The following is a 57,671-nucleotide window of genomic DNA, read 5'->3' as shown; positions in this document are numbered from 1 at the left end:
ATGACGCCATTTATGACCGCGGAGGAGCTGGGGATAATTTCCGCGCCGATGCAGGAGCCAACGTTTAACCTTCACTACAAGGAAGCGGATGATGATGATATTCGCTGGGTGATCGATGTTTTTGTGGCAGCCGCCGAACGGGCCAAGCGTATCGGCTTTGATGGCGTTGAAATCCATGCCGGCCACGGCTACCTGATCGCCAATTTCCTCAACCCGTCAGTCAACCGTCGCCAGGATCGTTACGGCGGTTGCATCGAAAATCGTTCGCGCCTGTTGGTAGAGATCATCACTGAAATCAAGGCCAGGGTGGGCGCTGAATACCCCGTCTGGTTCCGCCTCGACTCCGTGCATTTTACCGACGACGGCATCACTAATGAAGATGCCCAGGTGACAGCCCGGCTGGCAGTTGCCGCTGGCGCCGACGCCGTGCATTGCAGCGCAGATGGCGATCATGCCAAGGGTACTTGTTATTCAGATGGCCACGCGACCCACACTCCCGGCCGGTTCGTACCCTTTGCTGCTGCCATCAAGGCTCAGGTTGCGGTACCAGTGATCTGCCCCGGGCGGATCGAGCCCGAGGTGGGCGACCGCCTGATCGGCGATGGTCAGGTGGATTTCATTACCATGGGGCGCAAGTTGCTGGCCGATCCGGATCTGCCCAACAAGATTCTGGAAAACCGGCCGCAAGATATCCGCCCCTGCATTTACTGCTATACCTGCATCAGCAACATTTTCGTCAACAATCACATTCGTTGCGCTGTCAACGCCATGACCGGGTTCGAAAGCGAGCGCGACCTCATCGGCAGCGACCGCGCGCGCAAGATCCTGGTGATTGGTGGCGGTCCGGCGGGTATGGAGGCGGCCCGGGTGGCGGCCCTGCGCGGCCACCGGGTCACCCTGGTGGAGAAGGCCTCCCGGTTGGGTGGTACGGTCTATTTTTCCGGCGTTTCCTACCCGCCCAACGGCCGCTTGGTGGCCTACCTGCAGCACCAGGTGCGCCAGTTGCCCATCACTGTTGCCCTGGGTGTCGAGGTGACGCCCGACTACGTCGCGCGTCAGGCACCGGATGCTGTAGTGGTGGCAGTGGGGGCTGCGCGGGAAATGCCCGAGGTAGAGGGCATTGATCTGCCCCATGTGTTCTCCGGCGATGACATGCGCAGCATGATCACCGGCGATGATGCCGAGCAGGTAAAGGGCAGACTCAGCAGTTTCAATCGCATGATGCTGGGTCTTGGCAGTGCCTCGAGGATAACTCGCAATATTCCACTGATGCGCAGCCTGAGCAAATTGTGGATGCCCATTGGCAAGCGAGTGGTGATGATCGGCGGGGGGCTGGTAGCTGTCGAGTTGGCGGAATTCCTCGCTGAGCGCGGTCGCCAGGTTACGCTGCTGGATGAGGGCACGGTATTCGGCAAGGAAACTCCTCTGGTACGGCGCTGGCGCAACCTGGCTGATATCCGCAAGTTGGGGGTGCGCTGTCTCCCCAATGCCAGGGTCATCCGCATTCGCCAAGGCCTACTCACCTACGTCAACGCTCTTGACCAGGAACGCACCATCGCTGCCGACTGTGTCATCGTTACCTCGGGTACCGTCGCCAACACCAGTTTGGCTGAGAGGTTGCGGCAGCAGGGTTACGAAGTACACATGGCGGGTGATTGTAGCCAGGTTGGCTACATTGAAGGCGCCATGCATGGCGGTTTCAAGGTGGGAGCTGCACTTTGAGTGTGTAGAGCGGAAGGTCGGGTTAAGGCGCGTAGCTTCTTAATCCGACTACCACCAGTTACTCGGATATTCCAGGTTAGTTCCCCACTTCTCCATATTCACAATTGCGAAATCGTCGCTCCAGCATCCACCACGATCGATTGCCCGGTGATATAACTTGCGTCTTTTGAAAGTAGAAAGCGCGCCGTGGTGGCGATCTCCCAGGGTTCACCAATGCGCTTCAGCATTGTCTGCGCGGTCAGGTGTTGCTCCAGCCCCTCAGTTCTGTCAAAAGCGCGCTGAGACATCTGGGTGCGAATATAGCCCGGGCAGATGGCATTGATACGGATGCCGTCTACACCGAGGCTGTCGGCCAGGCAGCGGGTCAGGGCCATGATGCCCGCTTTGGAGACGGTGTAAGCAGGGATAAGGCCATTGCCCAAGATGCCGTTAATGGAGGCAATACCTACTACCGCAGCACCCGGCGCAGCACGCAGGTCCGGCAGCAGTGCCTTGATCAGGAAGGTATACGAACGCAAGTTGATGTTCTGCACCCGATCCCAATCCACTTCCGTTAGGTCCTGCAGGCGTGCCTCTTGGGAAATGCCTGCAGCGTGTACCAAACCGCCGATGCTACCGAGGGCGCTGCGGGTGGTGTCGATATGCCGGGCATACTGGGCGGTATCTGCGATATCCAAAGTTGCGACGCAAGTAGTCACTCGGTAATTGGCGGCGATTTCCGCCGCTGTCTGAGTAGCACGCTCGGCGTTGAGATCCCAGATGGCGACCGGGCGCCCGGCTTCGGCCAGGATTTCGGCACAAGCGCGGCCAATGCCCTGGGCGCCGCCGGTAATGATGATGCCGGATTGAGTCATAATATTGCCTGGTTGTGTAGTGTGACGATTTTCTTGTGACATGTTGTTATTAGGACGTTGTCATTGTGGATCGGCCTTCATGTGGCCCCGCGAGAGCTGCCTCCGCCGGCCCGGCATAAATACCAGAAAAAACAGTGCTGCCGCGCTGAATAGAGCGATATGGATTTGCAGGGTAAAGTTGTAGTTGCCGGTAGTGTCAAACAGAAAGCCGGCGAAAACCGGAGCGCCAAAGGTCAGGGGTACGAGTAGCATGGACGCCAAGCCAACGGCAGTGCCGAATGACGAGGCGCCAAATGTCTGGGCCAGCAGAGCAAAGAACGCCGGAGTCAGGCCACCGCCGGCAATGCCGATGCCGACGATGGCCAGCAACAGGGTTTCGAACGGCGGTTGTGACAGCAACAAGCACCAGAGCAAGGCTTGCAGCAGAGCGGCGCTTCCGGCAGCTAGATGAGGGCTGGTACGGTCGGAGAGCCAGCCCAGGAGCAGGGCGCCAATCATTGCACAGACACCGTTGACCCCCAGCAAAATAGATGCCTGCCGGGGTGTGATGCCGTAGTCGGTGGCAAAGGCAACGATGTGGGTGATGATGACGATGGAGCCGGCGGTGACCATACCGGCGAACAGCACGATACCCCAGTAAAGTGGCTGTTTCAGCAATGATGAGGTGCTGTGTTGTTGTTCACTGGGTGAGTTGCTCTCGATGCCGGGGGCTGCAGGTACATGTGCCCCCAGTGGCTGCTGCCCCACGTCGCGCGGCCGGCTGACGATCAGCATCAGCAGCGGCAATACCAGGAAGAATCCCACCCCGATCAGTTGCAGGGATTGGCGCCAGCCGATGGCGGTCATAGCTTGAGTAAACACTACAGGCATGATGGCCACGAATAGGGGAATGTTGACGATGCCGATGGCCAGGCCGCGCTTGCTCTGGAACCAGTTGTTGGCAAGGGTGGCGGCAGCGAGTGGCCCCATCATGGCAACGCCAACGCCGATTAGCAGGGTGTAGGCGATCAGAAATATCAGCATTGATGGGGCGTGTGCGGAAGCCAGAAAACCGGTGCCGATCAGGCCTGCGCCGAGCATAGCGATACGGCGGATTGAGTGGCTATCCAGCCACTGGCCGATTAAGGGAGCGGCGAGCCCCATAATCAGAGTAATCAAGGCGATGCCCAGTGATGCCATGCTGCGCGAAACATCGAAGGACTCTGTCAATGGCACCACTAGCAGCCCGTAGGTGCCGAAGGTACAGCCAATGGCGAGGTTCTGGCAGAGGAAGCCCATGCCCACCATGCGCCAGCCGAGGAATCCCTTTGATGTTGCTGGCGGAGAAGTCGAATACTGCATTGTTTTATCTCTCTAGTTTGGGGGCTGGCTCTGTGCGAATGCCGGTTGGAGTAGGTCAGGCATCAATGGATACTCAGGGTAGCAAGTGCACTGCCGGGATCACATCATTTGTTCAGGTGAGGCACGGCAAGCCGCGGCGCGCTAGTGTAGCGATTACACAGTGACAGCCAACAATAAAAGAAGGTGGAACATGCTGCTTGCCAACAAGGTTATCGTTATCTCCGGGATTGGACCTGGCCTGGGCATTCACTTGGCCTCACTGGCCGTGGCGGAGGGCGCCAGCGTGGTATTGGCAGCCCGATCGCAGGCCAAACTCGATCAGGTGGCAGAGAAACTGATTGCTGGCGGCGTCGGTGCGAGTCGGGTGTTAACGGTGGCGACCGACATTTGCCGCGATGAGGATTGTCGGCGTTTGGTTGACGCCTGTCTGGCCCGCTTCGGTCGTATCGACGCATTGATCAACAGCGCCTATAACCCGGGTACGTTTGGTGCGTTAATGGATGTGTCGGACAGTGACCTGCGCGCACCGCTGGAAGTGAACTACTTTGGCACGATGACTCTGACTCGGGCGGTCGTACCGTCAATGCTGCAGCGAGGGCGTGGCTGCATTGTCATGGTCAACACTATGGCCGTGCACCAGACCATGCATAGTAATGGTGGTTATGCCGCCTCCAAGGCTGCCCTGTCGGCGGCCTCCGCCAATTTGGCGATGGAGTTGGGCCCCACTGGAATTCGGGTTAACTCTGTTTACTTGGGCTGGATGTGGGGGCCCAGCGTCGAAGGTTATATGCAGCACGCCGCCGAAGAGCGCGGTGTCAGTGTGGAAGCCATCAAGCAGGAAGTTGCCTCGAAGATCGCGCTGCGGCGTATTCCCACCGATAAGGAATGTGCCAAGGTGGTATTGATGCTGGCTTCGGATTACGCCAGTGCCATGACAGGTGCCTCGGTGGATGTCAATGGCGGTGAATATATTCCCCATTAACGAGGGCAATGGCAAACGGTGGTGATCTGGAGAGTAACCCGATTTCCACCATGCCGACACATACTTATGAGATCAGTATGCTGCGTGACCTAACCCTAAAACAATTCAGTCTTTTGCTGGCATATCTGTACGATGGCCATTTGCAGGAGGACCCCTACAGCAAGTTTCTTGAATTGCTCAGAGGTCTCATGGATTTGAACTTCGCCTCGATAACTTTGAGAGAACCCTTGGGTGAGGATGGTGGAGTGCTGTTTGTTTCCTGTGATAGCCTGAAAAATACCTATGTGGACGATCACGAAATCCCCTATACCGATCGCTATTATGCCTCCAGCCTGATGACCGACCTGCCTTGGGGAGAGGTCGTGACGATGGATGAGATCATGCCCAGCACCTCGTTTGAGAAGAGTGATCTGTACAAGATCTGTATGGAGCCCATCAATATTTATCATATGGCGGGCATGGATTTATGCTATCTCGGCTGCAAACGCTTCGCTGTGCGGCTATGTCGGCCAAAAGATGCACCCAACTTCAGCGCAGAAGAAAAGCATTTTTTGCATCTTCTTGGTGGGCACATTCAGAGAGCGGTTGCCAACGGCATGCAATTGATAAAGTTGGATAATGAATGCCGCTTTTTTTGCAGCACCATCACGAGCCTGTCCATTGGTACCATTTCTCTGAACGAGCGAGCGGAGGTGTTGGGTTGTAACAGTGCCGCAGAAAGCCTTCTGGCTGAAAAAGACGGGATTACGGTGGTCAATAATCAGATACACCTGACCAATACCGGTGCCCGGGAAAAATTGCACGCCTACATTACCGAGTCCCTATGGGCGCAGCGAAATCGGAGTGCCGCGCCGGTCTATGTGATGGCAGTACCCAGGCCATCAAGCAAATCCAATCTGGAAATACTGATCAAGCCATTGGCCATTGACAATAGTGTGGCACCGGGCGATACGCCGCGCCTGGTCGTCTTCGTCAGCGACCCCGAGAAGCAATACGAAATCAACGTCAATGTGCTGACATCGCTGTACCAGCTGACCCGAGCCGAGGCGGTGCTCGCCAAGTACCTGTCCGCGGGCATAACGGTGGATGAATGTGCCACTTCTCTGGGTATTACCCGCAACACCGTGCGGGCCCAATTGCGTTCGATCTTCGCAAAAACCGGCGTCACCAAACAATCTGTTCTAGTGAGTCTTGTTCTGAGAAGTTTGGCGAGGCTCTCCTAATTTATTGGGAGTGAAATGCAATGAGAAGTCTATTGATTACCAGCGCTTTCTCTTGTTTCGGCCTGGGCATTGCGACCTCTACCGTTGCACCCATTTCTGACCAATTACGCGGTTTCCAAGAAGGCATTGGCAAGCTTGCTGAAACGGCCTCGACGGGGATGTCCAAAATTCATGTAAGCGAATGAATACAGCGGGCTACCAATCAACTAGATTGTGGAGCGTCAAGCCGCAATTCTATAACCAGACCAGAGCATATAACACTATGAAGGCAGCGATATTCAAGGCCCCCTATAACATACGTTGCGAAGCTGACGTTGCTTACCCGGCAATTGAATCGCACGAGGTGCTGATCAAGGTCGCCGCTTGCGGCATCTGTGGTTCGGACATGCACATGTACCGAACCAACGCGCATCGCAGTGAAATCACTCGGGTCACGGCCGCTGGCCAGGAAATTCCGGGTCACGAATTCAGTGGTGAAATTGTTGAGGTCGGCAGTGAGGTTACGGGATTTAACGTGGGGGAACGGGTGGTCGGTGTTGGCATGGGCGGTTTTGCCCAATATGTGCCAGTACCGGCCAACCCTTTTCAGCTGGTAAAAATTCCCGAGGGGGTCACTTTCGAAGAGGCGGCCACAACCGAGCCCTTGGCTGACGGCCTGCAGATGCTGCGCAAGGCGGCACCCCGCCCGGGCGAGAATATCGTCGTTTACGGGGTTGGAATTATTGGTCTTGGAGTTATCCAGGCGTTGCGCGCCATTGTCGTTGACCCGGGGCACATTGTCGCCATCGATGTGTCCGAGCGGCGTTTGGCGCTGGCGGCCGAGTTGGGGGCTACCCCCGTCAATGCGCGTGCTGGCGACGTTATCGAGCAAGTGCGTGCCATCTGCGGGTCGGCGCCTGTTCCTTGGCCGCCAAGTAAGCCACCGGCGGTAGACGTTGTGATCGACTGTGCGGGTTACATCAAAAGTATGCAGGGCAATACGCCGTTGCAGAACGCGCTCTACATGCTCAAGGGGCAGGGAGTTGGACGAGTTGTCTGCTTTGGCGCCTACGAAGACCGCTTTCCCATCGATTTCATGCCGGTCATTCACAAGCAGATTACCATCATGGGCTCAGAGGGCTATGCCGCTGAGGAGTTGGTGCAGGCCCTGGCTATGATGGCGAGCGGCAAGGTCAATCGGCAAATGCTTATTTCACACAACTTTGCGCTGGATGAGGTTGCTGCGGCGTTCGAGGTACAAGGCCAGGCCGATGCCGTCAAGGTGATGGTTCGACCATGAATGTTCTGGAAAACGGACAGCTCTGGCAGCGCTATTGCGACCGCCTCAGCCAGGCGGCTGCTACACTCAAACGGCCGGCGGCGCCGACTAACGCCTTTGACCAGGCAGAGGGTACCCGTTACCTGAGTCGCTTGATCCGGCTGGGGCTGGAGATTTACCTGGAGAGCGGTGATCCGGAGTTCCCCACTTTTTATCAACCCAGCCATGAGACGGCAAAAATTGGCGGGGATAACCCGGACAATCTGTATCTATCAGCGACCATTTCGGGCAAGCACTGTTACCGTTTGACCGGCAACATTGGTACAGTGGCCTACCTGAGTATTGGCTCCAAGGCGAATCGCTACGCCATTGATGGCACCATGCCCTCTACCGGCGAGTTGACGCGCGCGCAATTCCGCCCTGATGCCGGTGGTGATTTTACGATCATTGCCAGCGTGATCCCGCCGGTGGAAGATGTCGCGTGGTTGCCGCTTGCGGAAGATTCTTCCATGTTGCACTTGCGCCAGACTTTTCTGCAACGTTGTAACGAAACACCCGCTACCATTGCCATCGAACGAATTAGCCCCGGGCCGTCCATGCCCGCGTCCGTTGACCCCGGGGTGTTGGAAAATCGCTTGATGGCAGCGGCCGACTTCGTGGTCGGCAGCTCTGCGCTGTTTGCCGATTGGGCCGAGAAGTTTATGAGTCGCCCCAATCAATTGCGCGACTGGGGCCAGGATATGTTCATCAAGGCTGGCGGCGATCCGCAGATATTCTACGTGCATGGTTACTGGGCGTTACAGCCCAAACAGGCGCTGGTCATAAAAACTGCAGTGCCCGAGTGCGAACACTGGAATATCCAGGTTAACAATTGGTGGATGGAATCCCTCGATTACCGCTATCACCCTGTCTGTATAAACAAGCACAGTGCCCGCCTCAACGACGATGGCAGCGTTACTGTGGTGATTGCCCAGCGTGATCCCGGATTTGGCAACTGGTTGCCCACCGTCGGTCACGCACAGGGCTTTGTTTTGCTGCGGTGGGTAAAAGCGGATTGTCATCCGGTGCCCGGCTGTCGGGTGATTGAATTGCCAACAGAAACTGAATGATGCCCCGGCTGGGGATTGTCGAGATAGGATAAATGCATGAGCGGTATGACAAACGCCTGGGATTACGAAGTGGATGTGTTGGTGATCGGCACCGGCGCCGGCGCCATGGTGGCAGCCGTGACTGCGGCAGAAAAGGGCGCGCAAACGCTGATTGTTGAAAAAGGGGTGCAATACGGTGGCTCTTCCGCAACCTGTGGTGGCGGCATCTGGATTCCCGCCAGTCATTCCGCCAAAGCCCAGGGCCAAAACGACAGCCCGGAAGAGGCTTTCGAGTACATCAAGGCTCTGACGGCAGGCACTGTGGCGGAGAAAAAAATTCGCGCCTATACCGAGAGTGCTCGCAAAATGGCCGCATATATTGAGTCGGTAACCGAATTGCGTTTCAACGCCATTCCCTATACTGATTACCATGCGGAACTGCCTGGCGGCAAGCATGGCTATCGCACCCATGAAACCAACACCTCGCACGCCTCGAGGTTGAGCCGGGAGGATTTCGACAACCTGCTGCCGAGCCACCCTTCCACAGCGCTGTTTGGCTGTATACCCTGGACTACAATGGAGGCGGCGCCCATGGTCACCCGCGGGCCCGGCTGGATAACCACCATGGCCAGGGTGTTGTGGCGCTACTTCAGCGATGTGCCCCAGCGTTTACGTTCCAGGCGCAGTCGCTTTCTGGTGTTTGGCAACGCGATTATTGCCTATCTGAAACTGGCGCTGAATCGCTACGGCGGCGAGATGTGGTTGCATTCTCCGCTGGTAGAATTAATTCGCTCAGCTGAAGGGCGCGTTGAGGGCGCCGTTATCAAACACGAGGGCCGACCGGTTCGTGTCAGGGCACGCAAAGGTATCGTGCTCGGCGCGGGTGGTTTTGAGCGCAATCAAGCGATGCGTAATCAATATTTACCCGGTGAAGGTCGCCCGGAGTGGTCCGGCGGGCAAGTGAGCAATACTGGGGACGCGATAAAGGCCGGTATCGCCATCGGGGCGGCGACGGATTTGATGGAGCACGCCTGGTGGGCGCCCACCGTGAAAGTGCCCAGTGAGCCGCGCGGGCGCCCGCTGTTCTACGAGCGGGCGCTCCCGGGTTGCATTATCGTCAACCAACTGGGCGAACGCTATATGAACGAGGCGCGCAGTTACGACGTCGCTGGCAAGGCAATGATCGATGCGGACAGGCCTGACAAGCGTACTATTCCTTCCTGGATCGTCTTCGATGCCACCTTCCGCAAGAAATATCCCATGGGGCCGTTGATGCCAGTCATCCCCGACTGGTTGCACAGCCGAGAAGTGCTCGGTATGGTCAAGAAGTCGGGCTCCATTGCCGGCCTCGCTCGGGAAACGGGCATGGAAGCGGAAGTATTAGCCGATACCATTGCCCGCTTCAATGACTTCGCACGCGAGGGTGTAGACAAAGATTTTGGTCGTGGCGCTGCCGCCTACGATCGTTATTACGGTGACCAGAACGTCAAGCCCAACCCCAATCTGGCGCCCTTGTTGAAGGCGCCGTTCTATGCAGTACCGGTCTATCCCGGCGACATCGGCACCAAGGGTGGACTGGCCACCGACGAACATGCCCGGGTGCTGGATGAAAACCAGCGGCCCATTCCCGGTTTGTATGCCATTGGCAACAATTCTGCGTCGGTAATGGGGCCCGCCTATCCCGGCGCAGGCTCAACCCTGGGGCCGGGCATGACCTTTGGGTACCTGGCGGTGCTGGATGCCCTCAAATAAGAATAGCTATTTTACTACTTCACATCCATAAATTGACTTCTGTCATTTTATGGGCGCAGTGAGCTTTTGTGGAGCAGTAAGCCAGGGCCTCAATCCAGCGATGAGGCTGCAGACAAATGCGATTTGCTGTGCATACTAAATCAGTGTATTGACATCAATTTTGACGGCCCATGCTAGTACCAAATTAGCGTTCACCAAAATCTTCGGCATGTAGATGGATGACTAGGCTATTTTTTTGAGAGCCATTTTTTGTCGCGTTTAGTCCTGTGTAGATCACAGAATTAGACAGAAGCCCGCGAGTTAAGGTACACAGGCTTCTCAGTTGAAGATTCAGCAGATCTGCCAATTAGCGCTTGAAAAGATCAGTATCGCCAGGCGAAATGCCTTCATTCAATGAATTGATGATGCGGCGTTTCAATGGCTTGACCCACTGTTCTTCCAGTGTCGGATCCAGAAGTCCGGCTGCCTTAAGTTCATCGCAGAGTTTCATCTGGTGACCGATATCGAACAGATCGTATTGTGACGAAAACTTGCCGTCACCGCCGTAGGTGATGAAGCTGACACCTTCCGTTTCGTAGTAGCTACCGTCCGCCCGTTTTCCCGGGCCACGATTGACCCAGCGAGTGACTATGTTATTGCCGGATACATAGATGTCTGTGATGGGGAAGCTCCATCCGGACCAGCCTGAGCCAACGTCCATATCGCGGCCATAGTGGGTAGCCCTGATCTCGTCGCGGTTGCGTGCAAACACGGGCATGGCTCCACCGTAGGGACAGTAGTAGGTCGCATCCTCGTGATACAGTTCGTCGGCAATCCAGGACCAAGTATTGCGTCTTTCGGCTTCGACAAAGGCTTCGCGCAGGCGAATGCTTGCAGCTTCAACTTCTTCGCGTGGGTATTCCATAGTTTCCTCCAATTTAGGTTCTAGCTCGGTGACTTTTGCATGGTTGAGCTATGTGTTGTTACAGGCAGTCGATAGGCGCGAGCCTGGGTTTTTGAATTTCACAAAAATCAGCACTGCAAGCGCAGCCAGGATCGCCCCCAGCGCAAGTATTGAAGCATCCAGGCCTAGCAGGGTGCGGAATTGATTCATGATCAAAGGGTTGAGGAACTGACCGGAATTCAGAGCGCTGACAATCAGCCCCATGGCCAATCCGTGTACATACGCCGGGGTGCGCTCAAGGATGATGGAGGCAATGGACGGCTCTGACATACCAGCGCCAATCCCTACCAGTGAACAGCCTGCCAGCATCGCCGCAATGTTCGTTGAACATGCCAGCAGCGATAAGCCTGCGCCCATACATAGCGTATTGATCACCAGCACTCTGGGTGCACTAATGGAATGACGCAACTTGCCGTAGAAGCCCGCCGAGAAGATCGCTACCACGGAGGTTGCGCCGATAATCATACCCCGGGTTGTGGCGTTATTGATGTCCCGAGACTCTAGTAAAAATGGACCCTGGATGGAGGGGGTAAACATGCCCACAGTCAGTACTATAAGCAATGCATAGTAAGGCCAGGCTGGCCGTAGTGATTGGTGGTTGATTGTATGTGTTTGTGGGTCGTGGTCTGCCCGGGTCAGGCCTGGCTTGATGGATCGCCAGGCGGCGAGCAATACCGGTAGCCCCAGCAAATACAGACCGAAGGGCGCGCGCCATCCAAGGAAGTCCACCAGCGCGCCGCCAAAGACCAACGCTACCGCGGCAAAAATGGAAGCCATCGCCGTCGCGTAGCCGAGCAAACGCTCACGGGGCTCGCCGCTGAAATGATTGCCGATTAGCGTCAAGCTGGTGGCGAGTATGCCACCACCCGAAATTCCTAGCAGCAGCCGTAGGGCAATTAACGTATACGCGTCTTGCACCCAAAGTACAGCCGCTCCTGAAATGGAGTAGATGGCCAGGCAAACAATCATGCAGCTGCGGCTGCCGTATTTTGCTGCGACGAGCCCGGTCAAAGGCGAGAACAAAATCAGCATCAGAGCCGGGGCTGTCATGACCAGTTGGGCGAACAGCTGGCCGTTGCTGCCAAGGCTAAATTCCCTCGCCATGGCGGGCAGGGCCGGAGCCGCGGCCATGGGTATCAGGGCGACAAGCGCCGGTCCGAGTACGCAGGCCAGGGCCAACAGGCTTTGGCCGCCAGCGAATGGTGATTGGCTTACTTTGTTGTTATTCATACAGGTATACCTGAAGCAGTGCTTATTGAGCCGAGTTTCCATTCTGCACCGAACTCCTGAGTCGCACTTCATTCGATTAGACGATGTAGCCACGCCACCATTTGCGCAAGATATCGCTGCAAGCCAATAAGCGGTAGACCCCAATGGTGGCCAAATGACAAGAACGGACCCACAAATACTTGCCCAGAGACTCGACGCATTTATGCGCCTGCATGTCTACCCGCTGGAACAGGAGTACCAGGCATTTTTTCAGCAGGCCGCCAATCCCTGGGTGACGCCGCCGTTGATGCGATCCTTGCAGGCACAGGCACGCAGTGAAGGCTTGTGGAACCTGTTTCTGCCAGAGGCAGGTGGTGCGGGCCTGAGCAATGCCCAATACGCACCACTGGCCGAGATCATGGGGCGGGTGCTGTGGGCGTCGGAAATTTTCAATTGCGCTGCCCCGGATACCGGCAATATGGAGGTACTGGCCCGTTACGGTAGCGAGGCGCAGCGCCAGCGTTGGCTGCAGCCGCTGCTTGAAGGCCAAATCCGCTCCGCTTTTGCCATGACTGAGCCGCAAGTGGCCTCCTCTGATGCCACTAATATCGAGTGTTCCATTGAGCGCAAGGGCAACGACTATGTGATCAACGGGCGCAAATGGTTTACCACCGGTGCCATGCGTGACAACTGTGAATTGCTGGTGGTTATGGGCAAGAGTGATCCGCGCAACGCCAACCGTCATTTGCAACAATCCATGATTTTGGTGCCCAGGTGTACCCCGGGTGTGAAGGTGTTGCGCTCGGTGACGACACTGGGATACCGGGAAGCACCCTATGGTGAGCCCGAAATCCAATTTGACAACGTCCGGGTGCAGGCCGACTGCCTGTTACTCGGCGAGGGCCGAGGGTTCGAAATTGCTCAAGGACGGCTCGGGCCAGGTCGGATTCATCACTGCATGCGACTGATCGGCTGTGCCCAGCGGGCCCTGGAGCTCATGTGTCAGAGGGCCGAGCGGCGCCGCACGTTCGGGTGCCGACTGTCGCAGCACCAATCTGTGCGCGAGGATATCGCCCAATCTTTTTGCGATATCGAGCAGGCGCGCAGATTGACTTTGGCAGCGGCGGAAAAAATGGATCGTGAAGGTAACAAGGCGGCCAGGGATCTGATCGCGGCCATTAAGATCAGTGTGCCCTCCATGGCGGTCCGGGTAATCGATCGCGCGATGCAGATTCACGGCGCAGCAGGTCTGACTGGCGATTATTTCCTGGCCGAGGCCTTCAATTACGCACGCCAGGTACGTCTGGCAGACGGCCCGGATCAAGTGCATATGATGGCCTTGGGGAAGCAGCTCGTTAATCGATACGGGGCGGCAACGGAGGAAGCCATGGAGGCAGGAGTATGAGCAGCCTGCATCGCAGTCTTCCGCCCGGAGCGCGCTGCCGACGGCTGGGGAAAGGAGGATACATTAATTCAGGCCGGGGTGTGCCCCGACAATTGTAAAGTGAGGAACGATTATGAATGATAAGAGAGCCCTATATCCTGAGGGAGCAGCCCTGGTAGTAGGTGGTAGCGGTGGTGTCGGCCGGTCGATATGCGAGGAGCTCGCGGCCAACGGGGTCAAAGTGGTGCTGACCTATAACAGCAATAGTGTCCGTGCTGAAGCGCTCGCAACCGACATTTCCGCTAAGGGCGGCGTTGCCGAGATAGCGCAGCTATCCCTTGATAACCTGGAAAGAATTCAGGCTCTGGCAGAGCACATCGTGCACAATCATGGCCGCCTGCATTCGGTATTTATCGCCACTGGTTTTGACATCCCCCAGATCAAGATATGCGACGTGACCCCGAAACAATGGCGAACGGTACTGCGCTCCGATGCAGAGGGTGTGTTCAATCTGGTATACGCAACCCTGCCACACCTGCGCGCGGGTGGCGGCGGCAGCTATGTTCACATCAGTTCGGCGGCACTGCAGCGTTTTGCCGAACTGGACATCCTGTCGGTTGCACCCAAGGCCGCTATTGAGGAGCTGATGAAGGGCGTTGCCAAGGAAGAGGGGGAATTCGGCATTAGGGCCAACAGTATTGCCATCGGTGTGATCGAAACTGGCATCTTCCTGCGTCTGAAGGAGGAAGGCGTGTTCGATGAAAAGTGGCAGGAAATGGTACGGGCCATGCTGCCCCTGAATCGATTCGGCCAGCCGCAGGAGGTGGCGGATATGGCGGTCTTCCTCGGGTCAAACCGCGCCGCTTACACCACTGGGCAGTTGATTCCGGTGGATGGCGGCTTTGGGGTTTAAGGGCTTCGCAACTCTACGTTGAGATTTGGATAAGAGAACGTGACTATGACTCAGAATGCACAATCAAACCGACTTCGCTACGTGATCGTGGGGGCTGGAATGGCTGGAATGCTGGCCGGCATCAAGCTGTTGCAACGCGGCGTGACCAACTTTGCGATCTATGAAAAGGCGGACCGCATCGGGGGGACCTGGCGCGAGAATACCTATCCGGGGCTCACTTGTGATGTCCCGTCACACTCCTACACTTACTCCTTTGAACCCTATCCAGACTGGACCTGTTTGATGCCTTCCGGTGCGGAGATCCAGGAATACTTTGAAAAGGTGCGAGTCAAGTACGGCCTCGACGACTACCTGCATTTTAAAAAGGAAATCACCACCTGCGAATATGTGGAGGGAAAATGGTGTATACAAACAGCATGCGGTCATAAAGATTATGCAGATATAGTCATTGCGGCGACCGGTGTGTTACATCATCCCCGCATTCCCGAAATCGAGGGCATGGACAGTTTCAACGGTGCGATTTTCCATAGCGCTCGTTGGGACCACAGTGTCCCCCCGGACGGCCGCCGCATCGCTGTCATCGGTACCGGCTCTACCGGGGTGCAAATCGTTTCGGCCCTGTCCAAAATTGCCGCCCAATTGACCCACTTCCAGCGCACTCCACAGTGGATCATGCCGGTAGAAAACCGTCCATTCACCAATGAGGAAAAGGCGGCCTTTCACAGTGACCCGGAAATACTGAAGCGCATGCAGAACGATCCAGAGCTGGAGGCCAATATCGAGCGCTTCTCTGCGGCGATTACCGATCCGGAATCCGACGCCATGAAGCAGATCGACGAGCTGGTGTTGAACAACCTGGAACAGTCGGTGAAGGACCCTGAGCTCCGGGAGAAGCTGAGACCAGATTACAAACCGGCCTGTAAACGCCTGATTTACTCGCCGGATTTCTACGAGGCCGTACAGCGCCCCAATGTGGAGGTGGTGGTCGAGGGTGTCGATCGAATCGAACCCGAGGGTATCCGCTCCTGTGATGGTCAGTTGCACGAATTCGATGTGATCGTGCTGGCGACCGGATTTCGCGCTGATATGTTTGTGCGCCCGGCGCAGGTGAAAGGGCGCGGCGGCGTCAGCCTGGATGATGTCTGGGGCGATAGCCCGCAAGCCTATATGGCAATCATGATCCCCGATTTTCCCAATTTTTTTATGCTCAATGGCCCTGGTGGCCCGGTGGGCAATTTTTCGCTGATCGAAATCGCTGAACACCAGTGGAATTATGTGGAACAGCTTATTCGCCTGGTCGAGGGCGGCGATTGCCGGGAAGTGTGTGTCACCTCCGAGGCCTTCGAACAATTCGAGCGGGATCGCATTGCGGCCGCCAAGCACACCATCTTTGCCACCGGCTGCGACAGCTGGTACCTGGATGCGCGAGGCATTCCGGCCACTTGGCCCTGGACCCGCCAGCGCTTCAAGCAAGAAATGGCAGCGCCCAAGCCGGAAGCTCTGGAGCTGAATTAAGCCCCTGTCGCTGCCGAAAGCGCAGGAAAGCGAAAAAGCCGGCGTAACCCTGCCGGCTTTTTCGTCCTGTTTCAGAATTGAACTACATCAGAAACGCGCGGTAGGCCTGAGTGTAATAGCCGAACTGTTCTTCGAGAGTACTCTGGGTCATACCGTAATCCGCCAGATCATACTGATGGCTCGGGCGCTGGTCACGCTGGTTATTCTGCAGGTGCTGGCTAAGTGCTGCGCGATCACCTTCATTCAGGGCTAGACCTGCACTCTCGAGAATCCGGCTGCAGGCCGCCAGCGGGTCGGACAGCAGTTGGCGATAGCCGATATCTGTAAAACGCGACTCGTTGCCGGCCCGCGCGGCTATAAATCCCTGCAGGGTTTTGTCCAGGCGCCAGGTCCAGTGCTTTGCCTGGGCGACTTGCAGCCCCTCGGCGGCGGAATCGGCTTTTGACAGGGCGCCAACCATGCTGTACCAGGACGGCATAACCGCAGTAATAGGACGGTGTGTCATGATCACCTGCGCTGCCGGAAAGGCCTGTAGCAGTGTATCTACGGCAGTCAGGTGGTGAGGGCTTTTTAAAACCCAGTGCTGTTGACGCCGCCGCGGGTGCTGGAATTGCAATATTTTCAGGTAGAGGATCAGTTCCTGATAGGCCCAGGTCTGGTCAGCCTGCAGCAGCCACTGACCATAGGAGGGCACATACATCATGGATTCGGGCATGTTGCTCATGAAGGAGTGTTCAATCAACGTTAATTCTTCGTCGTAGGCCCGGGCATCCATAGGGTGAATCGACGCGAAATTGTCGGCGCTGGCCAAGATCTGTGCTACCAGTTGCTCGGCGAGGGTAATTCGCGCCTCACGACTGTTGGGGTCTTCTCCTGGTAGCGGCATCGGGTAGATGGTTTCCCACCAGCAAGTCGCGGTCAGGGAAGGTGCTGCTGCCAGCAGGCGCTGCAACATGGTGCTGCCGGTACGCGGCAGGCCGACGATGACCGCAGCCACCTTGACATCTTCATCGAGGACAGAGGGGTTGTCGTGCACAAAGCGCGTCCGTCGCAAGCGGTTGACCAGGGCATTGATCAAGCGTTCCGACTGGGCCCGCAGACCAGCTTGTGTGAGCTGGGCTTCTTCTCGCATGGCTTGTAAAAGCACGGTCAGAGGCCGCATGAATTTGTCATTACCGAATTCGTCGAGGCCGGCTCGCTGCCTGGCAATAGCGAGCAGCCGTTCGGTTGTAAGGTCGTCGAGGGTTTGCACGCAGGTAATTGCAGTCATCGTTTTATCGCTATCCATTGTAGTTTTCAAACCTTTATTGCGTTGAGCTGTAGGGCGTTGAATTGTGCTGGTGTTTTAACGTGAAACTGACTTGTTCGCGTCATTCGAAAGTGTGAAGTCGATCGTTAGCAGGCCTCAAATGGAGATTCACCCGATTGAATGATGTAGTGCCCCAGTTGAAGGATTAGCCTAGATGGCGAACAATCCCAATCAAGAGCGATAATAAGAGACCACGCTATGACAAACGCATTTACCAAGACAACAGCCAACTCCGGCAAGACCACGTTGCTTGCAGCAGTGGCGCTAGCTTCCCAGGCGCTGCTGGCAACACCAGCAGTGGCTCAATCGCAGCAAGGTAAGGCCTGGACGCTGGAGGAAATTACGGTTACCGCCCGCAGGGTAACGGAGAGCCTGCAGGATGTGCCCACCGCGGTAACTGCCATCACCAAGGATGGCCTTGAAGCTCTTCAGATCGATGGCTTTTTGGGTGTTGGCCAGACCGTGCCCAACCTCTATATCCAAAAGCAGGGTGGGGCGCCCACTGCGCCGCAGATGCAGATCCGCGGTGTTTCCAACGGCTCACTGAATATGCAGGTGGATTCCGGTATCGGCTTGTACGTGGACGGCGTCTACCTCGGGCGCCCGGGTGCCGCGTCTTTCGACCTGGCGGACCTTGAGCGTGTGGAAGTGATGAGAGGTCCTCAGGGTACTCTGTTCGGGCGCAACTCAACCGGTGGTGCCATCAACCTGATCAGCGCCACGCCCACCGGCGAGCTCGGCGGCAAGCTGAAAATGGGTTTTGGCAATTTTGATGCCCATACCGTGCGCGGTGTGCTGAACCTGTCGGAGTTCCACGGCCTGTCCACAAAACTCACTCTGCTCGACAAGCAAGCCGAGGGCGACGTGGACAACATCAGCAGCCGCCACAGTTTCCAGTTCCCCGAACCGTTCGGCACCATCCACACAGCTGAGCGCGGTGGCGACGACGACACTGAGGCCTTTTCCCTCGCCCTGCGTTACCAGGGGATCGAAGGGCTGACCGTGGATTACCGCTACGAGCAGGCGAACTGGAAGGGCACCAAAAACTTTCGTCAGCCCGGCAGCATCGGGCCCTGCGTTGATTTCGCCACCACCACCGGCCAGTGCGCTTTCGCCACACCGGGGCTGTTGACCGAAGTACATTCGCTGCCGCTGGACTTTGACTATCGCGATGAACTGGCCAACCCGATGGAAACACCGGCTGGCCAAGACACCTGGGGCCACAGCCTGACGCTGGAGTACGACCTGAGCGAAGCCCTGGCGGTGAAGTACATTTACGGTGATCGCGGTCACGAGCTGGAGTCTGGCGGCAACCAGGTTTGGGGCGCTCACGAGCACTACGATGCCTTGGGCTCCTTCGGTACTGCCGGCGATTTGTGGACTCCGTTGTTTGCGCTGCGCGCCGAAGAGCAGGACCAGAAGTCCCACGAGTTGCAGTTAATTGGTTCGCACGAGAAGTTCGAATGGATTGTGGGCGGTTTCTACTTTCAGGAGGAGGGCTCGGTGAATAACCCTATATTTCTTTTCCGGACCTTGTCCACCACCAGCATCAATCCGATCTCAGTGACCGGATTCGATTACTTCGTCGGTCAGAACGTCGAGATTGAGAATACTTCCAAGGCCCTCTATGCCCACCTGACCTACCACATCGGTGATGTGGACATCAGCGCTGGGGTACGCCGCACGGAAGATGAACGCGAGGAATTTATCATCGCCGCGGGTCTGATTGGTGCTGTTCAACCCGGTAATGCCTCGTTCGAAACCGACGGTGACAATACCGACTACGACATCTCGCTCACCTACAACCTCAGTGATGCCATGAACGTGTACTACAAGTATGCCACCGGCTTCGTTTCCGGCGGCACGCTAATGGGCAATGCCTTCGAGAAAGAGGAAATCAAAAGCCACGAGATTGGTCTGAAATCTGACATGCTCGGCAGCCGCCTGCGCATCAACGCGGCAATTTTCGACATGGAGCGCACCGATATACAGATTGAGGGTTTTACTGGCATTGGTTATTTTATGGGACAGGGTGAAGGGGTGGATTCCCAAGGGGCGGAACTGGAGGTGACCTATTTGCCCTTCGAGGGCATGACGGTCAACTTCAACTACGGCTACACCGACGTCGATATGAGCGGCGACCTGCGCACCTTCCAGCCAGCCAATACCGCGTATCTCGGCGTGCAGTACGATTTTGCCCCCATCGGTGGCGTATCACCCAGCGTTCGTGTCGACGCCAGCTGGCGCGATGATGTCTGGCGCCTGGCGTGTGCCGCCGGTACCGACCAGATCCCCGCCACCGACACCTGTGTCGGCACACCGATACCGGAGCTGGACCGGCAGGCGCAGTTAAAGGCGAGCACCAACCTGGGAGCAGTCGTCAGCTTTGATGACATTCGCTTCAGCGCGGATCTCACCGGACGCGTTGCCATCTGGGGGCGCAATCTGCTGGACGAGGATGGCAAGGAGTTCGGCTTCACCCTCGGCGGCCCGACCCTCACCAACACCTTTATGCGCCCGCGCACTTACGGCGTGGATTTCGAAGTCATGTTCTGATCGTCAGCTTAACGCACACCACCGCGTTTTGGGGGTTCCGGTAAGACGGACCCCTTTTTTTGTTGAAAGCCCCATTCCTTCCTGTAGGTTGGATAGGGGTCAAGGGTCTTAATCCGTGAGCTTCATCAGCTATTTCCGCTGCCCAAAAACCGCCCGAAGGCCTCATCGATACAACTGTTCATTCGCCGGCTGATTTGCGCTTCCGGCGCAAACTGCTCGGCGCCGTGAAAAACCCCCGGAAACACTACCAGTTCCACCGCTACCTCCGCAGCCATCAGGCGGTGCGCATAATCAATACATTCATCGCGAAACAGGTCAGCGGTGCCTACGGTGACGAAGGTAGGCGGCAGGCCACTGAGATCGGTGGCCCGTGCTGCGGCGGCGTAGGGGGAGGCAACTGCGCCCGGTGTACCGTTGAGGTACATCGCCCAGGCATTGAGCGAGGTCTGTCGATTCCACACGTAGTGGTCTACGTGTTGGCCCGAGGGCGTGGCGTGCAGATTGTCGAGCATGGGATACAGCAGAAACTGGAATGCCGGTGCGCAGGCGCCGCTGTCGCGCAATTTCAGGGCCAGGCCTGCTGCCAGTCCGCCACCGGCACTCTGCCCGGCCAGGGCAATTATTGTCGGGTCGATGGCCAGTTTTACAGCATTGGCCAACATCCAGTGGTAGGCAGCCAGGCAGTCTTCCAGGCCGGCCGGGAAAGGGTGTTCCGGGGCCAGGCGGTAATCGACCGAGACTACGGTACAGCGGTATTTTTCCGCCAGCTGCGCAGGCAAAATCTCATCGGCACTGCCGAACAGGTAGCCGCCGCCGTGAATCCACAGCAGGCCTGGGCCGGCTTCGCGTTGCGTCAGGGGACGGTAGACAACGACGCGGCTGTCACCCGCCTCGCCGGCAATATTTTGCCAGCGAGTGTCAACCCGAATGGTCGGCTTGGTGGCCGCTGGGATTTGCTGCGCCATGCCGGCGCGCAGTGGTGCGACCATATCTCGGGTGATCAGGCCGAGCTCTGGCGGTATGGCGTCTGCAGCAGCCTGCAGTTGCGGGTCGATGGGGGTGGCGCGATACATAATGTTTCCTCGGTTGAGCTTTAGTAGTCAGGGACCCACCGGAGCGGGCACGAAAGTGGATAGCAGACCGGCGTCGATAATATGGGCCTGGCCGTTGACGAATCCTGCCCTGGAGCTCACCAGCCAAACGGCTAATTCCGCCACATGCTGGGCGCTGCCGGAGCCGCGCAGGGGAACTCGAGGCAGGCTTTCAGGCGTGGCTATGCCGCTGTTGCCGCCGCCGATCATGGGGGTGTCGACGGCTCCCGGGCAGATGACATTGACCCTGCTGTCGCGAGCGGCGAAGGCCGCCGCGCAGGATTTTACCAGACCGATAACGCCGTGCTTGGCGGCGGCATAGGCGGGGCTCTCCGCGAGGCCAATGACGCCCGCGGTGGAGGCGGTGACCACTACCGAACCGCCGGCGGCCATGGCCGGCAACAGCGCTTTGAGGCCGAAAAAGACACCCTTGAGGTTGATATTGATATGGCGGTCGAAGAGGGCTGCGTCCAGGCTCTCGAAACCTTCCATCGGACCCAGGTAGCCGGCATTGAGGAAAGCTATATCCACAGCACCAAAGCGCTCTTGCATTTGGTCTATACAACGTTGGTAGCTGTTAGCGTCGGTGACGTCGAGGCTGCAGGTGAAAGCTTGTTCGCCGATCTCATCGGCTACTGCCTCAAGCCCTGCGCGGTTTATGTCCGCCAGGCATACCTGGGCACCCTCCTGGGCAAAGCGGATTGCCGCTGCGCGACCGATGCCCGAAGCAGCGCCAGTAACCAGGGCGGACTTGTTGTGCAACAGGAATGTCATGGTGTTATTACCCTAATTTATTAGAAAGAGTATTGCAGGGTAGGCCAACATTGTTGACCCGGACTCATTCGAACAGACTAATCGCAGCGACGCAGTCTTTGCTAGCATCGGCGCAACGGAACGGGAATAGAGGATAGATATCCATGGCGCGATACCAACAACTGCAAACCATTTTTACCGAGCTGATCACCGCCTATGGGCGCAAGGATTTCGATACCTTTGAGACCCATCTGCTGCCCGATACCCACTTCGAATGGCCCTTTCTGCCACTACCGGATTTTCCCAGGTCGATGGTTGGCAGTTCTGCGTTTGTCGCCGCTTCGAAGGAAGGTATGGCGGACTGCACACCATACGGACACGTGGTGGATCAGTTCTACGAGATGAAGAATCCGGACTGGTTGCTGGTTGAGTACCATACCGATTCTGTGCATCTACCTACGGGCCGGTGCTACGCGAATACGTATCTGGGCATTCTGCGCTTCGAGGGCGATAAGGTGGCCTACTGGAAAGAATATGTAAACCCGCTGCCGATACTGGAAGTTTACGGTGCCGATTTCGTCAATCAGGCAGCTAAGGGGGCTGGACAATGACTGCCGACGATTACTTCGCCATTCAACGCCTGGTGTTCTCCTACCCACGTTTTCTGGATCAGGGCAATCTGGCGGCGATGGCACAACTGTTTGAACACGCCGACGTGCATTTTCAGGACGGCCGTGTGTGCCGCTCCAATCCAAGGGAGCTGCAGCAGATCTTTGCCGATTTTGTGCGAATTTATCCTGATGATACGCCTCGCACGCGGCACCTGACTGCCAATCTGATCATCGAACCGGCCGGCACGGAATCAGCGATCGCCAGCTGCTATGTGGTGGTCTTTCAGCAGACCGCCGAGCTGCCGTTACAGCCGATTATTGCCGGAGATTATCGTGACCGGTTTGCCAGGGTTGATGGCGAATGGCGCTTTATCGAGCGTTTTATCGGCAATGATCTGTTCGGTGATCTCGGCGCCCACGGCAAGTACGACTTTGCACCCTTATGAAAAGCTGTATAGCTGCTGTTAGAGAAAATTTCATTCATTTCGATGAATCGCGTTGGCGGCGGTTACGGGATGATACGGACAGCAACCCATGCGGTGGCAGTTTTACTCAAAAATGAATAAGGAACAGAACTGATGCCTATCGACACTACCCTTATCGGCGACATGTATCGCCGCATGAGTATCGCCAGGGCGATAGAACAGATCGTCGAAAAACACACCCGCAAGGCCCGAATCTCTGGTTGGTGGCACCCCGGAGAAGGGCAAGAGGCGGTTGGCGTCGGCGCCAGCGCCGCACTCAATGGCGAGGACTATCTCTGGTACCAGGGGCGCGGCTGTGCCTGGGCCATAGGCAAGGGTATGCAGCCCGGGCCGATTCTGGGTGATGTGCTGGGCAAGGTCAGTGGCGCTACCGGCGGCAAGGGTGGCGGTGTTCCCCACTGGGCTGATTACTCCCTCGGAATCATGGGCGAAGGCGCTACTCTGGGCAGCGTCTACCCGCTGGCTGCGGGCTCGGCGTTTGCGTCCAAATTGCGCAAGGATGGCCGCGTATCGCTGGCCAATTTTGGTGATGGCACAGCCTCCCGTGGCACCTTCCACGAAACCATGGTGCACGCGGCGACTTGGAAGTTGCCGCTGATCTACCTCTGTGAAAACAATGAATTGCTGGTGGGCACCAAACTCACCGATGTCTGCCCGACCGCCGATATAGCCGATTTTGCCAAGGGATATGGTATCCCCGGGATAATTGTCGACGGCCAAGACGCTGTGGCCGTGTACGAAGCGACCCTGGAGGCCGCAGCGCGTGCGCGGGCCGGCGAAGGCCCCACCCTGATCGAGGCCAAGACTACCCGGGTTCAGGGCCACTACGCGGGGGACCCCCAGAACTATCGTGCTAAGGATGCGCTGGCCAATTACCGCGATCCGCTGGCCGTGCTGGCCGAGCGCATGGCAGTCGACGAGGTCGAGACGATTGCTGCCGAGGCGCTGGCTCTGGTGCAGGCCGCCTACGAAGAGACTCTGGCGGCACCGCCTCCGGACCACTCAATCATATTTAAGGATCTCTACTATGGCCAATAACGACAAGATGGAAACCATGCTCTACAACGCCGCCATGGGGTTGGGCCTAGCCGAGGAGATGCGGACTAATCCGGATATCTTCGTACTTGGCCAAGGGGTCGCATCGGGCGGCTGGTTTGGTGCCGAGAAGGGCTTGGCGGATGAGTTTGGTAGTGATCGCGTGGTCGATTGCGGTATTTGTGAGGCCTTTGAAGTGGGCATGGCCGCCGGGGCCTCTGTTGTCGGTATGACGCCGGTGATTAATCTGGGTTTCGCCGACTTCTCTCTTATTGCCGGTGATGAGATTTATCACAAGCTGGGTAAATGGCGCTATATGCACGGTCTCAATGTGCCAATGTCGGCGGTCATTATCCTGCCGGTAGGTGTTATGGGGGGTGCCGGCCCTGAGCACTCCAACTCCATTGAGGTGCTGGGCATGCACTTTCCCGGCCTGAAGGTGGTAGTGCCTTCCAACGCCGCCGATGCTAAAGGATTGATGAAGGCAGCTCTGCGCGAACCCAACCCGGTCCTCTACCATTCCATTCAAACGCTGAGCTTCACCCGTGGCGAAGTGCCGTTGGACAGTGACTACATTGTCGAGATTGGCAAGGGCATCGTGCGTCGACCTGGCAGGGACGCCACACTGCTGACCTACGGCTCCATGGTCAATCGTTCATTGGAGGCCGCGACGACCTTGGCCAATGAGGGCATCGAGGTGGAGATCATTGACCTGCGCTCCCTGGTGCCGCTGGACTGGGAGTTGATCCTGGAATCGGTTAACCGCACCCATCGTGCACTGGTGGTGCACGAGGCCAACAAGACCGCCGGACCAGGGGCTGAAATTGCGGCCCAAATCCAGGAACGGGCCTTCTATGAACTGGAAACCCCCATTTTACGTGTGGCGGGCAAGGATGTGCCACTGCCGCAGCAGAACGACCTGGAACAGGCCTGTATCCCCTCCGTTGATGAAATTGTCGCAGCCGGGCGACACATCATGAGCCTCTGATTACAGGATCCGTACTTATGTCGATTATTCGAGATTTAACGATCCCCATGATGGGGTCTGTAGAAAACGCTCGCTTGCTGCAGTGGTATGTTGCTGAAGGCGACGCTTTCGTCGCCGGTGATGTGCTGTATGAGCTGGAGACCGACAAGACGGTCACTGAGATTACCGCAGAAGAAGATGGCATTTTGGTGCGCCGATTAGGTGAGGAAGGAGCCGACTTTAAAATGGGCGATTGCGTGGGTTGGCAGGCGCCTGCCGGCAGTTTGCCGGAAGCCATTCAGCAAGGTGTCGCGCTACGGGAGGGCAATGGCCCGCAGCCCGCAGCCGCTGCAGTAGCGCTTGCAACCAGTGTCACAGCGTTAGAAAGCAGTACCACAGCTGCTACTACCGAGGTGGAGCCCGGCGAGATGTTGATGGGGGGAGTTATGGCCAAAACCTCGCCGCGTTCGCGCAAACTGGCCCGGGAGTACGGTATAGACATTACCACTGTGACTGCCACCGGCCCGCGTGGGCGGGTAACCGGCGAAGATGTTCTACGAGTCGCGGCAAAACGGAAGCGGCTGCCAGTTGCAGCCGGTCCGGAGGCAAATGTGGTGCCGCAGAAGGCACCTGTGCCGACGGTTGAGCCCGGCGCGGAGGTTGCTGCCGCAGGGACATCTTTGCCCTCGCCGGCACAGCGCCCAGTAGCTTTAACTAATAAGCCTGCGGGCACCCGCGTACGTCACTCGTTGCGTCGCAAAACCATCGCCAGCAATATGGTCTGTGCCAAGCGCGAGATGCCCCACCTGACTGCCGACATGGATATCGATTTAAGCGCCCTGATGGCATTGCGCAAGCGTTTCAAGGCCAGTGGCCAGCAACCGCCCTCGATTCTGGCCTATTTCGCTTGCAATGCGTCGCGTCTACTACAAGAGCACAAGTCTCTCAACGCCACCTTTGGCGAGGACGAAATGGTGCTATGGAATTCGGTTAATCTCAATATCGCCGTGGATACCGACGAGGGTCTGGTGGTGCCGGTGATTCGTGACGCCCAGTTACTGACCGCGGCGGAGATGTCCACTCGTATCGCAGGCCTGGCCGAAGCTGCGCGCCAGCGGGCATTGCAGCCCGAGGAAATGGCCGGTGGCACCTTTACCATTTCCAACCCAGGCGCCCTCGGCCCGGTGGTGCGTGCCGAAGCCGTACTTAACGGCGATCAAGTGGCATTGATGGGCATGCCCGGCATTGTCCAAAAACCGGTGGCGGTGGCACTGCCGGACGGCAGTTATGCGGTGCAAGTGCGCCCCATTTTGAGGCTCGGCATTACTTTCGACCACCGAGCGCTCGACGGTGGGCCGGTGATCCGGTTTCTTAACGCGCTCAAATTTGCCATCGAATCGTTGGCATAGGGGGCTACCTTAAGCGATGAATCGCCTTGGTTGAAGGCCGGTAGTCTCGCTTCAACTGAATATTGGATGCAGTCGGTAGCGAAATTTACGGCCCATACTTGCTGCATCAATAAATGCACACTTTTAACGTATAAGTGAAAGGAGTTCCTCAATGACTATCGAAAACAACCTGGTCGAACGCCTGCAAATCCTGGAGGACATCGAGGCCATCAAGCAATTGAAGGCGCGTTGGTGGTTTGCCTGCGATGTCCGGGATACTGGAGACATGCGCAGCTGTTACCACGAGCCGGATTTTCTGATTGATTTCGGCTTTATCGGTCAGTATCGCAACATGGAAGAGTTTATCCGCGTGTTTGAAGAATTGGCCTGCCATCCCAGCCATATTGACATGCATCACGGTATGTCCCCTGAAATCCAGTTGACTGGTGAGGCTTCTGCCAAAGGGCGCTGGCGCATGCAGTTCCAACTGTTGGAAACTGAAAAGAAAATGGTGCAGATGATGCACGGCTACTACGATGACGAGTACGTCAAAGTCGACGGCGAGTGGAAGATTTCTGTCTCCCGTTACACAATTCTTTCTAACTTGCTTATGCAGGCGGGAGATGGATCGCTGCAGGTGCTGCAGTTGGGGGCTGCTCCGGGGCTGGTGACCGAGAGCGAAGGCTGAGGGCCGCTACAACAATTCTTCAAGGAGTATTTGCTATGTCGTTGCATCATAAACCTGTTGTGGTGGTGACCGGGGCCAGCCGTGGCGTCGGCAAGGGGGTTGCGCTTGCCTTGGCCGAGATGGGGGCAACCGTCTATGTTACCGGCCGCACAACCGGTGCTGCGGAACCACAGGCTGGTAGCATTGAAGCCACAGCTGCTGAAGTTACCCGACGCGGCGGTACCGGCATCGCTATTGCTTGCGATCACCGCGACGACGCCCAGATAAAAGCACTGTTTGAACAGGTGGCACGCGATCAGGGCCGGTTAGATGTGCTGGTCAACAATGTCTTCGCCGTACCCGATGACCTGCTACACCCGGCCCCGTTCTGGCAAAAACCTCTCAGCTATTGGGACGACATGATCGATTTGGGCCTGCGGGCTCATTACCTGGCCAGCTATTACGCGGCGCCGCTGATGGTTGAGCGAAGAGAAGGCCTGATCGTCAATATCTCCTCGTTTGGCGCCCGTTGCTATATTCACACGCCCATTTACGGCATCGGCAAAGCGGGGGCCGACAAGATGGCCCACGACATGGCCAAGGAGCTCAAACCACACAACGTGGCGGCCCTATCCCTTTGGCTGGGAGTTGTGAAAACAGAGCGTACACTGGAAGTAATGAAGGTCGCTCCTGAAGCCTATGCCGATCTTGTCGACGGCATGGAAAGCCCCGAGTACCCTGGTCGACTAGTGCGTGCTCTGCTGGAGCGGAATGAGGTGATGGCACGCACCGCCAAGACTTGGGTCACCGCCGAACTGGGGGCGGAACTTGGTGTGCGCGATATCGATGGTCGCATTCCGTCCTCCTATGCGCCCATGCTGGGGGAACCGGCGCAGCCGTCGGAGACAATGGTGGGTTAAGTGGATTACCGGCCTGGCGGTCAAACTCATCAATCTACTCATTTAAGGCCCTTACAATATCCGTGATAAGTAGTGTCATTTTAAATGAGGCAATAACCCTTCAGTAGTGTGATTTTTAGTGACTGAATGCGCATTACTCTTTTTAATTGACACCTAATGGGTGCCCCCCAAAAAAAGTTAAAGGAGTAAAAATAATGAAAAGGCTTGTGGCTACTGCGCCGAGAACGGCGGCGCTGCTGGAGTACCCGGATCTCGAGGTGAAGCCCAACGAGGTTAAGATTAAGGTGGCGTACGCCTCACCCAAGCATGGCACCGAGGTGATCGATTTTCGCGGTGCGTCACCTTTTATGGGGGAGTATTTCTCTGAAGAATGGCGGATGTTTATGCCACGGGCCAGAGGGGACACAGCGGGAGTCGTGTTCGGCGAATTTGCCCTTGGCAATATGATAGTGGGTAGCATTGTAGAAATCGGCGGAGACGTAACTCGCTACCAGCCCGGAGATGTCGTATGCAGCTATGCTCCAATCTGTGACACTTTGATTGTAAATGGGGTCGATAATTTCAGGTTGCGCAAACTGCCCGATTCGGTGAAGTGGCAAAATGCGTTGTGTTACGACCCGGCCCAGTTTGCCCTTGGCGGGGTCCGTGATGCCAATGTCCGTGCCGGTGATTTTGTGGTGGTCATGGGCCTCGGCGCCATCGGCCAGATTGCCGTGCAGCTTGCCAGCCGGGCCGGCGCCAGCGTTGTGGTTGGCGTCGACCCGCTCAGCTATCGCCGAGAGATTGCCCTACGCCACGGCGCGCATTACAGCTTAGACCCCAGCGCTTGCGATCTTGGCTATGAGATCAAAAAGCTGACTGGTAAGCTGGGCGCAGACGCGATTATTGAAACCAGCGGCAATGCCGGCGCCCTGCAGTCGGCGCTGCGGGGCGTCGCCTACGGCGGGACCATTGCTTATGTCGCCTTTGGCAAAGCGTTTCCGGCGGGGCTGGACCTCGGACGAGAGGCACACTTCAACCAGGCGAAGCTGATCTTTTCCCGCGCCGCCAGTGAACCTAATTCAGACCATCCACGCTGGAACCGCCGCCGCATCGAGGACACTTGCTGGCAACTGTTGGTAAGTGGCTATCTCGATTGTGAAGCGATCATTTCGCCTATCGTACCTTTTGAAGACAGTGCGCAGGCCTATATGCATTACGTTGACCAGCATGCGGAACTCAGTATTAAAATGGGCGTCACTTTCAAATAAAAGCCACAATCGCTGGAGCACCCGGGTATGAAAATCGGCACACAGAACCAGGCGTTTTTTCCGGACCCTATTGATGCCAAATTTGGCTATCTCAGCGAAGCCGGGTTCGATGGTTTTGAAATTGACGGCGGCCTGCTGGTGGCCAATGTCGAGGCAGTAAAGCGTGCGATTTCGGCGACGGGGATTCCGGTTACCAGCGCCTGCGGCGGTTACACCGGTTGGATCGGCGATTTAGATGAGCGGCGTCGGCTGCAGTCTTTGGTGGAGATAAAACAGATTCTGCGCGCACTTGGCGAGGTGGGTGGCGCAGGGATGGTAGTGCCGGCGGCCTGGGGTATGGCCACTTATCGTTTGCCCCCAATGCAGCCGCCACGAACGCCCGAGCAAGATCGGGAAATCCTGGGAGAATCTCTGGTCGAACTGGACTGTGCTGCCGCAGGCGCGGGCGTACAGATTTTTCTGGAGCCACTAAATCGCTACCAGGACCATATGATCAACACCCTGGCGCAGGCGCGTCGCTATATAGAGGAAAACCAGCTCCGGCATGTAGCCATAGCCGCCGACCTTTATCATATGAATATTGAAGAGGACGATATTTGCACTGCCCTGCACCAGCATCGAGACCTTATCAAGCACATTCACCTGGCAGACAACCAGCGCTTTCAACCAGGTACCGGCGCGCTGGACTTCAAGAAGTATTTCACCCGGTTAAGATCCGATGGCTTTAGCGGCTTTGTCACTCTGGAGTGCCGTATCCGGGGTGATGATCCAAAGGCCGCCTTGCAGCGGGCATTGCAGTTTCTCCGGGATGCGGCAGCTTGAACGGCCGGGGTCATATTGCCCACCGGTTACATCTATCCAAAATCGGAACGCGGCCTAAGAGACTTCAATGCTGTGAACATCTGAGCGATCACCTAAACTTTCTCGCGCGAGTAAGTTACCAGCCCCATCAAAAAAATAATCCATCGCCTTCCTACTCCCTGGTGTCACAATTCTTGGGCGGCCGCCCTCTGCCTTCACCTTCAATAATGCATATTTTGGTGCGGAATCGTATTCATATTTACTAACAAAAGCGGGGATAAACAAGTGCTTTCCATCTGCTGTGCTACCCACAACCTTGCCCATACCAGTCTGGCCACGCGTCACCCTGCTTTTTCCACTCAAACCTCCCCCGGGAGTGAGAAGCTGTTTTATATCTCCAGTTTTTATACTCACACTGAACGCAGTACTCAACTCAAAATCATCACGATAATCACGTCAATTAAGATGACGGGACCCAATTAAGATAAGATTTTTTTCATTAACGAAATAGTGAGAGCGGTGCTGTATTTGCCCGAGGCCCACAGCAGCAATTTGCTTTTTTCTCTTTAATGAATAAACAATGAGAAAATCTTTTTTATCATCTTCTGTTCTACGATAAGCAATCATTTCACCACTTGGTGAAATCGCCATATCACTCACTTGCTTTAGGCGAGCATAGGCTTCAAGCTGAAAGCGGTTTTTCGCAGAACTAAAAGACAACGGGCTCAGGTGTTGCCCCGTGCCCCAAAAGACAGTGCGGAGAAGGGGGCAAATTCTTCAAGAGCCCCCCGGTTTGTTCATTGATACCCGCCATTGCGATGTGTTGCCGTTAGTGGCTACAAACTTGCAGACTTGCATGGCGATATTGACATTAAGGCAGCTATTTTTGACAATGCCCCATGATCCTGAATACTACCGGTGGGGTTCTCGCTTATGTTTAAAGTCGGGGTGGTGCTGCTGCCGCAGTTCTATCTGTCCAGTGCCAGTGGTGTGATGGACACCTTCCAGATCGCCAACGCCCATATCCGCAATCAGCAGGGGCCAGAGGCGTCGCAGTTCCACTGTGAGACACTGTCTCAAACGGGCGGGACCACAATTGCCCAGGGCGGTATGAAGCTGCAGGCGGATACCTCTATTGCCAATGCCGGTGACTACGACCTGATTTACGTGCCGGCGTTTTTCTATCGGGGGATAAGTGCCTATGAATCCCTGGCCGAGGAGTCGCAGCCATTGCTGCATTGGCTGGTAGAGCGCTGGCAGCGGCGTGCCCGCCTGGCGTGTAATTGCACCTCGGCCTTTTTGCTGGCAGAAACCGGCTTGTTGAACGGCCGCCAGGCCACCACCTCCTGGTGGTTGGAGCGTCAGTTTCGGCAGCGTTTTCCCTGGGTACAACTGGATGTACAGGCCACCGTAACGGAGGCCGACGGGTTGTATTGCAGCGCCGCCATGAGCGCACATCTGCCCTTGGCATTGCGCTTGGTGGAGCATCAGTACGGCGCCCCGTTGGCGGCGCTGTGCAGTAAAACCATGCTGGTTGACTACCGTGATCGCACCCAACCCTCCTACCAGAACCTTTTGGACGAGGATCCCAGCGACGATCCGGTGGTCGCTAAAACACAGTACTGGCTGCAAAATCATGTGCGCGAGAGGGTGGATATGGAGCAGCTGGCCGACAAGATGAAAGTCAGCCAGCGCACCCTGATTCGACGCTTTAAGGCGGAGTTGGGGGTGCCGCCTTTAACCTATCTGCAGAACCTGCGGATTGAAACGGCGAAGCAATTGCTGGAGAGCACCAATATGCCACTGGTGAATATAATCGAGCAAGTTGGCTACAGTGACGTCAGTTCGTTCGCGCGTTTGTTTAAACAACGAATCGGGGTGACCCCCGCCGGTTATCGGCAACGATTACCGGCGGGGTAGTGGAGCGGTTTGCGCTCGTCCAGTGAGTGCGCGCTTAGAGAATGCCCAGCAAGCGCTTGCGGATCAGGTTTTCCGCGTCGGACATAATGCGATCAATCAGTTCCTGGCAGGTAGGGAGGTCGTTGATCAGGCCCGCGACCAGGCCGCAGGACCAGGCACCGGCATTCATTTCGCCGTCCAGGAATACGCGCGGGTAGACGCCGGCAACTTCCGGGGCTATGTCGTTAAAGGTAATCTTGTCACCCAGCTCTTTTTCCTTGCCAATCAGCCTTTCCACCGCCTCATTGGTGAGCACCCGCTCGGTGTTTTTCAGCGGACGCATCACCAGTCGGGTGTCGAGTTCAGTGGCGTTGAGGATGGCCTCTTTCACGTTTTGGTGAACCGGCGCATCCTGGGTGGCGATAAAGCGGGTGCCCATGTTGATGCCGTCGGCGCCCATGGTGATGGCGGCCACCAGCGAGCGGGCATCGGCCATGCCGCCAGAGGCGAGGAATGGAATGTCCAGCTCATCGGCGGCGCGGGGCAGCAGGATCATATTGGGGATATCATCGTCGCCCGGGTGGCCGGCGCATTCGAAGCCATCGATGGAGAGGGCGTCCACACCCAGGGTCTGGGCCTTGAGGGCGTGGCGCACCGAAGTGCACTTGTGGATGATGGTGATGCCCGCCTCCTTCAGTACTGGCAAGTACTCCGCAGGGTTGCCGGCGGTCTCTACAATCTTGACACCGCCTTTGATAATGGCGTCGATATAGCCCGGGTAATCCGGCGCATTGATCACCGGCAGAAAGGTCAGGTTAACGGCGAAGGGCTTGTCCGTCAGGTCTCTGCACTTGGCAATCTCATTGGCCAGGTCGGCGGCAGACCGCTGGGTCAGGCCGGTGATGGTGCCCAGCCCTCCGGCGTTGGAAACAGCGGCCGCCAATTCGGCGAAGCCGACAAAGTGCATGCCCCCTTGCATGATGGGGTGTTGAATGCCAAACAGTTCAGTAATGCGGGTTTTCATCGGCTGTCCTCGGTAGTGTGTTCGGTAAAGTGCTCGGTAAGGTGATCGCAACGAGTACCAGTGTAGAAAACCGCCGCTAGGTGCGATAGTGGCGATATTGACATTTTTATGGTTGTTTATGACAGGACGGTGTAAAGCAATGACACTGACTGCTTTGCTTTGAAAGGATTACAATAAGAAGAACAGAGATTGGATATTGTGGCAATCCAAAGGCCCCTGTGAGCAAGCCTGCGGCATGCTCTGCAGGCGCAAGGATAATAAATAATGGATAGTTCAAGCGTCTATGGAACACCTGGATGGGGTGATCGTGCTGAAAGAACTCCGCAAGGCCAGCTCGCTCTTGCAGTGATAACCATAAGCCCCCATGCGACTCTTTCATAAAGCCGCCATTCTCCTGCTTGCCTCTAGTGGAATCCAGCCGCTGGCGGCGGACGACCTGCCACAACCTTTTACCGCCCATTACGGCGGCAGCAAGCGGGTTCTGCTGTTCGATGTCAGTGCGGAGGCCACTGTGCGGCTGGAGCGATTTGCGCAGCATATCCGCTACACCAGCCGCAGCCAGATTCGCTGGTCGTTTTACCGTCGCCAGTTCTACGATTGCAGTATCATAGCGATCGAGGGCGGCAAGCTCTACCCGCGCCAATACCGGCACACCGACAGCGGCAGCGACAAGTACCGCGTCGACACCACGTTTGATTGGCCCGCCGCGAGCGCGAGCACCCTCCGCGGCGACAGCCCGGAGCCCCGGGTAGTGCCGCTGCAATGGCCGACCTGGGATACGCTGTCGGTGCAGGTGGCAATTATCGACGCCGCGCCCAAACAGCTGCCGGGCAGTGAGTCCGGTGCCGCTGTTATCGAGCGCGGCAAGCTGGCCCACTACACCTTGCGCTATAACGGCGAGGTGGCCACCGATACCCGCTTGCCGGGGCTGCGGGTGGTGCAGGTGGTAAGCGAGAGGGCTGGCACGCAAGACAGCGAAACGGCCCCCGGCAGTGCGTTGTGGCTGGCACCTGAGCAGCACTGGGTGCCGGTAAAAATCGAGCTGGATGACGTGGTGCTGCAGTTGCTAGAGCTGCCGCTCATTGAGGCGGTGGATGAAGGCAGCGACGAAGCGGTACCCCAGTGTTGAGCGCGGCCATTACTGGTCGGCGCAGCAGCACCCTTAAGCAATAAGAGCAGGCAACAAAAGCCGGCAGTAGGAGAAGGCAGTAGGATTAGGCAGCAGGTTCAAGCAATAAGAACAAGAAACAGGAGCAAGCAGACGAGTGCAAGTGAACGGCACGGTGCATGGCAAAACTCCCTGGCGCTATTACCTGGGCTGCGGCTGTCCGCTGCTGGCGGTGATCCTGTTGTTGCTGGTGCTGGCTTTTCTGACGCAGATTGTCGAGTCCGATTCGCCGCGCCTGCCCTTGCGTGATTTCACCCCCTTGCAGGATTATCCCGATGCCATCGACCTGGCGGCGTCAACCCTGATCGCCGAGACCGGGCTCAAATGGCTGGCGCTGAGTTATTTCTACTGGCTGGTGGGGCTGGTGACCCTGGGCTTCTGTATCTTTCGGCTGCAGCGGGCATTCGCCCAGTGTTCGCGGGCCCTGCGCAACGCTACCTATACGCTGTTTTTCCTGTTGCTGGTCGCGACCCTGGCGGCTCTCTACCACACGGCGGTAGTGCGCGAGATACCCCTGATGTCCTTTATCCACCTGCTGCGCCACCTGCAACTGGTGGGGCAAGGCCTGTTAGAGCTGGCCAGCTGGAACAATGCCCTGGCCTATCTCAATCTGGTGGCCATCATGGCGGTGATATCCCTGCTGCTGGTGCCGGGCGTGCACGAGCGGGACCCTGGGCGACAGATGCGCGCCGTCACTCGCGTCATGTACTGCGCGGCGGCATTTTTGCTGGTATGGATTGCCCAGGCCACGGAGATGTACCGCCTGGCCGCCTGCTTGCTGGTGGCAGAAGAGCGCGACAAGGTGTTGCAGCTGGCACCCACCATCAGCCTGGTGGCCGGCGTTTTGGCCAGCCTGCTGCTCGCTGCCAGCTACCTGGCCGCCTGCCTGTGGTTGCAGTGGTACTACCAGGATTTGCGCAAGAGCGACGCCACCCAGGCGGTGCCCGACGCCAGTGCCAGTCCGCGCCAGTTTTTGCACGAGCACTGGCCCAAGATAACGGCGGTTATGATGCCCATACTGCCGGGGGTGATGGGTACCGTGTTCAACCTGGTGACGCAGACGGTGTGAGATCGCTGCTGAGCAGGAAGTGGGAGAGCAGCACAAAAAACGCCACGATTGCGCCGAGGATTTTATAGGACAGGGCAAACCCCAATTGGTCGTACATAATGCCCGCCACGACCGAGAGCAGGGCGGCCACTAGCTGGCTCATAAACAGAAAGCCAACCAGGTAGATGGTGGCGGACAGGCGGGGATCGAAGTTGGCGGCAATGTACTTGAACAACGCCACCAACAGAATGGGCAATTCCACCGCGTGCAGCAATTTCATTATGGATATCTCGACGGCGCCATCGGCGAAACCGGAACCTATCATGCGTATCGCCATGATGACGCCGCTCAATACCAGGCCATTTTTGGCGCCGATGCGATTGACCAGCCAGGGGGCCAGGAACATGCCGCCGGCTTCGAGGAACACCTGCAAGGAGTTGAGGTAGCCAAACATGGCGGTGCCAACTTCCCGGTCAGCAAACTGGGCGGTGAAGTAAACCGCAAACTGCTGGTCGTATACCCCGTAAATGCAGGTCACGCCCATCACAAACGTTGCCAGTGCCCAGAATTTGCGGCTGAGAAACAGGCTCAGGGCATCGGCCGGGCGCAATTGTCCGGCCTTGTGACCTTCATTGTCTTCTGGCTGCGGGGCGTTAGTCGTGCGCACCGCCAGCATCAGCCCCAGGAATACCGCAGCGCTGGCGGAGGCCAGCCAGAAGTTGATATTGGGGTTGAGGTTGAACAGGTAACCGGCTCCAAACGACGCGGCGGCCCAGCCCAGTGAGCCCCACATGCGTGCCTTGCCGAATTCAAACCCGGTAATGCGGCTGACCCGTTCAATGTAGGATTCCAGCGCGCCGACGCCGGCAGAAAATACGAGGCCGAAAAACAGCCCGCCACTGACTGCTCCCAGGAAAAAATTATGCAGTAACAATGGCTTGTAAACGTAGATAAAAAAAGGGCCGCACAACAAGAGCAGGCAAGCGATAACCAGCAACAAATGTTTGCGGAGTCCGAGCTTGTCCTGGACAAAACCGTAGCAGGGCATGATCAGCAGGGCTGCAGCAGCATTGGCGCTGAAGATCACTCCGGTTGCCTCGCCGCTCAACCCAACGGCCTGGTGCAGCCAAATGGGCAGCAAGGCGAAACAAAAGGACCAGGTCAGGAAGAAGGTAAAGAAAGCACCGCTGAGCAGCCAGTAATTGCGGATTGATTCCTGCCTCATGGTTAGGTGCCTCGGCCGGTAACGGGTCGATGTGGGTTAAATGCGGATTTTTGTTAACAGTGCGCTTACCTGGGGGACGCTTTAGTTGACTCTCTGGTTGTCTTTCTGCGCCGTAAGGCGCGGTCAGAGTCGCGCACTATCAGATCACAATGTATTGCCTCGATAGCTCCAGGGCGTGCTTTGCTGGTGGTAAGGCTCAGTGCCAGTTCGGCGGCGCGCACACCCATTTGGTAGTAGGGCAGGGCTGCGGTGGTCAGTCCGGGCACGGTGCTCTCGGATATCAACCTGAAATCGTCGTAGCCGACCACTGACACATCCTTGGGTACTTCAAGGCCCATGGCGTGCAGTTGCATCAGCATCCGGAACGCCATCTTGTCATTGCCGCAGAGGATGGCGGTGGGTCGCTTTCTCGGCGCCAGCATGGTTTCCAGCACCGAACGCAGCCATTGCAGGGTGTCGGGTGGACGTCTCACAGTGGAATAGATCATCCATTTTGGGTTGATCTCTGCGCCGGCTTCGTGCATGGCCTCTTCAAAGCCCTGGCGTCGTAAGCGGGTGGCGACCATGTCCTCGGGCAGCATAACAAAGGCAATATTCTTGTGGCCCAGCGCCAACAGGCGACGGGTCAGGTCGTAAGAGCCCTGGCGGTCGTCGGGTACAATGGACGGGTACTTGCGCTGGTCGTCAAAGCAGTTAACCAGTACCAGAGGGCACTGCTCAAAGCTCTGGGTGATGTGTATGGTCTTGTGGTGCGAGGCGGCGGTAATGATGGCTTCGGTTTTTTGCTGGCGGAAACGGTCAACCAGTTTTTCAAAAGTCTTCTGGTTTTCACCGGTTTCGCCGATCAGTAACAGCTTGTCGTTTTTTTCGCACACCGCGTGGACGCCCTTGACGATATCCGCCGCGAACGGGGAGGTGGTCAGGTTATCCGCGATCAGGCTGACGATGCCGGTAGTCTGTCCGCGCAGGGACCTGGCGGCGGCAGATGGAAAATACTCAAGTTCGGTAGTGGCCTTTTCTATCCGGGCGACGGTTTTTGCGCTGATGCCTTCAAAGCCAGACAGATAGCGGGATACGGTTTTGACCGATACGCCGGCAAGTTCAGCTACATCGTTTATGGTTGCCACTGGCTGCTCCATCTATTATTGGGTCTGGATTATTAGAGGGCTGGATGATTAAGGCTGTTGTTTTCAGTGTCAATATAGCCTGCAGTTGCGGTGGGAACCTTATCACAGAGTGCTGTCCAACGAAAGACATTTGTGGCATTATGCCCATTGATTTTTGGCATTGTGCCCAGTAAAAGCCATACTGCCGGGCCTACAAAGAGTGAGAGTTATCGTGTCTATACCCCCCAAGCCCTGTTACCGTGAGCACCATCGCCCACAGTTTCACTTTTCTCCCCGTGAAAACTGGATCAATGACCCCAATGGCATGCTCTACTACAACGGCCTCTATCACCTGTTTTACCAATACAACCCCTCCGACAAGGCGTGGTCAAATATGCATTGGGGCCACGCCACCAGTCGCGATCTGCTGCACTGGGAGGAGCGGCCTGTCGCCTTGCACGCCGAACCTGAGGGGTTGGGCTATATCTATTCTGGCAGTGCAGTGGTGGATTGGCACAATACCACCGGCTTGCAGCAGGGCGAGCACCCGCCGCTGGTGGCCATGTTTACCCACAGTTCCAAGTGGAATCGACAAGTGCAGAGTCTGGCGTACAGTGTCGATGGCGGCGATAACTGGCAAATGTACGCCCACAACCCGGTACTGGAAAACCCGGACCTCGAAGACTTTCGCGACCCCAAGGTATTCTGGTGCGAGCAGCAGCAGGGCTGGGTCATGGTGTTGGCAGCGGGGCGCGAGGTGCAAATCTTTCGCTCTGCCAACCTAAAAGACTGGCGCTATTGCTCGAGTTTTAGCGCCGGCGCCATGGGCGGTGTGTGGGAGTGCCCGGATCTGTTTCCACTGCCGGTGGGTGACTCGGAACTCAGCAAATGGGTGCTGCTGCTGTCCATCAACCCGGGTGGCCCCAATGGCGGTTCGGCCACCCAGTATTTTATCGGCGATTTCGACGGTGAACATTTCCACGCGGATGACGACGAGGTACGCTGGCTGGATTACGGTACCGACAATTACGCCGGGGTGACCTGGAGCAGTATGCCCCAGGGTGATGAGCGCCGGATTATGATTGCCTGGATGAGTAACTGGCTGTACGCCAATCATGTGCCCACTGCGCCCTGGCGTGGCGCCATGACTGTGCCGCGGGAGTTGAAGTTGTTGCCGGCGGCGCACGGCCTGTGTCTTAGCGCCGCGCCTGTTGCCGAACTGGCATCGCTGCGGTGCGGGGCTGCGGTCGAGGTGCGAGACATGTTGGTCGAACGACGCCAGTCCCTGGCCACCGCGCCCCTGGCGGATACGCTGGATGTGGAATTGGCGATCGCCAACGGTGGCGGCCAGGCGAGCAGCTGGCAGTTGTGTTTTGCCAATGCCGGCGGTGAGCAGTTGCTGCTCCAGTTCGATGCCGCGGCCGGCGAGCTCAGCATCGACCGCAGTGCCACCGCACACCAGATGGCGGTGCACGATGGGTATATGCGCAAGCAGGTAGCACCGCTGCAGCCGGCAGGTGATTCTGCTGTTGGGTTGCGGATACTTAAAGACGCCTCGTCGCTCGAAATATTTAGCAGCGACGGCCGCAGTCTGCTGACCGCCTTGTACTTTTCCCGGGCGCCGCTGGACCAATTGCAGTTGTCGCCACTGGACGGCAATACCGCTTTGTTGCTCGAGAGAGTGGCGATAAGCGAGTTGCGCAGCATCTGGTGATGCTGCTTATAGCGGCATAGGCTACCTGCTCGCAAAGGGTGGGTAGTTGATTTTTGCGGCCAGGTGTTGACATATTGAACAGGGAATAGTAAATTTTGTCCACCGTTAGTCATAACGGTAGAGCACACCACTAAATTAAAACCTCCCGTGTATTGTCAGTGATCGGGATTTTTCGCGGCTTAAAATGTACAACGATAGACATTTTGATATAAAATTTGGACCTGAAAGTTAGCTCAATAAGTTGACTCAATAAGTTAGCCCAATAAGTACTTTGTACGGCACGTAATCCCGTTTAATCAGTGATAAAAATAAGGTGAAATTATGAAAAAATACCAACGCAACAGACTCGCTACCGCTATTGCCCTGCTCTCCATGGCATCGGCTGGTGCAGTGGCAAAGACCGAATCGATCGAAGAGGTCATTGTCACGGGTGTTACCCAGGACACCAAAAAATTCGATGCGACCTTCTCCATCAACACCATCTCCGCGGAAGACATGAAGCAGTTGGCACCCATGGGTACGGCCGATTTGCTGGGCAATATCCCGGGCTTTTTCCCTGAAGGCGGTAGCGCCGGTGAAACCCACAACAACGTGCTGGTGCGGGGCCTGCCACAGGCCGGTGGTTATCGCTATGTACCCAACCTGCTGGACGGCTTGCCGGCCTTTGAAGAGCCGGAAGCACCGTTTATGAACAACGACGTCTTTATCAAGACCGACTTGATGACCCAAAGCGTCGAAGCCGTAAAAGGCGGCCCCGGTGGCATTCTCTATTCCAACGCCCTGGGCGCGGCGGTTAACTACATTACTCGCACCGGCGGCCAGGAATTCGAGGGCGGTTACAAGCTGGAGGTGGGAGACTGGGGTCATGTCAGAAACGACTTTTGGCTCGGCGGCCCCATCAATGACAACCTGACCTACGCCATGGGCGGCTTCTACCGGGTGTCCGATGGGGTTCGTGACCCGGGCTATACCGGCAACAATGGCGGCCAGTTTCGCGCTAACCTGCTCTACACCAGCGACGACAACAGCACCGAACTTATGGTGCAGGCGCATGTGATCAGGGATAAAACCATCTTCTACCAGAACATTCCTTACCGGATCGCCAACACCCGGGCACCCGGCACCGATGGCAACCCGTTTGAGATCGATCCCGGTGACGTGCAGAGCCTGGGCGTAGATTTTAGTGACGGCACTTTGCAGGCGCCGGCTACCAGCTACTATAACCTGTACGACGCCGATGGCGGTCGCCGGCAGTTGGATATTACCGACGGTATCAACCCTGAGTTCAATATATTTACCGCCAAGTTTGGCAAGGATTTCGGCGACGGCTGGAGGCTGGAGTCCGGTCTGCGTTACACCTCCGGGTTCAGCGGTTTCAATGCGCTGTTCAACGATCCGCCGACGGAAACCAGCAAGCTGCAAAACGACCAGTTTAATCGTCTCCAGGATTTGACTGCAGATCCGACTAACGGTATCGACTACAGCGCGGCTACCCAGGTCAAGGCTTACTTCGCCGACACCGTGACTGGCACCGATTTGTCCACTGCGGTGGAAGCACCCTCAGTGCTGGCTCACAACATTCCGGTTTGGGCCAAGGTTGATGCCACCAGTTTTACCGGCGACTTCCGCCTGACCAATAGCTTTGAGCTGGGCTCCACCACCCACGACCTGACGTTTGGCGCTTATACCAGCATCTTTACCTATGATGTGTCTTCAGTGTTCGCCAGCGCCTGGAGTGATATCAATGAAGACGCCCGTTTGGTCGATCTGTACGCCGTGGACGCCGCGGAGCAGCAAGTCGGTCCGTCTATTTCCACTGGTGGCGTTGACCAGCCGGCCCTCTTCGGTCTCGGTGCAAATTCCAACATGAAGACCCGGGCCCTGTATTTCCTCGACCACGTCAGCTTGCTGGAAGGTCGCCTGAAACTGGATTTCGGCGCCCGCTGGCAGGAGCTGGAAGTGGATCGGGTTACCACCAACTCCTTTGACCCGGGCAACTCTTCTAACGACTTTACCCCCAATGATGTGGTGGTGGGTTCGACCGACGATACCCTGGCCGACAACTTCGTCAATGTGCCGGATGGTAAGCCCCAGTTTGCGTCTGAATCCTACGATGATGTCGGTTGGTCATTCGGTGCCAACTATATATTGCTGGAAAACCACGATACCCTGGGCGATGTATCCATTTACGGCAGTTTTGCCGAGTCTTTCCGTCTGCCCGGTTTTGAGGACTACATTTTTGGTGGCCCGGCTACCAGCCCGACCACAGGTGAAACCGCTCGCGGTGACCTGACCGAGTCCATTACCCAGCTGGAAGGTGGTGTTCGCTTCGGTACCGATACCCTCGATATGACGGTTTCCGTATTCGCCATCGATTTTAAGGCGAAGGAAAACCTGGGGCCGCTGCTGGACGATCTCAGTGCCACTGGTACGGGTAACGTTGCCTGTAGTTCCATCCCTGCGCCGCCAAACTGTCCCAAGGTGCGCGACACCTTCCGTCGTGACCTGACCAATGTGGGGGTAGAGATCGAAGGTAGCTGGACGCCTGATTTTGCCGAAGGATTGCGCCTGCAGGGCAGTATCGTTTGGCAGGATCCCGAGCAGGGCCAGGACAATTCCATTCGCTCCGGTATTGTGGAAGTGGATACCAATAACGACAACATCAATGATGTCCGCCAGTATGAGGTGTCCTCCAGCGATGCGAGACGGCCACGCCGGCAAGCCGAGGTCATGATCAACTTCCGACCTTCCTATACCTTTGCCGCAATACCCTTGACGATCTACGGGCAGGCGCAGTACTACAGTGATCGTTTTGCTACCGACGATAACACTAACGTGACCATTTATCCGGAGTATACCCAGTTCAATATGGGTGCCTTGTACTCGGTTTCGGATAACCTGGATCTGCAATTGCACGTTAACAATGTCAACGACGCCGAGTCGTTTACCGAGGGATCGCCGATCACCTCTGGCCTGACCTTCGCCAGTGGTGACTACATCGGAGTGGCGAGACCGCTGCTGGGACGTTCAGTGAAGTTCAGTCTCGATTACTCTTTCTAAGAGTTGCAGGTTAGGGGCGGCACCCTGTTGCAGGGTGCCGCCTGCGTGACTTCACAGTTCGAGTCTGCATGGTTTGATTTTCTATAAGTTCGACTTTTCATAGATCGAATGGGCAAAACCAATGCTGCACGCTTTGCGAGTGTGCAGCCTTCTAATAAAGGCCGCTATAGCTATGAATAATATCCGACAAATTATTTTCTGGTCGGTCACCGTTGCGGTGGCCGGCTTTCTGTTTGGGTTCGATACGGCGGTTATCTCAGGCGCCGATCAACCCTTGCAAAAATTGTGGCAGACCAGTGATCTGTTTCACGGCGCCCTGGTCATGTCCGCTGCATTGTGGGGTACCGTTATCGGCGCCCTCACCGGCAATATTCCCTGTGAGCGCTATGGGCGCAAGCTGACGCTGATTGCCATCGGGGTACTTTACCTGATATCAGCCCTGGGATCGGCGCTGGCGCAAGATCCCTACACTTTCTCAATTATGCGCTTTATCGGTGGTGTCGGGGTCGGCTTGTCCTCAATCGCTGTGCCCGCGTATATATCTGAAATCGCACCGGCCAATCACCGTGGCCGCCTGGTCGCCCTGTACCAGTTTCAAATTGTCTTCGGCATCCTGGTGGCGTTTCTCTCCAATTACCTGCTCACTGAAATCGGCGGCCTGGGCTGGCGCTGGATGCTGGGCCTTGAAGCCATTCCGGCGTTTGTCTTCCTGGCGCTGATTGTGCGAGTGCCTGAAAGTCCACGCTGGTTATTGATTCGCAAGAATGATGAAACTGAGGCGCGGCGTATTATCCAGATCGTCAATCCGGACAGTGTCGAGCGCACCGTCAAGGAGATTCGTCACGCCCAGCGGGAGTTCACCCAGGATTCCATTTTCAACAAGGCTTACAGCTTCCCGATTATGCTGGCGTTCCTGGTGGCGTTTTTTAACCAGGTGTCCGGGATCAACTTTATTATTTATTACGCGCCGCGAGTATTTGAATCCGCCGGCCTGGACGCCAGTTCGGCCCTGCTCTCCAGTGCCGGAATCGGCATGGTCAACCTGGTGTTTACCATGTTGGGCCTGTATTTGATCGATATGTTCGGGCGCAAGCAATTGCTGCTGGTCGGTTCGATCGGCTATATAGTATCCCTGTCCGCAGTGGCCTGGGCATTTGCCTCCGGTGCCGGTGGGGCCACGGTGGTGTTTTTTGTGTTCCTGTTTATCGCGGCCCACGCGGTGGGGCAGGGAGCGGTTATCTGGGTATTTATTGCCGAGATATTCCCCAACAATGTCAGGACCCAGGGGCAGTCCATTGGCTCCGGTACCCACTGGGTATTCGCGGCCCTGATCACCCTGTTAATGCCATTTGTGTTGGGGCGGTTCGAGCCCGCCACCATCTTCGCGTTTTTCGCCTTTATGATGGCGCTGCAGTTGTTGTGGGTGGTGTTTATCATGCCGGAGACCAAGGGCCGCACGCTGGAATCCCTGGCGGAAGGTTTGTCGCAGCATGCCCATCCCAGCCTTGATGAAGAGTTGGGATCCAGCAAGAGTTAAGTCTGTCGGCAATTAAAGACCTTGATTACCCCTATGGGTAAGCCAGCTATCGGCGCCAGGAGACATACACTTTGTAACCCTTGGGGGAACAGTTCTTTTCCCGGCCTGGCTCCAGGGTCTTGCTTTCAAGACTCGCCGTAGACCCATCCATGGGGGCTCCACGACAGCATCCCTGCTGTCGAGGGTCTTGAAAACAAGCCCCCGCAGCCAGGCCTGCCATAGTGCCAGCTTGCTGACGCTTGGCTTCGGTAGTAATTAGGTTAAAAATTAAAGGAAATTGACGTATGAAATTATCCAGATTAGTACATGCCGGGCTGCTGTCACTGCCGCTGTTGCTGCCTGCGCTGCTGCCTGAAAATGCCAGTGCCTTTGACGATTTGTATCAGGAGCCCTACCGGCCGCAATTGCATTTTAGTCCGCAGCAGCAGTGGATGAACGACCCCAATGGCATGGTTTATTACGAAGGTGAATACCATCTCTTCTATCAGTATCATCCCTATTCCAATGTCTGGGGGGCGATGCACTGGGGCCACGCGGTAAGCAAGGATATGGTCACCTGGGAGGAGCTGCCGGTTGCCCTGTGGCCGGACGAACAGGGCACCATTTTTTCCGGCAGTGCAGTGATCGACTGGAACAATACCACCGGTTTCGGCAGTGTCGACAACCCGCCCATGGTGGCTATTTATACCTACCACAATCATGCCGGTGAAAATATGGGGCGGGTTGATTTCCAGTCCCAGGCCATCGCTTACAGCCTCGACAAGGGGCGCAGCTGGAGCAAATACAAAAACAATCCGGTGCTGGCCAACCCCGGTGAATTCGCCTTTCGTGACCCCAAGGTATTCTGGCATGAGGGCAGTGGCCAATGGATTATGTCGCTGGCGGTGGCGGATACCATTCATTTTTACTCCTCCCCCAATCTCAAGGAGTGGCAATTCGAAAGCAAGTTTGGTGAAGGCTTGGGGGTTCACGCCGGAGTTTGGGAGTGCCCCGACCTGATTGAGTTGCCAGTTGAAAATGGCACCGGTAGCCGCTATGTGTTGCTGGTCAGTATCGGTGAGGGCGGCCCCAATGGCGGTTCCGCCACCCAGTATTTTGTCGGTGATTTTGACGGCAAGCGCTTTACTCTGGACCCGGACATAAAATCGGTAGTGGCGACCCGGCCGCTCAAGTTCCCCGCCGGCCAGGTGTTTGAGGATTTTGAGCGGGGGTTGCACAACTGGACCCAAACCGGTGATGCCTTTGCCGTGGCGCCAGTAACGCCACGTCACGCCGGCGACGCCGACCTCGGCAAGCAGATGCTGGCGTCTTTTGTCGGTGGTGATCGGGCTACCGGTTCCATGCTGTCAAAACCCTTCAAGATCAAGCGGCCCTATATTAACTTCTACACCGGTGGCTGGGGCGAGGTCGACGGGGCCGCTGTGTCGCTGTTGGTGGACGGCAAGGTGGTACGCACGGCTGGCGGCAGCAGTTATTCGCGGTTGAATGCCAGCAGTTGGGATGTCAAGGATTTGCGCGGCAAGGAGGCGCAAATCAGGATCGAGGATAAAGCCAGCGGGCCGCGGGGCGTCATCAGCGTGGACAGTATCGTGTTCGCCAACAAGCCAGCCCGGCCGCGGCTGGAGTCGGGCCTGTGGATCGATCACGGTACCGACAACTACGCCGGTGTTACCTGGTCGGATGTGCCCGAGGCGGATGGCCGCACCCTGTTTATCGGCTGGATGTCCAACTGGGATTACGCCACCCGTGTACCTACCCAGCGCTGGCGCAGCGCTATGACGCTGCCGCGCGCCATGCACTTGCGGCAAACCGGGACGGGCCCGCGGCTGTTCTCGCGCCCGGTGGCTGAGCTCGAGGGCCTGCGCGCAGGTTCCAGCAGTATTGAGAATGTCGCTGTGAACGGCTCGCTGGACTTGGCAGACAAGCTGGAACTCAGCGCCAAACAGCCGCTAGACTTACAGGAATTGACCCTCGACCTGTCTCTGCAGCAGGCGCAATTGGTCACCCTGGAGTGGTCCAATACGCTGGATGAGCGGGTGACTTTCAGCATCGATCGGGCTAATGGCCAGTATGTTCTGGATCGAACCCGGGCCGGGAAAAGCGATTTTGCCGATGGGTTTGCCGCGCGCCAGGTGGCGCCCATCACCGGCAGTGGCGACCAGGTCTCTTTAAGGGTCTATCTGGATCGCTCTTCTATCGAAGTATTTGCCAACGACGGGGAGACGATTTTTACCGCTTTGCTGTTTCCCAATGAGGCCTATGGTTCGTTAAGGCTGGTGAGCGATAAGGCTGTCCAGCTGCGTTCGGCGACCGCTTACTCGCTGCAGTCCATATGGTCTGCGGCGCGCAATTAAGCTGGCGCTGAAGTTTGTCTGCGGAGCTGTTGAAAACCCCTTTAACACTCCGCGTTAGCTGTTATGCTAAGCGGGCTTGAAATCACCCGTAAGACAACCAACAAAGGATGCAAATAATGGCGACTATTACCCTTAAAGGAAACCCCGTAGAAACGTGCGGCGACCTGCCCGCGGTGGGCAGCAAGGCACCGGACTTTGCCCTGGTGAAGTCAGATCTCAGTGAAGTTTCGCTGGCGGACTACAAGGGCCAGAAGCTGGTATTGAACATTTTCCCGTCGGTGGATACCCCTACCTGTGCAACTTCGGTGCGTACATTCAACCAGCGCGCGTCCGAGAGTGGCGTCAACGTGATCTGTGTGTCTGCGGACCTGCCGTTTGCCGCCGGCCGCTTTTGCGGCGCTGAAGGTATCGATAAGGTGGCCACCGGTTCGACCTTTCGCTCCAGCTTTGGCCAGGATTACGGCGTGACCATAACCACTGGTCCCCTCACTGGAATACTGTCCCGTGCGGTGGTGGTTATCGATGGCGATGGCAAGGTGGTGCATACCGAGCAGGTGGCGGAAATTGCCGATGAGCCCGACTATGATGCAGCGCTGAAGGCTGTTTGAGGGCGCGCTGAAGGTTGTTACCCCTTGACCGCAGCGCTGCTGCGGTCAAGGGGGCTAAAGCAAAGGGGCCAGCGTCACCGGTTTTATCCTAATCGATAAAAGCCGTGATTCTGGCCCCTTTGCGTTTCTTACCCTACTTAATCTGCAACTGGATATGAAAGGTGGTGCCGACGTTGACGTCGGAAGTCACTGCCAGCTGCCCGCCGTGGTGTTCGGTGATGATGAAATAGGAAAACGACAGGCGGGTGCTCAGGTCGACGGTCTCCGAGTTGGTCGTCTTGTTAAAAAACGGCTCGAAGATGTACTGTTGTTCGGTGATGCTGAGACCGACACCGTTGTGTTGCACCTTGATCCAGATGGCGTCGTAGCACTCGGACAGCTCAATCCGGATCAGGGGCTTGAAATCCTCCTGCTGCTTGTCTTGCAGGGATTTGAAGGCATGGCGGAACAAGCTGAAAAACACCTGCTGCAGTTCCGAGGCATTGCAGGGAATGGACGGCAATTCGGGCTCGTAGTGCCGGTCAATGTCGATATCCTTGAATTTCAATCCATCCGGCTCGGACAGTACGTCGCGGGCCAAATCCAGTGTGTGCTCAATAATATCGGCGATCTGCACCTTGCGCTTGTTGTCGGCGTGGGTGTTGGCAAATTCGAGCAGGTTGTTGACCACGCGCAAGGCCTGGTGGCCGCCCTGCAGGGCGTCGGTCAGGCAATCGTGAAAGCTGCCGATGGTCGGTGCATCCAGCTGTGCCGGTGCCTCGGTGGTGGCCGGCAGCAGGGCCTGCATTGCTTGCAGGTCCTTGAGCATGATTTGCAGCGGTGAGTTGATGTCGTGGGCGGTGGTGGTGACCAGCTCCCCGATGGACGACATCTTGTCGCGCTGGATCAACATGTTTTCCGCCAGGATACGGGTGGTGACATTGTCCACCAGGATCACCACACCGCTTTCGGACTGCTCCCGCAGCGGGTAAATGGTGATGTCGAAGTAGTACTGGCCCCGCTGGCAGTGCTTGATGGTGGTGGGGCTGTTCTCTTTCAGCACCTTGGCGATCTGGTCCGGTGACACGGTAATGGTGGGGTAAACCTCCCACAGGTTGCGGCCCAGGGCCTGCTGGTTTTTGACCCCGGTAGCCTTCTCCGCCAGCTTGTTCCACTGGGTGATCTGCTTGTCGGTGTTGACGCCAATCAGCATCAGCGGCATCGACTCAAGAATATCCTTGATGTAACTCTCCGAGTCGCGCAGGCGGGCCGAGGTCTGTTTGTGTTGGGCAATTTCACCCTCCAGCAAGCTGTTGGTTTCCTGTAATAACTGGTTCGATTCGTTCAGGGTGGCGGTGCGCTCCCGGACCCGCTGCTCCAGGGCATCGCGTATTTCCTCCAGGGCGCGATTGGCGCGCTTGGTATGGCGGTGACTGAAGAACAGGGAGATGGCGGCGGCGGTCAGCAGGATGATCAGGGTACCGCTGGACCAGTTGGCAATATGCTGCCAGTTGGTGTTGCCCTGTTCGTCTTTGAACAGCGACCGAGTCCCGGCGGTTACCCAGGGGCTGGAAAGTAGCAGTGGCAAGCAAATCAGAAATCGGATCATGGTCAGGTTTCAGGGGTCCAGGTCATTGTCGTGGTGGTGGCCCGGCCCAATGGCCAGCGGCAGCGGCAGCGGGCATCAGGCTGGCGTTCAGGGCACGCCAGGGCAATCAAGGCGCCTATCATACAACAGTGACCGGGCAATAGGGCACGTCTTGCGCAGCAAATTTTTCCGACGCCAGTTGCACTGCGGTCTGTTTTCACCTATTATGCCACCGGTGGCACAACGATATTTGAAAGAAAAGATATTTGGAAGAAAAGACCGCTGCCAGCCAGCACACAGCTCCTCACTATAAAGACAAGACCGGGATGGGACCAAATGAGAATATTCACTGTTGCACTTTTCCAGCGAGCCGGGCGGCGTTTGCCATTGCCATTCCCGTGGCCATTGTCGGGCAGAGGTTTGCCAGCCCTGTTGCTGGCTACCCTGTTTATGCTGTCGCTGGCCGGGTGCAAGCAATCCGATACCCAGCTGCGCTTGAAGCTGGCCCATACCCTTGACCCGACCCACACAGTGCACAAGGCCATGGTGTTTATGGACCAGCGCCTGCAGGCGCTGTCGGGTGGCAGCATGGCGATCGATATCTACCCCAGCGGCCAGTTGGGCAGTGAGCGGGAGCTGATCGAGCTGCTGCAAATCGGCAGTCTGGCCATGACCAAAGTGTCAGCCAGCCCGCTGGAGGGCTTTGTGCCGGAAATGAAAATTTTCAATATCCCCTACCTGTTTCGCGACCGCGACCATTACCAGCGGGTGCTGGACTCCGCCATTGGCGAACAGTTGTTGCAAAGCCCGGTGGGGGCGCGCTTGCTGGGGCTCGGCTATTACGACGCCGGCAGTCGCAGCTTTTATTCGACCAAGCGACCCATCCACACGCCGGCCGACCTCAAGGGCATGAAGATTCGGGTCCAGGAAAGCCAGACCGCCATGCAGATGGTGGCTTCACTCGGTGGCAGCCCCACGCCGGTGGCCTGGGGTGAGTTGTATACCGCCTTGCAGCAGGGGGTAGTGGACGGCGCGGAAAATAATCCCCCCAGCTTTTACCTGTCCCATCACTACGAGGTGGCCCGCTATTACACCCTCGACGAGCACTCGGCGGTACCGGACATTCTGCTGATCAGCAAGTACGTCTGGGATCACCTGACCGAACAGCAGCGCGGCTGGTTGCAAGTGGCCGTAGATGAGTCTGTGGCACTGCAACGGGAGCAGTGGCGCGTCGACACCGAGGCCGCGCTGGCCGCCGTGGAGGCCGCCGGGGTCACGATAATTCGTCCCGACAAGCGCCAGTTCAGCGGCCAGGTGGCGGCCATGTTGCAATCCTACGCCGGCAGTCCTTTGGGCCGGGTCATACAGCAAATACAGGAGTACCCCTGATGTTGTCGTCTCTGGTGAACGTGTTGGATCGCCTGTTCCGCGTGCTGTTGGCACTGTTGATGGCCACCATGGTGTTGTGTGTCACCTGGCAGATAGTGTCGCGCTACCTGCTCGGCGACCCCAGCCCCTGGACCGAGGAGCTGGCCCGCTTCCTGCTGATTTGGATCGGCCTGTTGGGCGGCAGTTTTGCCTACCACGTGAAGATGCATCTGGGGCTGGATTTGATCAGCGCCAAATTTGAGGGGCGCGCGCGCTTCTGGCACGAAGTGTTTGTGCACCTGCTAGTGATCTTCTTTGCCGCCACGGTGCTGGTGGCCGGTGGCCTCAGTATCGTGCAGTTAACCGCGGAGTTGCAGCAGCATTCTGCCGCGTTGGGAGTGTCGATGTCGCTGGTCTATTGCAGTTTGCCGATCAGCGGCGTGATGTTGATTTTTTATGCTGTGATTGCCCTGGTGGAAGCGGTGCGCGCCCGGCGCATCGACACCGCGGTCAGTGCAGCGGAGGTGAAGTCATGATTGAAGCCGTGTTGTTAGGTGTGTTTGTGGTGCTGTTGATGCTCGGGGTGCCGGTGGCGTTTTGTATCGGTGTGGCCACCCTCGGGGCGCTAATGATGTCCCTGGATGCGGGCCCCGCAGTGGCGACTATGGCCCAGCGCATGGTGGGTGGGCTCAACAGCTTTGCCCTGCTGGCCATTCCGCTGTTTATCCTCAGCGGGGTGATCATGGGGCAGGGTGGCATTGCCCGCCGTTTGATCGACTTTGCCAAGAGCCTGATTGGCATGGTTCCCGGTGGCCTGGCGCTGGTGAACGTCGTCTCCTGTACTCTCTTTGGTGCCATCTCCGGTTCCGCAGTGGCCGCCAGCTCCGCCGTGGGTGGCTTTATGCTGCCGGAGATGGAAAAGGACGGTTTCGATCGCAACTTCAGCGCCGCGGTGACGGCCACCAGTGCTACCACCGGTTTGCTGATCCCGCCCAGTAACATCCTGATTGTCTACGCCATCGCCAGTGGCGGGGTGTCCATCGCCGCGCTGTTTATCGCCGGCTACTTGCCCGGGTTGTTGCTGGCGGGCTTGTTGATGCTGGTATGCGCGTATCACGCCAAGCGCCACAATCTGCCCACCGCCGGGCGCCAGAGCCTGCGCGCTACCATGGGCGCCGGATTGCGGGCGCTGCCGAGTCTGCTGCTGATTGTGGTGGTGATCGGCGGTATCCTCGGCGGCATTTTCACCGCTACCGAGGCCGGTGCCATCGCGGTGTTGTACGCCCTCGCCCTGGCCTGGCTGGCCTACGGCGAAATCAGCCGCCGCGATATCTACCCCATCCTGCTCAAGTCGGCCGAGACCACCGCCATTGTCATGCTGCTGGTGGCAACATCCGTGGCCATGTCCTGGCTGCTGGCGTTTCACGATATACCCACCCAGGTGGCGGAATTCTTGCTGCAGCTCAGCAACAACCCGCTGCTGATTTTACTGATCATCAATTTGGTGTTGCTGATGGTGGGTTCGTTTATGGATATGACTCCGGCGGTGCTGATCTTTACGCCGATTTTTCTGCCGGTGGCGACCCAGCTGGGCATGTCGCCCTTGCATTTTGGCATCATGATGGTATTGAACCTGTCCATTGGGCTGGTGACCCCGCCGGTGGGCAGTGTCCTGTTTGTCAGCTGCGCCATAGCCAAAACCACCATCGCGCGCATGATTGGGCCACTGCTGCCCATGTACGCGGCCATGATTGTGGCGCTGTTGCTGGTGACCTATGTGCCGGCCATCAGTGAAGCCCTGCCGCGTTATTTTGGCTTGATGAACTAGGTGGCCGCAGGACTGGTTTCGATCCTGGCCGCTGGACCAGGTAATCCGCTGGCGGGCTGCGTGTGCTGCACCCGGGTGCTATCATCGCCGCCGCCATGCCACAGCTAAAAATTCAGGAGTACTACAGAGTGGGCAATAGCAACATACAGATCAGTCGCCGCCGCTTCACCCAGCTTGTGGGTATGGGGGCGCTGGGTTCGGCAGTGGGTGCGACTTTGAGCGGCTGCGCCAATCAATACGACAACACCAGTGTGTTGGCACTGGAGGGCGAGAAGCGCTGGTTGAGCGCCGATGAAATCAAGGTCGCCACCCGCGAGCCGTATTTCCCCGAGCGCTATCTGCTGGTGGAAGACTTCGGTGCCGCAGGCGACAACCAAACCGACTGCAGCGCTGCCATCAGCGCCGCCATTCGCGCCTGTCACGAGTCCGGTGGCGGCCGGGTGGTGCTGTCTTCCGGTGTCTACCGCAGCGGCCCGGTGCATTTGCTCAGCAATGTGGAATTGCACATCACCAGCTCGGCGCAACTGAGTTTTTACACCGATCCCAGCCGCTATCTGCCAGCGGTGTTCACGCGCTGGGAAGGCATGGAAATGATGGGCTATTCGCCGTTGATCTACGCCTATCGGCAGCACAATGTGGCGGTTACCGGCGGCGGTGTGCTCAACGGCAATGCCAACCGGGATACCTGGTGGCCGTGGAAAGGCCAGCATTCCGAGCGCGATTGGAATTACTACCCCGAGCAGGACCAGGCCGCCGCGCGCCAGCAATTGTTCGATATGGCCGAGCGGGGCGTACCCGTGGCGGAGCGAGTGTTCGCCGAGGGCAGCTACCTGCGCCCGTCGTTTATTCAGTTTTATGAATGCCAGCGGGTCAAGATCGAGGGTGTCACCGTTACCGCGGCCCCCTTTTGGCTGCTGCACCCGGTGCTGTGTGAGGACGTCACCGTGCGCAAGGTGATCCTGCGTAGCCATGGTCCCAACTCCGACGGCTGCGACCCGGAATCCTGCAACCGGGTGGTGATCGAAGGTTGCACCTTTGATACCGGTGACGATTGTATCGCCATCAAGTCCGGGCGCAACAACGACGGTCGGCGCCTGGCCAAGCCGTGTAAAAATGTCCTGATTCAGGACTGTACCATGCGCGCCGGTCACGGCGGCATCGTCCTTGGCAGCGAGATTTCCGGCGGCGTAAAAAACCTGCACGCGCGCAATTGTATTATGAGCAGCCCCGACCTGGAACGCGCCATTCGCATCAAGACCAATGCCTCCCGCGGTGGCGTGATCGAGCATATTCGCTATGAAAATATCCTGGTTGGAGAAGTGCAGGACGCCATTGTGGTTAACTTCTATTACGAGGAGGGCCCCAACGGCAACTTCCAGCCGACGGTAAAGGATGTGGAGATTCGCGGCTTTTACGTACGCAAGGCGCAGAGGGCGTTTGTGTTGCGCGGTTTTCCCGACAACCCGCTCACCGGCCTGAGCCTGCGCGATTGCGATATTGCCCTGGCGGATTCGCTGGGTGTTATCGAAAACGTCACTGCCATACAATTGCAGAAGGTCAGCGTCAATGGGAGCCAGTTGCAAGCGGCCCAGTTGTTGTAGGTTGCTTTTGTTGGCGCTGCCCCTGGAATTTGAAACTTATGGATAAGTCGCACACTTTCGCGGCAAGCCTGAATAGAAATATACATCGCTTGCCAGCGCAGCGTGTGTCCTGCCTATCGGCCGGTAATCCATAGACTGATAATCAAGACGCCAGTAATCCATGTCCCGGTAAGCCATGCCCCAATAGTGAACTACTTGCAAAGGTTTTAATAAACAGGCGAATGACAATGAATGACTCAACCAGCACTGCCACCATCAATGATGTGGCTCGCCTTGCCGGCGTGTCCAAACGCACAGTCTCGCGGGTGCTCAACAATTCGCCCAAGGTCAACCCCGAGACGCGGGAGAAAATCCAGCAGATCATCGCCGAATTGGATTATGCCCCCAGCAAGCAGGCGCGGGGTCTGGCTTCCAGTCGCTCCTACCTGTTGGGGCTGCTCTACGATGAGCCCAACGCCATCGTCATTCACTCGGTGCAAAAAGGTATCCTCAGCGCCTGCGCCAGTCACGGCTATGAAATGGTGGTGCACCCCTGCGCCTACCAGAGTGAGAGCCTGACCGCCGACGTACTGAATTTCGTTACCCGCTCCAAACTCGATGGGCTGATCATCATGCCGCCCATTTCCGCCAATGAGGCTTTGACCAAGGCCCTGCAGGACAAAGGTATCCCCTATGTGCGGCTGGCGGCCATAGCGGTGGATGCGGCCGAGAAGGTGGTCATCTCCGACGACCGCAGTGCCATGCGCCAGGTGGCGGAACTGTTTCACCGCCGCGGTTGCAAAGATGTGGCGGTCATCCTCGGGCCACCCCATCGACTGGCCTCGAAAGAGCGCTTTGAGGGGCTGCAAAGCGCCCTCGGCGATCTCGGCATCCAGATCAATAGCCAGCGAGTGGTTGAGGGCGACTTCACTTATGAGTCCGGGCTGCTCTGTGCCAAGCAATTACTGTCCGCCAAATCCCGCCCCGACGCCGTGTTCGCCAGCAATGACCAGATGGCCATTGCGGTGATTCACACCGCTGAGGATCTCGGCCTGAAAGTGCCCGGCGACCTGTTGGTGGTGGGTTATGACGACGAGCCCATGGCCTCGCGCCTGCGCCCGTCCCTGACCACTCTGCAGCGCCCCAATGCCGATATGGCCCGGGCGGCGGCCCTGAAGCTGATTGCGGCGGCCAGCAACAACGAGCAGATTTTAAACGAATTACCCACAGTGTTTACGCCGCAGTTGATCTGTCGGCAATCGACCGCGGATGTGGCCGGTGAATAATGCAGCTCTATGAAAGGTGAGTTGAGTATGAAATTGACGTTAAAACTACATGAACAAGACAATGTCGCCCTGGCTCGCAGCGAGCTGCGCCCGGGGGTGCTGCTGGCGGAACTCGACGGCGCCGAAGTGCTGGATACAGTGCCCCGATTTCACAAAATTGCAGCGCGGGATATCGCTGCCGGGGAGCAGGTGCGCAAGTACAACCAGGTCATCGGCGTGGCGCTGCAGCCGATCCGTAAGGGGCAGCATGTGCACGCCCACAACTGCGGTGTCCCGGCTGCTGAATTGCCGCGCTCGGCCGCGCCCCGGGTCAGCCAGCCGCAGCTTGCAACAGCGGCGCCGCAGGCCAGTTTCCAGGGCTATCGACGGGCGTCAGGCAAAGCCGGTACCCGCAACTACATTGGTATCCTGACCTCGGTCAACTGTTCCGCCACGGTGGCCAAGCAAATCGAGCAGCACTTTGCCCACAGCGATTTTCTCCAGCACTACGCCAATGTCGATGGCGTGGTGGCCTTTACCCACGCCACGGGCTGTGGCATGGGGCAGGGGGAAGGGTTTGCCATATTGAACCGGGTCTACAAGGGTTACGCCAACCACCCCAACTTTGCCGGGGTGCTGATGATTGGTCTCGGCTGTGAAGTGATGCAGCTGGCGGATTTCAAGCAGCGCGAAGGCATTGCAGAAGGGCAGCAGTTTCGCAGCCTGATCATTCAAAGCGAGGGCGGCACCCGCAAGACTGTAGCGGCGGGTATTGCTATCGTCGAGGACATGATCCGGGCGGCTAACCAGCTGCAGCGCGAACCCATTCCGGCCAGTGAACTGGTGGTGGGGTTGCAGTGCGGTGGCTCCGACGCCCTGTCGGGTATTACCGCCAACCCTTCGCTGGGCGCGGCTATGGATATCCTGGTGCAGCAGGGGGGTACCGCCATTCTTTCGGAAACGCCGGAAATCTACGGCGCCGAGCACCTGCTGCTGGCGCGCGCCAAAACCCCGGAGGTGGGCCAGGCGCTGCTGGATCGGCTCAGCTGGTGGCTCGACTACACCCGTAAAAACGGGGTGGAGCTGAACAACAACCCGTCGCCCGGCAACAAGGCGGGCGGCTTGACCACCATCCTGGAAAAATCCCTCGGTGCCCAGGCCAAGGGCGGTACTTCGCCCCTCAACGCGGTGTATCAATACGCCGAGCCAGTGACCGAGCGCGGCCTGGTGATTATGGACAGCCCCGGTTACGACCCGGTATCGGTGACCGGGCAAATGGCCTCCGGTGCCAATTTGGTCTGTTTTACCACTGGCCGTGGCTCAGCCTACGGCTCCAAACCTGCCCCCTGTCTAAAGCTGGCCACCAACACGCCGCTCTACGAGAGTATGATCGAAGATATGGATTTTAACTGCGGTGGCGTGTTCGACGGCGAGATGAGTGTGGCGGAATGCGGCCGGCAGATCTTTGACGAGTTGCTGGAAATCGCCTCGGGTAAGCGCTCCAAGAGCGAACTGCTGCAGTACGGCAGTCATGAATTCCTGCCCTGGCAGATTGGTGCCGTTATCTAAAATAAAAATTTTGAAAGTGTTGCCACCGGTGGCATAAGGGGGTAATATTAATGCTACCGGTGGCACAGCGGCTGATAAAGCGGCTGAAGCTGTTAAAGTTTCCTGGAGTGGATCCTGATTCAGTTGTTGTAAAGGCGGAGAGTCCGCCAGAGCTGCCGCTACAAAACCTACGGATAAACAAGATAAACGCTTGATTCAATAACATCATAAAGCGGAGCAACAGCAACTAGGGCTGGACGCTTCCGGGAGCCTGCAAATGACAAACACAATTACCTACCCAAACCTGCAAGCGAAAGGCCGATTGACCAAAAAGCTGCTGGCGAAGAGTATTATCGCGGCTAATTTGATGGCAGCGGGCGCCTTTGCCCCCGCTTTTGCCCAGGAGTCCCAACAACAGGGCCCGCTGGAAGAGATCGTAGTAACCGCCGGTTTCCGCGGCAGCCTGGAGGCGGCGCTGGATGCCAAGCGCCACGCCATCGGCGCTGTGGACTCCATCATGGCCGAAGATATCGCCGACTTTCCCGATACCAACCTGGCGGAATCCCTGCAGCGAATTCCCGGTGTTGCCATTTCCCGCGAGGCGGGTGAGGGCCGGGAAATTACCGTGCGCGGTCTTGATGCCACCTATACCCGGGTTATGATCAACAACGCCATGGGCCAGTCCCTGTCGGCCGGCTCCAACGGTGTGCGCACCAGTCGCGCCTTTGACTTCAACGTGTTTGCGTCGGAGCTGTTCAACCGCATTGACCTGCACAAATCCCAGTCGGCGGAGCTGGAAGAGGGCTCCCTTGGTGCCACCGTCAATTTGCACACTGGCCGCCCTTTTGATTACGAGCCGGTGGCCATTGCCCTGAACCTGCAGGGCGCTTACAACGAGCAGTCGGAAAAAACCAAGCCGCGCGGCTCCGGCCTGTTCAGCTTCTCCAACGAAGAGCAAACTTTTGGCGCGCTTCTGTCGGTTGCCAGTTCCCAGCGCTATGTGAGCAATATCGGTGCCGATAGCGGGCGCTGGGAGTTCGATGATACCTTCGCCAGTTGCAGCGCTTGTGCCGACAGCAGTGAAGTGGATGCCGTGAACAATGCCTGGCACCCGCGCTTTCCCCGCTACGCCGACAAGCTCCATGATGAGGAGCGCACCGGCGTCACCGCGGCTTTCCAGTTTCGCCCCACTGACTCAACCCTGATCACCGTAGACGCCCTGCAGGCCAAGGTTGAGTCGCGTCGTGACGAGCCGTTTATGCAGGCCATTTCCCTGGCCCGCACCGGCTCCACCGGTGTGCAGCAGACCGACGTGGCGGATTACACCATTGACAGCAACAATACCCTGATCGCCGCCACTATGGACGGCGTCGATGTGCGCTCCGAGGCGTTTGTGGCCGAATGGGAATCGGAATTTACCCAGTACGCGATTAAATTAGAGCAGGATTTTGGCGATAAAATGCGCGTTACCGCCATGTACGGTACCTCAGAGTCGGTACTGGACAACCGCGAGACCACGCTGATCTATGAACACTTCAGCCCCACTGACAGCGGCAAGAAAATCAACTACGCCGACAACTCTTCGGCGGTGACCTACGATTTTCGCAATATGACCAGCCCGGACATTAGCTACGGTTTCGATACGGCCAACCCGGCCAACTGGGAAGTGTCCGAGTTTCGTGATCGCATTTATGATGCCAGCTCGGAATCTGACTCGCTCAAGCTGGACCTGGAGTACGACCTGAGCGATAACCT

At 57.2% G+C, this 57,671-nt stretch carries 47 protein-coding genes (2 of these 47 cut by a window edge); 34 read left to right on the top strand and 13 right to left on the bottom strand.

Translation table 11 applies throughout. The features are described 5' to 3' along the window. Positions 1-1,722, top strand: partial view of an oxidoreductase gene (locus G8764_RS06030; protein WP_166162818.1) — the 3' portion only. The gene continues 408 nt to the left of window position 1, outside the view; only the last 1,722 of its 2,130 coding nucleotides appear in the window; the start codon falls outside the window, past its left edge; it ends in the stop codon at positions 1,720-1,722. A 98-nt stretch (positions 1,723-1,820) separates the two neighbouring features. On the opposite strand, the gene G8764_RS06025 is transcribed toward G8764_RS06030, so the two are convergent. Together G8764_RS06025 and G8764_RS06020 are read right to left on the bottom strand one after the other, a co-directional pair. Beyond that, positions 1,821-2,576 carry an SDR family NAD(P)-dependent oxidoreductase gene (locus G8764_RS06025; RefSeq protein ID WP_166162815.1) on the bottom strand — a complete coding sequence of 252 codons (756 nt, stop codon included), beginning with the start codon at positions 2,574-2,576 and terminating at the stop codon, positions 1,821-1,823. A gap of 60 nt (positions 2,577-2,636) precedes the next feature. After that, positions 2,637-3,917 (bottom strand): MFS transporter, encoded by a 1,281-nt coding sequence (locus tag G8764_RS06020; protein ID WP_166162812.1) that lies wholly within the window; start codon positions 3,915-3,917, stop codon positions 2,637-2,639. A 190-nt stretch (positions 3,918-4,107) separates the two neighbouring features. Between G8764_RS06020 and G8764_RS06015 the strand changes: the two genes are divergently transcribed. The 5 genes from G8764_RS06015 to G8764_RS05995 all read left to right on the top strand — a co-directional run bounded on the left by G8764_RS06015 (position 4,108) and on the right by G8764_RS05995 (position 10,220). Beyond that, positions 4,108-4,899, top strand: coding sequence for an SDR family oxidoreductase (locus tag G8764_RS06015; protein WP_166162809.1), 792 nt, complete (start codon positions 4,108-4,110; stop codon positions 4,897-4,899). An 8-nt stretch (positions 4,900-4,907) separates the two neighbouring features. After that, a complete protein-coding gene (locus G8764_RS06010; protein ID WP_243748554.1) occupies positions 4,908-6,122 on the top strand; it encodes a helix-turn-helix transcriptional regulator in 1,215 nt (404 codons plus the stop codon). A gap of 262 nt (positions 6,123-6,384) precedes the next feature. Then, positions 6,385-7,401: a zinc-dependent alcohol dehydrogenase gene (locus G8764_RS06005; protein WP_166162806.1), complete on the top strand. Its 1,017-nt coding sequence runs from the start codon at positions 6,385-6,387 to the stop codon at positions 7,399-7,401. Continuing rightward, positions 7,398-8,489, top strand: a complete 1,092-nt coding sequence (locus G8764_RS06000; RefSeq protein ID WP_166162803.1) for a DUF1214 domain-containing protein — start codon at positions 7,398-7,400, stop codon at positions 8,487-8,489. Before G8764_RS06005 ends, G8764_RS06000 begins: the two co-directional genes overlap by 4 nt. A gap of 36 nt (positions 8,490-8,525) precedes the next feature. Beyond that, a complete protein-coding gene (locus G8764_RS05995) occupies positions 8,526-10,220 on the top strand; it encodes an FAD-binding protein (RefSeq protein ID WP_207951682.1) in 1,695 nt (564 codons plus the stop codon). 346 nt (positions 10,221-10,566) lie between these two features. Here the strand turns inward: G8764_RS05995 and G8764_RS05990 are convergent, their stop codons facing one another. Beyond that, positions 10,567-11,124: a nuclear transport factor 2 family protein gene (locus G8764_RS05990; RefSeq protein ID WP_166162800.1), complete on the bottom strand. Its 558-nt coding sequence runs from the start codon at positions 11,122-11,124 to the stop codon at positions 10,567-10,569. A gap of 48 nt (positions 11,125-11,172) precedes the next feature. Then, complete coding sequence (locus G8764_RS05985) at positions 11,173-12,393, bottom strand: MFS transporter (protein WP_166162797.1); 1,221 nt, start codon at positions 12,391-12,393, stop codon at positions 11,173-11,175. Positions 12,394-12,547: 154 nt separating this feature from the next. Here G8764_RS05985 and G8764_RS05980 point away from each other — a divergent pair, with 154 nt between their 5' ends. The 3 genes from G8764_RS05980 to G8764_RS05970 all read left to right on the top strand — a co-directional run bounded on the left by G8764_RS05980 (position 12,548) and on the right by G8764_RS05970 (position 16,184). Then, positions 12,548-13,777, top strand: a complete 1,230-nt coding sequence (locus G8764_RS05980) for an acyl-CoA dehydrogenase family protein (protein ID WP_166162794.1) — start codon at positions 12,548-12,550, stop codon at positions 13,775-13,777. Between the two features lie 112 nt (positions 13,778-13,889). Beyond that, positions 13,890-14,669: an SDR family NAD(P)-dependent oxidoreductase gene (locus G8764_RS05975; RefSeq protein ID WP_166162792.1), complete on the top strand. Its 780-nt coding sequence runs from the start codon at positions 13,890-13,892 to the stop codon at positions 14,667-14,669. A gap of 45 nt (positions 14,670-14,714) precedes the next feature. Continuing rightward, on the top strand, positions 14,715-16,184 hold the full coding sequence (locus G8764_RS05970) for a flavin-containing monooxygenase (protein ID WP_166162790.1): 1,470 nt from the start codon (positions 14,715-14,717) through the stop codon (positions 16,182-16,184). An 82-nt stretch (positions 16,185-16,266) separates the two neighbouring features. Here the strand turns inward: G8764_RS05970 and G8764_RS05965 are convergent, their stop codons facing one another. Further along, positions 16,267-17,472: a sulfotransferase family protein gene (locus G8764_RS05965; protein ID WP_207951681.1), complete on the bottom strand. Its 1,206-nt coding sequence runs from the start codon at positions 17,470-17,472 to the stop codon at positions 16,267-16,269. 219 nt (positions 17,473-17,691) lie between these two features. Between G8764_RS05965 and G8764_RS05960 the strand changes: the two genes are divergently transcribed. Beyond that, complete coding sequence (locus G8764_RS05960; protein ID WP_166162789.1) at positions 17,692-20,049, top strand: TonB-dependent receptor; 2,358 nt, start codon at positions 17,692-17,694, stop codon at positions 20,047-20,049. A gap of 125 nt (positions 20,050-20,174) precedes the next feature. Here G8764_RS05960 and G8764_RS05955 read toward each other — a convergent pair whose 3' ends face one another. Both G8764_RS05955 and G8764_RS05950 read right to left on the bottom strand, forming a co-directional pair. Then, a complete protein-coding gene (locus tag G8764_RS05955; RefSeq protein WP_166162787.1) occupies positions 20,175-21,122 on the bottom strand; it encodes an alpha/beta hydrolase in 948 nt (315 codons plus the stop codon). 27 nt (positions 21,123-21,149) lie between these two features. Beyond that, positions 21,150-21,914, bottom strand: coding sequence for an SDR family NAD(P)-dependent oxidoreductase (locus G8764_RS05950; RefSeq protein ID WP_166162785.1), 765 nt, complete (start codon positions 21,912-21,914; stop codon positions 21,150-21,152). 143 nt (positions 21,915-22,057) lie between these two features. Between G8764_RS05950 and G8764_RS05945 the strand changes: the two genes are divergently transcribed. From G8764_RS05945 to G8764_RS05905, 9 genes are all read left to right on the top strand, one after another. Beyond that, the gene (locus G8764_RS05945; protein WP_166162784.1) at positions 22,058-22,504 is read left to right on the top strand and encodes a nuclear transport factor 2 family protein; all 447 of its coding nucleotides are present in this window, start codon (positions 22,058-22,060) and stop codon (positions 22,502-22,504) included. After that, positions 22,501-22,950: a nuclear transport factor 2 family protein gene (locus tag G8764_RS05940; RefSeq protein WP_166162782.1), complete on the top strand. Its 450-nt coding sequence runs from the start codon at positions 22,501-22,503 to the stop codon at positions 22,948-22,950. Before G8764_RS05945 ends, G8764_RS05940 begins: the two co-directional genes overlap by 4 nt. Before the next feature lie 132 nt (positions 22,951-23,082). After that, entirely contained in the window at positions 23,083-24,027 is a 945-nt protein-coding gene (locus G8764_RS05935) for a thiamine pyrophosphate-dependent dehydrogenase E1 component subunit alpha (protein ID WP_166162781.1), read from the top strand. Further along, positions 24,017-25,012 (top strand): alpha-ketoacid dehydrogenase subunit beta, encoded by a 996-nt coding sequence (locus G8764_RS05930; RefSeq protein WP_166162779.1) that lies wholly within the window; start codon positions 24,017-24,019, stop codon positions 25,010-25,012. Before G8764_RS05935 ends, G8764_RS05930 begins: the two co-directional genes overlap by 11 nt. Before the next feature lie 17 nt (positions 25,013-25,029). Beyond that, a complete protein-coding gene (locus G8764_RS05925) occupies positions 25,030-26,400 on the top strand; it encodes a dihydrolipoamide acetyltransferase family protein (protein WP_166162777.1) in 1,371 nt (456 codons plus the stop codon). 151 nt (positions 26,401-26,551) lie between these two features. Beyond that, complete coding sequence (locus G8764_RS05920; protein ID WP_166162775.1) at positions 26,552-27,067, top strand: nuclear transport factor 2 family protein; 516 nt, start codon at positions 26,552-26,554, stop codon at positions 27,065-27,067. 35 nt (positions 27,068-27,102) lie between these two features. After that, entirely contained in the window at positions 27,103-27,966 is an 864-nt protein-coding gene (locus G8764_RS05915) for an SDR family NAD(P)-dependent oxidoreductase (protein ID WP_166162774.1), read from the top strand. 194 nt (positions 27,967-28,160) lie between these two features. Continuing rightward, entirely contained in the window at positions 28,161-29,216 is a 1,056-nt protein-coding gene (locus G8764_RS05910) for a zinc-dependent alcohol dehydrogenase (RefSeq protein ID WP_166162773.1), read from the top strand. Between the two features lie 27 nt (positions 29,217-29,243). Continuing rightward, on the top strand, positions 29,244-30,038 hold the full coding sequence (locus G8764_RS05905; RefSeq protein WP_166162772.1) for a sugar phosphate isomerase/epimerase family protein: 795 nt from the start codon (positions 29,244-29,246) through the stop codon (positions 30,036-30,038). 54 nt (positions 30,039-30,092) lie between these two features. On the opposite strand, the gene G8764_RS05900 is transcribed toward G8764_RS05905, so the two are convergent. Both G8764_RS05900 and G8764_RS05895 read right to left on the bottom strand, forming a co-directional pair. Next, complete coding sequence (locus tag G8764_RS05900; RefSeq protein WP_166162771.1) at positions 30,093-30,431, bottom strand: hypothetical protein; 339 nt, start codon at positions 30,429-30,431, stop codon at positions 30,093-30,095. A 42-nt stretch (positions 30,432-30,473) separates the two neighbouring features. After that, entirely contained in the window at positions 30,474-30,668 is a 195-nt protein-coding gene (locus G8764_RS05895; RefSeq protein WP_166162770.1) for a hypothetical protein, read from the bottom strand. A 282-nt stretch (positions 30,669-30,950) separates the two neighbouring features. On the opposite strand from G8764_RS05895, the gene G8764_RS05890 reads away from it, so the two are divergent. Further along, positions 30,951-31,937, top strand: coding sequence for a GlxA family transcriptional regulator (locus G8764_RS05890; protein WP_166162769.1), 987 nt, complete (start codon positions 30,951-30,953; stop codon positions 31,935-31,937). A 34-nt stretch (positions 31,938-31,971) separates the two neighbouring features. Here G8764_RS05890 and G8764_RS05885 read toward each other — a convergent pair whose 3' ends face one another. Beyond that, on the bottom strand, positions 31,972-32,940 hold the full coding sequence (locus G8764_RS05885) for an NAD(P)H-dependent flavin oxidoreductase (protein WP_166162768.1): 969 nt from the start codon (positions 32,938-32,940) through the stop codon (positions 31,972-31,974). A gap of 364 nt (positions 32,941-33,304) precedes the next feature. Here G8764_RS05885 and G8764_RS05880 point away from each other — a divergent pair, with 364 nt between their 5' ends. Continuing rightward, positions 33,305-34,069, top strand: a complete 765-nt coding sequence (locus G8764_RS05880; RefSeq protein WP_166162767.1) for a DUF3108 domain-containing protein — start codon at positions 33,305-33,307, stop codon at positions 34,067-34,069. Between the two features lie 136 nt (positions 34,070-34,205). Beyond that, a complete protein-coding gene (locus tag G8764_RS05875; protein ID WP_166162766.1) occupies positions 34,206-35,177 on the top strand; it encodes a hypothetical protein in 972 nt (323 codons plus the stop codon). Here G8764_RS05875 and G8764_RS05870 read toward each other — a convergent pair. After that, complete coding sequence (locus tag G8764_RS05870; RefSeq protein ID WP_166162765.1) at positions 35,152-36,381, bottom strand: MFS transporter; 1,230 nt, start codon at positions 36,379-36,381, stop codon at positions 35,152-35,154. The two genes, G8764_RS05875 and G8764_RS05870, sit on opposite strands and share 26 nt — an antisense overlap. Before the next feature lie 65 nt (positions 36,382-36,446). After that, positions 36,447-37,508, bottom strand: coding sequence for a substrate-binding domain-containing protein (locus tag G8764_RS05865; protein WP_166162764.1), 1,062 nt, complete (start codon positions 37,506-37,508; stop codon positions 36,447-36,449). 211 nt (positions 37,509-37,719) lie between these two features. Between G8764_RS05865 and G8764_RS05860 the strand changes: the two genes are divergently transcribed. The 5 genes from G8764_RS05860 to tpx all read left to right on the top strand — a co-directional run bounded on the left by G8764_RS05860 (position 37,720) and on the right by tpx (position 46,760). Then, positions 37,720-39,201 (top strand): GH32 C-terminal domain-containing protein, encoded by a 1,482-nt coding sequence (locus G8764_RS05860; RefSeq protein WP_166162763.1) that lies wholly within the window; start codon positions 37,720-37,722, stop codon positions 39,199-39,201. A gap of 321 nt (positions 39,202-39,522) precedes the next feature. Then, positions 39,523-42,261 (top strand): TonB-dependent receptor domain-containing protein, encoded by a 2,739-nt coding sequence (locus tag G8764_RS05855; RefSeq protein WP_166162762.1) that lies wholly within the window; start codon positions 39,523-39,525, stop codon positions 42,259-42,261. A gap of 172 nt (positions 42,262-42,433) precedes the next feature. Beyond that, positions 42,434-43,798, top strand: a complete 1,365-nt coding sequence (locus G8764_RS05850) for a sugar porter family MFS transporter (RefSeq protein WP_207951680.1) — start codon at positions 42,434-42,436, stop codon at positions 43,796-43,798. 284 nt (positions 43,799-44,082) lie between these two features. After that, a complete protein-coding gene (locus G8764_RS22720; protein ID WP_166162761.1) occupies positions 44,083-46,152 on the top strand; it encodes a glycoside hydrolase family 32 protein in 2,070 nt (689 codons plus the stop codon). 116 nt (positions 46,153-46,268) lie between these two features. After that, positions 46,269-46,760: a thiol peroxidase gene (gene tpx, locus G8764_RS05840; protein ID WP_166162760.1), complete on the top strand. Its 492-nt coding sequence runs from the start codon at positions 46,269-46,271 to the stop codon at positions 46,758-46,760. 133 nt (positions 46,761-46,893) lie between these two features. On the opposite strand, the gene G8764_RS05835 is transcribed toward tpx, so the two are convergent. Beyond that, positions 46,894-48,348, bottom strand: a complete 1,455-nt coding sequence (locus G8764_RS05835; RefSeq protein WP_207951679.1) for a two-component system sensor histidine kinase NtrB — start codon at positions 48,346-48,348, stop codon at positions 46,894-46,896. 429 nt (positions 48,349-48,777) lie between these two features. Here G8764_RS05835 and G8764_RS05830 point away from each other — a divergent pair, with 429 nt between their 5' ends. The 7 genes from G8764_RS05830 to G8764_RS05800 all read left to right on the top strand — a co-directional run. Beyond that, a complete protein-coding gene (locus G8764_RS05830) occupies positions 48,778-49,716 on the top strand; it encodes a TRAP transporter substrate-binding protein (protein ID WP_166163122.1) in 939 nt (312 codons plus the stop codon). Then, positions 49,716-50,231, top strand: coding sequence for a TRAP transporter small permease (locus tag G8764_RS05825; protein WP_166162758.1), 516 nt, complete (start codon positions 49,716-49,718; stop codon positions 50,229-50,231). The genes G8764_RS05830 and G8764_RS05825 overlap by 1 nt, the downstream gene beginning before the upstream one ends. Then, a complete protein-coding gene (locus tag G8764_RS05820) occupies positions 50,228-51,523 on the top strand; it encodes a TRAP transporter large permease (RefSeq protein ID WP_166162756.1) in 1,296 nt (431 codons plus the stop codon). Before G8764_RS05825 ends, G8764_RS05820 begins: the two co-directional genes overlap by 4 nt. Before the next feature lie 62 nt (positions 51,524-51,585). After that, entirely contained in the window at positions 51,586-53,124 is a 1,539-nt protein-coding gene (locus tag G8764_RS05815) for a glycoside hydrolase family 28 protein (protein ID WP_341806308.1), read from the top strand. 227 nt (positions 53,125-53,351) lie between these two features. Beyond that, positions 53,352-54,389, top strand: coding sequence for a LacI family DNA-binding transcriptional regulator (locus tag G8764_RS05810; protein ID WP_166162754.1), 1,038 nt, complete (start codon positions 53,352-53,354; stop codon positions 54,387-54,389). A 27-nt stretch (positions 54,390-54,416) separates the two neighbouring features. Further along, complete coding sequence (locus tag G8764_RS05805; RefSeq protein ID WP_166162752.1) at positions 54,417-55,937, top strand: UxaA family hydrolase; 1,521 nt, start codon at positions 54,417-54,419, stop codon at positions 55,935-55,937. A 256-nt stretch (positions 55,938-56,193) separates the two neighbouring features. Beyond that, positions 56,194-57,671, top strand: the 5' portion of a protein-coding gene (locus G8764_RS05800) for a TonB-dependent receptor (protein ID WP_166162750.1). It continues 1,276 nt past the right edge of the window; 1,478 of the gene's 2,754 nt are visible here — the first part of the coding sequence; the start codon lies at positions 56,194-56,196; its stop codon lies beyond the right edge, outside the window.

The organism is Pseudomaricurvus alcaniphilus (assembly GCF_011440395.1).
GTDB classification, from domain to species: Bacteria; Pseudomonadota; Gammaproteobacteria; order Pseudomonadales; family Cellvibrionaceae; genus Pseudomaricurvus; species Pseudomaricurvus alcaniphilus.
This window is presented reverse-complemented; position numbering and strand designations above follow the sequence as displayed.

What these genes read in the sequence shown, in the direction of transcription:
- G8764_RS06025 (WP_166162815.1), bottom strand. Translation starts at nt 2,576, where the DNA reads ATGACTCAATCCGGCATCATCATTACCGGCGGCGCCCAGGGCATTGGC.
- G8764_RS06020 (WP_166162812.1), bottom strand. Translation starts at nt 3,917, where the DNA reads ATGCAGTATTCGACTTCTCCGCCAGCAACATCAAAGGGATTCCTCGGC.
- G8764_RS06015 (WP_166162809.1), top strand. Translation starts at nt 4,108, where the DNA reads ATGCTGCTTGCCAACAAGGTTATCGTTATCTCCGGGATTGGACCTGGC.
- G8764_RS06010 (WP_243748554.1), top strand. Translation starts at nt 4,908, where the DNA reads ATGGCAAACGGTGGTGATCTGGAGAGTAACCCGATTTCCACCATGCCG.
- G8764_RS06005 (WP_166162806.1), top strand. Translation starts at nt 6,385, where the DNA reads ATGAAGGCAGCGATATTCAAGGCCCCCTATAACATACGTTGCGAAGCT.
- G8764_RS06000 (WP_166162803.1), top strand. Translation starts at nt 7,398, where the DNA reads ATGAATGTTCTGGAAAACGGACAGCTCTGGCAGCGCTATTGCGACCGC.
- G8764_RS05995 (WP_207951682.1), top strand. Translation starts at nt 8,526, where the DNA reads ATGAGCGGTATGACAAACGCCTGGGATTACGAAGTGGATGTGTTGGTG.
- G8764_RS05990 (WP_166162800.1), bottom strand. Translation starts at nt 11,124, where the DNA reads ATGGAATACCCACGCGAAGAAGTTGAAGCTGCAAGCATTCGCCTGCGC.
- G8764_RS05985 (WP_166162797.1), bottom strand. Translation starts at nt 12,393, where the DNA reads ATGAATAACAACAAAGTAAGCCAATCACCATTCGCTGGCGGCCAAAGC.
- G8764_RS05980 (WP_166162794.1), top strand. Translation starts at nt 12,548, where the DNA reads ATGACAAGAACGGACCCACAAATACTTGCCCAGAGACTCGACGCATTT.
- G8764_RS05975 (WP_166162792.1), top strand. Translation starts at nt 13,890, where the DNA reads ATGAATGATAAGAGAGCCCTATATCCTGAGGGAGCAGCCCTGGTAGTA.
- G8764_RS05970 (WP_166162790.1), top strand. Translation starts at nt 14,715, where the DNA reads ATGACTCAGAATGCACAATCAAACCGACTTCGCTACGTGATCGTGGGG.
- G8764_RS05965 (WP_207951681.1), bottom strand. Translation starts at nt 17,472, where the DNA reads ATGGATAGCGATAAAACGATGACTGCAATTACCTGCGTGCAAACCCTC.
- G8764_RS05960 (WP_166162789.1), top strand. Translation starts at nt 17,692, where the DNA reads ATGACAAACGCATTTACCAAGACAACAGCCAACTCCGGCAAGACCACG.
- G8764_RS05955 (WP_166162787.1), bottom strand. Translation starts at nt 21,122, where the DNA reads ATGTATCGCGCCACCCCCATCGACCCGCAACTGCAGGCTGCTGCAGAC.
- G8764_RS05950 (WP_166162785.1), bottom strand. Translation starts at nt 21,914, where the DNA reads ATGACATTCCTGTTGCACAACAAGTCCGCCCTGGTTACTGGCGCTGCT.
- G8764_RS05945 (WP_166162784.1), top strand. Translation starts at nt 22,058, where the DNA reads ATGGCGCGATACCAACAACTGCAAACCATTTTTACCGAGCTGATCACC.
- G8764_RS05940 (WP_166162782.1), top strand. Translation starts at nt 22,501, where the DNA reads ATGACTGCCGACGATTACTTCGCCATTCAACGCCTGGTGTTCTCCTAC.
- G8764_RS05935 (WP_166162781.1), top strand. Translation starts at nt 23,083, where the DNA reads ATGCCTATCGACACTACCCTTATCGGCGACATGTATCGCCGCATGAGT.
- G8764_RS05930 (WP_166162779.1), top strand. Translation starts at nt 24,017, where the DNA reads ATGGCCAATAACGACAAGATGGAAACCATGCTCTACAACGCCGCCATG.
- G8764_RS05925 (WP_166162777.1), top strand. Translation starts at nt 25,030, where the DNA reads ATGTCGATTATTCGAGATTTAACGATCCCCATGATGGGGTCTGTAGAA.
- G8764_RS05920 (WP_166162775.1), top strand. Translation starts at nt 26,552, where the DNA reads ATGACTATCGAAAACAACCTGGTCGAACGCCTGCAAATCCTGGAGGAC.
- G8764_RS05915 (WP_166162774.1), top strand. Translation starts at nt 27,103, where the DNA reads ATGTCGTTGCATCATAAACCTGTTGTGGTGGTGACCGGGGCCAGCCGT.
- G8764_RS05910 (WP_166162773.1), top strand. Translation starts at nt 28,161, where the DNA reads ATGAAAAGGCTTGTGGCTACTGCGCCGAGAACGGCGGCGCTGCTGGAG.
- G8764_RS05905 (WP_166162772.1), top strand. Translation starts at nt 29,244, where the DNA reads ATGAAAATCGGCACACAGAACCAGGCGTTTTTTCCGGACCCTATTGAT.
- G8764_RS05895 (WP_166162770.1), bottom strand. Translation starts at nt 30,668, where the DNA reads ATGGCGATTTCACCAAGTGGTGAAATGATTGCTTATCGTAGAACAGAA.
- G8764_RS05890 (WP_166162769.1), top strand. Translation starts at nt 30,951, where the DNA reads ATGTTTAAAGTCGGGGTGGTGCTGCTGCCGCAGTTCTATCTGTCCAGT.
- G8764_RS05885 (WP_166162768.1), bottom strand. Translation starts at nt 32,940, where the DNA reads ATGAAAACCCGCATTACTGAACTGTTTGGCATTCAACACCCCATCATG.
- G8764_RS05880 (WP_166162767.1), top strand. Translation starts at nt 33,305, where the DNA reads ATGCGACTCTTTCATAAAGCCGCCATTCTCCTGCTTGCCTCTAGTGGA.
- G8764_RS05870 (WP_166162765.1), bottom strand. Translation starts at nt 36,381, where the DNA reads ATGAGGCAGGAATCAATCCGCAATTACTGGCTGCTCAGCGGTGCTTTC.
- G8764_RS05855 (WP_166162762.1), top strand. Translation starts at nt 39,523, where the DNA reads ATGAAAAAATACCAACGCAACAGACTCGCTACCGCTATTGCCCTGCTC.
- G8764_RS05850 (WP_207951680.1), top strand. Translation starts at nt 42,434, where the DNA reads ATGAATAATATCCGACAAATTATTTTCTGGTCGGTCACCGTTGCGGTG.
- G8764_RS22720 (WP_166162761.1), top strand. Translation starts at nt 44,083, where the DNA reads ATGAAATTATCCAGATTAGTACATGCCGGGCTGCTGTCACTGCCGCTG.
- tpx (WP_166162760.1), top strand. Translation starts at nt 46,269, where the DNA reads ATGGCGACTATTACCCTTAAAGGAAACCCCGTAGAAACGTGCGGCGAC.
- G8764_RS05835 (WP_207951679.1), bottom strand. Translation starts at nt 48,348, where the DNA reads ATGATCCGATTTCTGATTTGCTTGCCACTGCTACTTTCCAGCCCCTGG.
- G8764_RS05830 (WP_166163122.1), top strand. Translation starts at nt 48,778, where the DNA reads ATGCTGTCGCTGGCCGGGTGCAAGCAATCCGATACCCAGCTGCGCTTG.
- G8764_RS05825 (WP_166162758.1), top strand. Translation starts at nt 49,716, where the DNA reads ATGTTGTCGTCTCTGGTGAACGTGTTGGATCGCCTGTTCCGCGTGCTG.
- G8764_RS05820 (WP_166162756.1), top strand. Translation starts at nt 50,228, where the DNA reads ATGATTGAAGCCGTGTTGTTAGGTGTGTTTGTGGTGCTGTTGATGCTC.
- G8764_RS05810 (WP_166162754.1), top strand. Translation starts at nt 53,352, where the DNA reads ATGAATGACTCAACCAGCACTGCCACCATCAATGATGTGGCTCGCCTT.
- G8764_RS05805 (WP_166162752.1), top strand. Translation starts at nt 54,417, where the DNA reads ATGAAATTGACGTTAAAACTACATGAACAAGACAATGTCGCCCTGGCT.